This is a genomic window from Actinomadura geliboluensis (assembly GCF_043197915.1).
Classification (GTDB): Bacteria; Actinomycetota; Actinomycetes; order Streptosporangiales; family Streptosporangiaceae; genus Spirillospora; species Spirillospora geliboluensis.
Map to the genome: position 1 here is coordinate 958,151 of NZ_JBICUA010000001.1, position 55,853 is coordinate 1,014,003.

The following is a 55,853-nucleotide window of genomic DNA, read 5'->3' on the forward strand; positions in this document are numbered from 1 at the left end:
GGTTGTCCACCATCGGCGGCATCTCCTCGTCCAGGGTCAGCTGGACGGGCTTGCCCGTATCGCGGACCTCCGCCTCGACGAGGTCCTGCGCGCGCGCCTCGACGGCGTCCGCGAACCGCAGCATCGCCAGGCTCCGCTCCGCCGGCGTGGCGTCGCGCCAGGCGGGGAACGCGTCGGCCGCCGCGCGGAACGCCGCGTCGACGTCCGCGGCACCGGACACCGGGGCCTCCGCGTACACCTCGCCGGTGCTCGGATCGACCACCTCCAGCGTCCGCCCGTCCTTGGCGTCCACGTACTCGCCGCCGATAAAGTTGCGCAGCCGCTCGCCGCTCATCCTCAGGTCCCTCCTGGGCACCGGTGCCCGTTGTGTCCTGTAGGCCCAGACCCTTACAGACGACTCCCCCCATTACAAGTGATTCCGTTGTTACGATCCAGTTTCGCGACTGATTCACTTGACGCAGACGCCTCACACTCTCGATGCCGCAGCTAGGAGACCAACTCATGGATCGCGCAGCACGCGTCCAGCTCGACGAGACCGCGAAGCACATCATCGAGCAGCTCCAGCAGGACGGCCGCCGCTCCTACGCCGCCATCGGCAAGGCCGTCGGCCTCTCCGAGGCCGCCGTCCGCCAGCGCGTCCAGAAGCTCCTCGACACCGGCGTCATGCAGATCGTCGGCGTCACCGACCCGCTCATGCTCGGCTTCTCCCGGCAGATGATGATCGGCGTCAAGTGCGAGGGCGACCTGGAGAAGATCGCCGACGAGCTCGCCGACCTCCCCGAGATCGACTACGTCGTCATCACCGCCGGCTCGTTCGACATCCTCGTCGAGCTCGTCTGCGAGGACGACGAGCGCCTCCTGGAGCTCCTCGGGCGCATCCGCGCCGTCCCCGGCGTCGTCTCCACCGAGAGCTTCGTCTACCTGAAGCTCCGCAAGCAGACCTACTCCTGGGGAACGCGCTGACCCCGCGCACTTCTCGTTCTCAATGGGGATGTCCCGGCACTACCGCACGGCGTACGTTGAGATGCCGTAAGGAGGGAGATCGGCCATGCCCGAGCCGGTCCGCCAGGACCTTCCCGCCACCGAGCGCATCGCCTTCCCGACCTCCGCCGACCAGTACCTCGTGATCCGCAAGGCGGCGGAGCTGATCGGCTGGACGGTCACCGACTACGTCCTGTCCACGGCCCTGGACCGGGCCGAACGCGACCTCTACGAACACGCGGCCGCCCAGGAGGCGCCGCCCGAGCCGGACATGGCCGCCCCCTGCACCGCCGTCCTGACGGCCCTGGCCGCGCCCGCGGTCAACCTGAGCTGAGAGCCCCGCCCAAGCGCTCGGCGTACTCGGCCGCCTCCGCGTCCGACGCGTACTTCTGCCTCGGCCAGAAGAACCCGCGCAACCCGTCCTTGCGGTTGCGCGGGACCACGTGCACATGCAGGTGCGGCACGCTCTGACTGACCCGGTTGTTCATCGCCACGAACGACCCCGCCGCGCCGAGCACCGACTCCATCGCCCCCGCGAGCCGCTGCGCATACCCGAAGAACGGCCCGAGGAACTCCCCGGGCAGATCGGTGAGCGTCTCATAATGCTCCCGCGGAACCAGCAGCGTGTGCCCCTTGAACAGGGGCCGCGCATCAAGGAACGCCATCACATCGGGCTCGTCCAGCACCACATGCGCCGCCCGCTCCCCTTTGACGACTTCGCAGAACACACACCCACCCATCCCCCCATCCTCCCCCACCGCCGCCGACCAGAAAGAAGCCAAGTCCCACAACTCCCACCACAAGGACGGAGCCAGCCCCAAGCCACACCCCACCGCCCCCCGAACACACCACACGAGATTGCAGGAAGCAGCGGCCACTCCCCCGACTCCCGGCGCGAGTGCCCCGGCCGGAGCCGGAAAAACGCGCCGACTCGCCGAGTTCGGAATGCCTGACAAGGTTGCGGAAGGCGGCGAGCACGTTCCCCGCTCCCGGCGCGAGGACCACAGCCCGAGCCGAGACACACGCCAACCCACCGGCCGCCAAAAGCCGGACGAAGTTGCGGGAGATGGCAGGCACGCTCCGCGGCTCCCGACGCGAAGGCCGCAGGCGGAGCCGAGAAGCGCGGCGGCCCACCGGTCCCCGAATGTGCCGGACGGGGGTGCGGGAGGGTGGTGGGGGGGGCGGCGTTCAGCGGGCTGCGGTGGGGTGCACGGAGCGGACGCGGTGACCGGTTAACGGCGTCCTTATGGGGGTGCGCCTACGGTGTGGTGTTCATGCGGCTGGAGAACGTCGCCTTTCGTTACCGGCGGAGGGACCCCTGGGTGCTCAGGGATGTCACCCTGGCCCTCTCCGCGGGAAGCGTCACCGAAGTGACCGGCCACAACGGTGCCGGGAAATCGACGCTGCTCCGTGTGATCGCCGGATTGCGGAGGCCGCGTGGGGGCGTCGTCATAGAACGGCCAGCGCGAGTCGGATACGCGCCAGAGCGTTTCCCTGTGGACCAGCCGTTCAGTGTGCGCGGGTACCTGGGGCACATGGCCGCCATCCGCAGGGTGCCGGAGGACGCGGTCAGTGCGTGGTCGGAGCGGCTCCGCTTCGATCACCTCCTCGATGTGCGGCTCTCCGAACTGTCGAAGGGCAGCGCCCAGAAGGTCGGGCTCGCTCAGGCCCTCATGGGCGACCCGCAACTCCTTGTCCTGGACGAACCGTTCGCGGGCCTGGACGCGGTGACCCGCGATGAACTCCCCGCGCTGATCTCCGAATTCGCCGCCGGCGGCACCACCGTGGTCGTCAGCGACCACCAGCGCTGCATCGAGACCCTTCCCGGCATCGACCGGCTGCGGGTGGCCGACACATCGGTGACCCGCCTCGCCGGCGAGACCAACGAGACCAGCGACAGCGACAGCGACAAGACCAGCGACAGCGACAAGACCAGCGACAGCGACAAGGCCGGCGACAGCGACAAGGCCGGCGAGACCGACGAGTGGACCGTCCTTGAGGTGGAGGTGCCCCGAGACGAGGCCGACACCGTGGAGACCAAGCTGCGCGCGGACGGCTATCGAGTGCGGAGGCCCGAGAGGTGATCGCGCTCGTCCGGTTCCAGGTCGCGGGCTACGCCCGTTCGCTGCGCGTCCTGCACCCCCTCATCCTCGTGTTCCTCTTCGTGGCGCTTGTCCTCTTCCAGGGACCGAGCGGGCCCGATGCCGCCGACCTCGCCGCCATGACCTTCGCGGACGTTGCGGCCGTCATGTTCCCTGTGTGGGCCTGGGCGGCGCGCGCGCTGCTCGACACCGCGCCCGACGAACAGCGGGCCCTGACGGCGACCGCCGTCCGCCGCCCGTCCATCCCCGTCTGGGCGGGGCTCCTCGCCGCCTACGGCGTGAACCTCTGCCTGGGCGCCGTCGCCTTGGCCGTCCCTCTCCTGCACGCCGTCCAAGCGGGCTCTCACGGCTCGGCCGTCTTGACGGGGTGCGGGCTGAACGTCCTTGTCGCCGTCCCGGGGACTTTGCTCGGTGCCTGCACGAGCCGCGCCCTCATCCCCGACCCCGGTGTCTCGCTGCTTGCGCTCCTCGGCGGGGCCGTCGCGATTCTCCTCCTCGGCATCGGCCCGCTGGCCTGGCTCTCCGTCCCGATGATCGAATGGTTGCGCGCGGCCCATGACGGCCCCGACACCTTCATTTCCGACTTCCCCGCCATAGCCCTGCACCTACTCATCTGGTCTCTGGTCGTCGGCTTCTTCTACCTCACGGTTGCGCGCCGCACCGCAGCCACGTAGGGGCTTTTGGCTCCGTGGGGCACCTCACCACTCACAGCAAGCGCAACGCTCCTCGCGACGCGGGCGCAGACGCCTGCCACCCGGTTGACGGTGGCCCGTCGGCCCCTGCCCAAAGGTGAAGAACCCGGAGAAGCCCGCGCGGCCCACGCAGCCAAGTGAGCAGTCCTCCTGTTCGACTCACTCGGCAACCGCGCCCGTCCATCACAGCGCCATAGCGAACCCAATCCTCAAACCGCTGTTTGCGGATGCCTTCCGGTCAGTGTTGCTGAAGGAGGCTGTTTCGGCGGTGGCGGTCTTGGTTTGGGTGCCTCAGGCGGCTTGGAGGCTCAGCCAGGTTTCCTCCAGCGGGGTGTTCTGGCGGTTGCAGAAGTAGACGCGGCCCGGGTCGCCCCAGTACCAGCCAAGGCGAGGGTCGGAGTCGAGCTGGAGCAGGAGCTGCCACTCTTCTACGGTGCGCTGCTCATCAGGCGTGAGCGCCGGGGACTGGAGGGACGTCAAGGTGCGGCCCGTCGAGGCGTACAGGCAGTCGGGGCCCAGTGGGCGTTGGACGAGGGCGGGCCATCCCCCCAGTTGGTGTGCCGGCGTGTCGTCCGGCCATGTGTGGCGTGTCCACGCGGCGTGGAGTTGCACGTACACGGACAGCACCCCGCTATAGATGTTCTCCAGGCGCTGGACCGCAGGCTCCTGGGGTGAGGGCAGAGAGAGGAACGGGGTGGCGTTCAAGGTGATCTTGGGGGGCGTGATCGTCTTGGGCGGTGGCGTCGCCTCTCGGAGGGTGCCGGTGAAGACGCGCCAGCCGTCCCGGTGGGCGGGCTCGTTGCCCCAGGGGCGCGGGATCTCGGTGGCGTAGTAGAACGCGGTCGTTCCGGTGACGGGTATGCCGGGGATCTTCCCGAAGCCTGCGAGGTCGGCGAAGTCGATCGCACCGAGGAAGTCGAGGGGGCGGCCGTTCCACTCCGGCCACGTCTCCCCCGGCGGGAGGAGCGGCGCGCCGCCGAGGTGGACGGGCACCCCGTCTCCGGTGCCGAGTCGCAGCGCCGGCTTGGCCAGCGGCAGCAGGACGGCCGTGATCTCCGGTGAGAGGAAGGCTTCGAGGAGGAGGCGGAGCCGGCGGAAATGCGCGATGAGATCGTCCATGCACGTAGCGTGACGCGAGCGGGGCGGGGTGCGCAGCATCCGCCGAAATTGTGGATAACTTCGGTCAGCGTTCCAGGGCGGAGGCGAGCTGCACCAGGAAGCGGTCGACCTCCTGCTCGTCGTAACCGGGTCCTAGCCGGACGACCCGGAAGGCGCATTCCCGTACATCGCGGGCGCTCACCGGCGGGGCGGACCCGCGCAGGCCGGCGACGACGCGGTCCAGGAAGGCGTCCACGTCACGGACGTCGTAGCCGGTGCGCAGGCCGGCGCTGGAGAACCGGGCGTTCTGGATCCAGTTGATCAGCCAGGACGGCTGCGCGCGCGGGCGCCCGGGGCGTTCCGCGATCGGTCCCCGAGCCTGGAGCTCCCTGATGCACTCGCGCAGCAGTTCGTCCACCGCGCGGTGGTCGTAACCGCGCAGGACGACGTCGAAGCGCGTCGCGCGCACCTCCTCCACGGAGACCGGAGGCCCGCCGTCCAGCGCCTGCGCGACCCGCCGCAGCAGGGTGTCGACCTGGTGCCGGTCATAGCCGCGCATGACCACCGGCAATCGCGCGCTCGTCCTCACCGGTACCGTGCTCCTCACCCCGCGCGCGGGACGCGAGGGGCACGCCCGCGGCGCGCTCAGTCCCTGGTCGACGCGGCGAGCTGGCCGCAGGCCCCGTCGATCTCCCTGCCCCGAGTGTCGCGCACCGTGACCGGGACCCCGTGGGCCTCCAGGCGGCGGACGAACTCGCGCTCGTCCTCGGGCCGGGAGGCGGTCCACTTGGAACCCGGCGTCGGATTCAACGGGATCAGATTGACGTGAACGAGATTCCCGCGCAAGAGCCTGCCGAGAAGGTCCGCCCGCCACGCCTGGTCGTTGACGTCCTTGATGAGGGCGTACTCGATCGACACGCGGCGCCCGCTGCGGTCGGCATAGGCCCATGCCGCGTCCAGGACCTCGGAAACCTTCCAGCGGTTGTTGATGGGGACGAGGTCGTCCCTCAGCTCGTCGTCAGGCGCGTGCAAGGACACCGCCAGCCGGACGGACATGTCCTCGGCGGCGAGCTTCTCGATCGCCGGAACGAGCCCGACCGTGGAGACGGTCACCGAACGCTGGGAGATGCCCAGGCCCGCGGGTGCCGGATCTGTGATCCGGCGTACCGCGCCAATGACCGCCTTGTAGTTGGCCAAGGGCTCGCCCATGCCCATGAAGACGATGTTGGAGACTCGACCGGGCCCACCGGGGATGCGCCCCCGCGCGAGTGCGCGCGCGCCGGCGGCTACCTGCTCGACTATCTCGGCGGTGGAGAGGTTGCGTGTCAGCCCGGCCTGCCCGGTCGCACAGAAGGGGCAGTTCATACCGCACCCCGCCTGGGACGAGACGCACATGGTGGCCCGGTCCGGGTAGCGCATCAGCACCGACTCGAACAGGACACCGTCGAAGGCCTTCCAGACCGTCTTGAGGGTCGTCCCACCGTCGCAGTCCAGTTCGCGGACGGGGGTCAGCAGCGAAGGCAGAAGCTCGGAGACCAGGCGTTCGCGGACGGCGGCCGGCAGATCCGTCATCTCGGCGGGGTCGTCCACCAGGCGGGTGAAGTAGTGCCGTGACAGCTGGTCCGCGCGGAACGCCTTCTCCCCCAGCTCGGTGACCGCCTCGCGGCGCTCCGCGGTGGTGAGGTCGGCGAGGTGCCTCGGCGGCTTGCCGCGCCTGGGCGCGGCGAAGACGAGCTTCGCCGGGGTCTTCTTGGGCGCGGCACCGGTCGTGGCGGGCTGGGTCGTAGACATGGTCCTCCCAGTGTCGCAAACACCGGCCTGTGCATCGTCCGTCCACGGGCGGCGCCCCGACGCGTAAGACGACATTCCTGCACATGACCTTGTGTAGGACTAAGGTCTCGATCATGTCGGTTTTGCGTAGGGGCGGTGTCTCTCCCCGTGGGTCCGCGGCCAAGCTCGTCCACGCCGCGGCGAGCCCGTACGGCAGTCGGCGGCTCGTCGTCGAGACCGACGGTGACGTCACCGCGGCCTATCTGAAGGACGCGCGCGACTCCGTGGTCGGGGCCACCTGGGTCGCGAACCACCGCAGGGCCCCTCAGGAACTGGACCAGTCCCGCCTGGACACGGGAGACCCGCCCCTCCTGCCGGAATCCCACGTGCGCCACCCGTCCGGACGCAAGGCGCTGGACGGCGATTCCCTGGAGGTCGTGTGGTTCGAGGAGGGCGACGGTGTCGCCGTCCTCGAGGCGGGCGATCCGCTCTTCGTGATCCCCGGATGGTCGGACATGGGGCGCGGCATCCCCGGATACGCGCGCGACGCGGCGCGCCAGAGCCCCTTCGCGTTCCCGCTGGACGAGGAGATCGAGGACTTCGGGCCGCGCATCGAGCAGGCGCGCGAGCACTGGAAGCGGTGCCGCGCCGACGGTTCCTGGGCGGAGTTCCAGCAGTCGATACTCGGCCACTTGCTGCAACGTCTCGGCCCAAGTGGCCACTACTGGCACGACGTAGGACGGCAACTGGCGGGCGGCAGGGCGGCGGCCTACCCGACCGTAGGCGTTTCGGAGCGTCCGGCAAGGAGCGACCGGGACTTCACCGTCCTGAGCACCGTCGGGATGAGCCGCCAGCGCATGCCCACGGTCGAACTGTACGAAGACGACGTCGCCCCCTATGGGCGGATCGAACTCGCCGTCGCCAGCACACTGCCCAGCCAGAAGGCCGGCAGCATCTTCCCCTGGCTGGCCCAGTACCCATGGCGGTCGGTGACCTGGTTCGCCCCAGGGGACGTCGTGAAGTGGTACCACGAGGCCCGCACGTTCCCGCTGAGCAGTGGCGAGTCGTCCTGGGAGGGCGTCCTGCTCCTGGACGACCCGACCCGTTTGGCCGGCCCTGCAGCCCCCGGGATGACCGGCCTCACGCTCAACGGCGACGCCGTCAGGTGGCTGTGGCTCGTACCCATCACCGGTGAGGACCACCGCTACGCGAAGAGCGAGGGCTCGGACGCGCTCATACGGCGCCTTGCGCACCAGGGCCGATCCTGGGTCATCTCCTAGCTCCCCATGCGTCCCGCTAGGGAGCCCACGGCGCCCTAGCTCGGCAGGAACAGCTCCAAGAGAAGCCACACGACGGGGGCCGTCGCGACCAGCGAGTCGAGGCGGTCCATCACCCCGCCGTGGCCGGGAAGGAGCGTTCCCATGTCCTTGATGCCGAGATCCCGCTTGATCATCGACTCGACGAGGTCGCCGGCGGTCGCGGTGACCACGGCGGCGAGCCCGATGAGCACGCCCTGCCACACCTGACCGCCGTCCAGCAGCCACCAGACCAGCCACCCGCCGACCGCCATGCAGGTGATCGCCGAACCGGTGACGCCCTCCCAGGTCTTCTTGGGGCTGATCGTGGGGGCCAGCTTGTGCTTGCCGAGGAAGGACCCGGCGAAGTAGCCGCCGATGTCGCTGGCGACGGTCGTGGCGATGAAGACGACGATGCGGTGGTCGCCGTCGTCCGGGCGCATGAGCAGGGCGACGATGCCGCCCATCAGCACCAGGTAGCCGGCCACGAGCGACCCTGCGGCGACGTCGCGCACGTACCCGTCGGCGCCTTCGGTCATCCGCGTCATCAGCAGGGCCAGCACCGTCAGGGACACTGCCGCCACAGCGGCCGTGGGGCCCCACACGTACGCGACGACCGGAGTACCGACCATTCCGGTCGCGACCGGAATGAACGGGACGCGGATGTCGCGGCTCTTGAGCGCCTCGGTCAGCTCCCGCATGCCGAGGAAGAGAAACACGATCATCACGCCAAGGAAGATCTCCTTGACGGTGTAGAGCGACAGCAGGACGAGCGAGCCCAGGCCGACTCCGACGCCGATGGCGAGCGGCAGGTTGCGGCCGGTCTTGCTCTCCCGCTTGCCTCCAGGGGGCTCGGAGGGCGTCCCAGAGGAGATCCCAGCGGGCGCCCCGGGGGTTGCGGGGGACGTGTCGGCGGGCGTCTCGGGGGACGCCTCAGGGGGCACCGCGGCGGTGGCGCCGGCGGACGGAACGTCCGCCGAGGGCGCCTGCTCAACGGATCCGTCCTGCTCAGAGGGCGAGTCCAGAGCTTCTCCGGGGGGTGGGCCGGCCATGTGGGCCTCCGGCTCGTCCGGGGAGCCGACGGGCTCCCCGGCGTCGTCGCGTTCCATCAAACTTCGAGCAGTTCGGCCTTCTTGTGCTCGAGCAGCTCGTCGATCTGCGCCACGTAGCGATGCGTCGTGTCGTCGAGCTCCTTCTCGGCACGCCGCACCTCGTCCTCACCGGCCTCGCCGTCCTTGGCGAGCTTGTCGAGGGTGTCCTTGGCGCGGCGCCGGATGTTGCGGATGGAGACCCGGCTCTCCTCCGCCTTCGTCCCGGCGACCTTGATGAGGTCCCGGCGGCGCTCCTCCGACAGCTCGGGGAACACGACCCGGATCACGTTGCCGTCGTTCGTCGGGTTGACGCCGAGGTCGCTGTCGCGGATCGCCTTCTCCACCGCCTGCGTGGACGACTTGTCGAAGACCTGGACGATGACCATCCGCGGCTCGGGCAGCGTGAACGACGCGAGCTGGTTGATCGGCGTCGGCGTCCCGTAGTACTCGGCGGTGATCTTGTTGAACATCGCGGGGGTGACCCGGCCGGTGCGGATGGCCTGGAAGTCCTCCTTGGCGACCGCGACCGCCTTCTCCATCTTCTCCTCGGCCTCGAGGAGGGTCTCGTCGATCACTGTGACTCCCATGTCATCTGGTCGGCCCTGCTCCTGCGGTTGCACGGTGCGCTGGGCACCGGCGCGGACTGCGGTCAGCCCTGGGCCGGGCTGACCAGCGTGCCGATCTTCTCACCCCGGACGGCCCGGACGATGTTGCCCTGCCCCATGAGATCGAAGACCACGATGGGGAGCGCGTTGTCCATGCAGAGACTGATGGCCGTGGCGTCCATGACCTTCAGGCCCCGCTGTAGAACTTCACCGTAATCCAAACGGTCGAACTTGACCGCGTCTGGATTCTTTCGTGGATCGGCGTCGTACACACCGTCCACCTGCGTCGCCTTCAGCACCGCTTCCGCACCGATCTCCAGCGCGCGCTGGGCGGCGGTGGTGTCGGTGGAGAAGAAGGGCTGTCCGAGGCCCGCGCCGAAGATGACCACACGGCCCTTCTCCAGGTGCCGTATGGCGCGCCTCGGGATGTAGGGCTCGGCCACCTGGCTCATGGTGATGGCGGTCTGCACCCGCGTGTCCAGCCCGAGCTTCTCCAGGAAGTCCTGCAGGGCGAGGCAGTTGATGACGGTGCCGATCATGCCCATGTAGTCGGCGCGGCCGCGGTCCATGCCGCGTTCGGCCATGACGGCGCCGCGGAACATGTTGCCGCCGCCGCAGACGACCGCCACCTGCACGCCGTCCCGGACGGCTTCGGCGATGGCCTCGGCGACGTGCTGGACGACCGCGGGGTCGATGCCGAGGGGGTCGCGTCCGGCGAACGCCTCGCCCGAGAGCTTCAGCAGGACCCGCTTCCAGCCGGCACGCGGCGCGTGCCCGCCGGGCGCGTGCCCGCCGGACGACGAGGCCGCCGTCGCGCTAGTGGTCGTCTTGTCCGGCACGTCGGCGGCCTCCTCGTTGCGTTGCGATGTCTCGGGTACCCGTCTCCAGAGTGCCCTTACGCCTGCCCGACCTTGAAGCGGGCGAAGCGGACGACCTTCACCCCGGCCTCGTCGAGGACCTTGGCGATCGTCTTCTTGTTGTCCTTCACGAACGCCTGCTCCACGAGCACGAAGTCGCGGAAGTAGGCGTTCACCCGGCCCTCGACGATCTTGGGGATGGCCTGCTCGGGCTTGCCCTCGTCGCGGGTGAGCTGCTCGGCGAGCGCCCGCTCCTTCTCGATCGCCTCGGCGGGGATCTCCTCGCGGGTGAGGTACTTCGGCGCCATCGCGGCGATCTGCTGCGCGATGTCCTTGGCGACCTCGGCGTTCTCGCTGTCCAGTTCGACCAGCACGCCGGTGGTCGGCGGCAGGGACGGGTCGGACTTGTGCAGGTAGCTGGCCACGTACGCGCCCTGGAAGTGGGCGAAGCGGCGCAGCTCCAGCTTCTCGCCGATCTTGGCGCTGTTCTCCTCGATCAGGGCCTGGACGGTCTTGCCGGGCTCGATCTCGGCGCCGAGCAGCGCGGCGGCGTCGGCGGCGCCGCTGCCGGCGGCGAACTCGACAAGGCGCTGGGCCAGCTCGATGAACTGCGCGTTCTTGGCGACGAAGTCGGTCTCGCAGTTGAGCTCCAGCAGCGAGCCGTCGCCCGAGCCGTTGAAGTGCTCGGCGACGAGGCCGTTGGCGGCGGTGCGCTCGGCGCGCTTGCCGACGTCCTTGGCGCCCTTGAGACGCAGCAGCTCGGTCGCCTTCTCGAAGTCGCCGTCCGCCTCGGTGAGCGCGTTCTTCACGGCCATCATGCCGGAGCCGGTCAGGTCGCGGAGCCGCTTGACGTCAGCGGCGGTGAAGTTGGCCATCGCTCTCTTCGCTTCTCTCGTCGTTGGTCGTGGGACCCGCGACGGTCCCGGCGGCCCCCGCGCGGGGGCCGCCGGGACCGCGGGATCAAGCCTGCTCGGCCTCGGCGGCCTGCGGAGCCGCCTCCGGCGCCTGCTCGGCCTGCGCCTGCTCAGGCTGCGCCTGCTCGGGCTGGGCCTCCTCGGCCGGAGCGGACTCCTCGGCGGGCGCGGCGGCCGGCGCGGCCTCGGCGCTCGCGGCGGCGTCCGCCGGGGCCTCGGCCTGCTTGTTCTCCAGCAGGTCGCGCTCCCACTCGGCCAGCGGCTCGGCGGCGCCCGCCGCCTGCTCGGCCGGCTTCTCGTCCCCGCCGGTCGCGGCGCCCGCGCGGGCGAGCAGACCGTCGGCGACGGAGTCGGCCACCACGCGGGTCAGCAGGCTGACGCTGCGGATGGCGTCGTCGTTGCCGGGGACCGGGTAGTCGACCTCGTCGGGGTCGCAGTTGGTGTCGAGGATCGCGACGACCGGGATGCCGAGCTTCTTGGCCTCGTTGACCGCGATGTGCTCCTTCTTGGTGTCCACGATCCAGATGGCGCTCGGAACCTTCGCCATGTCGCGGATACCGCCGAGGGTGCGCTCCAGCTTGTCCTTCTCGCGGCGCAGACCGAGGAGCTCCTTCTTGGTCATGCCGGAGCCGGCCACGTCGTCGTAGTTGATCTCCTCCAGCTCCTTGAGCCGGGTGAGCCGCTTGTGGACGGTGGAGAAGTTCGTGAGCATGCCGCCCAGCCAGCGCTGGTTCACGTAGGGCATGCCGACCCGGGCCGCCTGCTCGGCGATGGACTCCTGGGCCTGCTTCTTGGTGCCGACGAACAGGATCGTGCCGCCGTGGGCCACGGTGGCCTTGACGAACTCGAACGCGCGGTCGATGTAGGACAGCGACTGCTGCAGGTCGATGATGTAGATGCCGTTGCGCTCGGTGAGGATGAAGCGCTTCATCTTCGGGTTCCACCGGCGGGTCTGGTGGCCGAAGTGGACGCCGCTCTCAAGGAGCTGCCGCATGGTGACGACGGGTGCCATTGCCCGTGCTCTCCTTCTCTGGCCCTGCCGGGCCGCATTTGGTTGTCTGCCTGCGCCCGGGTGCCGTCCCACCGTCGCCGAGGCGACGGACCGAGGGACTGCGCCCCACCAAGCCTTCGGTGGCATGCGGACGCGTGAAATCAGCCGCCATGGGCATCCCAGGCGGCTGGCCCGTTGCCGGGTCTGGGCCTGTCCGTTCCGGGAGCGGCTTCTCGTCTCCCCGCCCGGAGGCGGGTCGATGACGGCCTGGCCCTGGCCGGTGTCCTTTCGGGCACGACTACAGATTATCAGGGCGCCGAGGCGTCCGGGCATCAACGGCCGGGGCGGTTATCCACAGTCCGGCGAACGTATCGACCCGGTGGCCTCGGCCCGGCAGGCTGCGCTGCATGACGCTGCTCACACTGCTGCTCACCTGCATGATCACCATCGGCGCACCGGGCCTGGACGCCTGGCGCTGGCCGTTAGGTCCGCCCGCGCCGCAGGTCGTCCGGGCCTTCTCACCGCCGTCGACGCCGTGGGGCGCCGGCCACCGCGGCGTCGACCTCGCGGGGCGCCCCGGGCAGGCCGTCCACGCCGCCGCGCCGGGACGCGTCTCCTACGCCCAGCGCCTGGCCGGACGCGGCGTCGTGGCCATCGATCACGGTCTGCTGCGCACGACGTACCTGCCCGTCGTCCCCAGCGTGCAAGTGGGGAGCCGCGTCGCCTCCGGAACCCGGATCGGCGTCCTGGAGAACGGGCTGCACCACTGCCGCGTCCCCTGCCTGCACTGGGGCCTGCGCCGCGGTGGCCTGTACCTGGATCCGATCAGCCTCGTCCGGCGCCAGGTGCGCCTCCTTCCTCGCTGGACGCAGCCCGCGCCGTCCCGTAGCGCCGCCCCGTCCCAAGGCGCCGCCCCGGAGGAGCCCGCAACCCGCTTCGCCTTGCGCGACGCCACCACCACGGCGACGGGCGGCGCGCTGACAGGCATGGCGCTGACGCTGTCCGTGGCGTTCGCATGGCGCCGCTTCCGCTTCCGCCGCCACCGCCGCCGTCCCCCGCCGGGCGTGATCGACCTCGCCCAAGAACGCCGCCTGCGCCGCACTCCCTGACGCTGCTCGCGTCCAAGATCCACCCCCGAACGCTGCCGCCCGGCTTCCGCGCACCGAACCGGGCGGCAGCTGCGTGCCGCTGGGCGGGGCGCACACCGGGTCCTCAGTCGGGTTGGGCGCCGCGGGGGTGGGCCTGGCGGTGGACCTGCTTCAGCCGCTCGGCCGAAACGTGAGTGTAGAGCTGGGTGGTCTGGAGGGAGGCGTGGCCGAGGATCTCTTGGACGCTCCGCAAGTCGGCGCCGCCTTCCAGGAGGTGGGTCGCGGCGCTGTGGCGTAGTCCGTGCGGGCTCAGATCGGGAACTTCGCCAACTTCGGAGATCCGTGCGTGGACGATGCGGCGTGCGCTCGTCGGGTGGAGGCGTCCGCCTCGCACGCCCAGGAAGAGCGCCGGGCCGCTGTCCTCCGTTGCGAAGGCGGGGCGTCCTGCGCGCAGCCAATCCTGGACGGCGCGGACGGCCGGCTCTCCCACCGGGACTACGCGTTCACGTCCGCCCTTGCCCAGGACGCGGATGGTCGCGCGCCCGGTGTCCAGGTCGTCGATGTCGAGCCCGCACAGTTCGCTGACGCGGACGCCCGTCCCGTAGAGCACCTCCAGGACGGCCAGATCACGGAGCCCGAGGGGGCCTTGGACGTCCATCGTGTCGAGCAGCCGCGCCGCATCGTCCTGCGTGAGGACGCTGGGAAGATCGCGCTGCCGTTTCGGTGTCCCCAGAAGCAGCCCGGGATCGTCCTCAAGGAGCCCGCGCCGGTGCAGATGCCGGGTGAAGGCGCGGGCGGCGGCCGTGCGGCGGGCCAGAGTCGCACGGGAGCGTCCCAGCGCGTGCTGACGCGCGAGCCAGGCCCGGAGTATCGAAATGTCCAGCTCGGCGGGGTCACTGACCCCGGCGACGGCGGCATAGGCGCACAGGTCGGACAGATCTCCCAGATAGGCCCGCAGTGTGTGCGGCGACACGTCGCGTTCGGCGCGGAGATGGCGGCCGAAGTCGGCTACGGCGTCCTCCAGCGCGTTGGTCACAGCCGTCACGCTGCGCCAACGGCCCGGCCGGCGCAAGCACCGACCTGCGCTTTCGCGCAAACTGCCGTGATCTCCGGCCGGTTATCCACAAGTAGTCATTCTTTCGTCGCGCAAAGTCACAGCCCGGCAACGTCATTGGCCGGAGGTGAGGCATCCATGAAGGCTCACATCAGGCTCGGCCGACGCGGCGAAGCGGCCGCGGCCGACTACCTCGCCGGCCTCGGCTGGAAGATCCTCGACCGCAACTGGCGCTGCCCCGAGGGCGAACTCGACATCGTCGCCCACGACGGCCGCAGGCACATCGTCTGCGAGGTCAAGACCCGCCGCTCGGCACGGTTCGGCGATCCGGTCGAAGCGGTCACCGCCGAGAAGGCGGCCCGGTTACGGCGGCTCGCATTGCGCTGGGCCGCGGCCCAGGGGGTCAGCGGCGCGCTCATACGGGTGGACGTCCTCGGGCTGACCTGCGACGGCGACGGGTTCTCGATCGACCACCTGCGGGAGGTCTGCTGATGACGCTCGCGAAGACCCGCTCGGTGTCCCTGGTCGGCGTGGACGGCTTCGTCGTGGACGTGGAGGCGGCGATCACCAGCGGCGTCCCCGGCCTGCACCTGGTCGGCCTCCCCGACACGGCCCTCAGCGAGGCCCGTGACCGCGTCCGCGCCGCCATCTTCAATTCCGGCGAAGACTGGCCCAATCGGCATGTGACGGTGTCGCTCTTCCCGGCAAGCATGCCGAAGAAAGGATCGACCTTCGACCTCGCCATCGCGATAGCGCTGCTCGCGGCGGCGGAGGTCGTCCCACCGCGCAGTTGCGCGGGGCTGGTACTGATCGGCGAGCTCGGACTGGACGGGCACATCCGCCCGATCCAGGGCATCCTGCCCGCCGTGCTGGCCGCCGCGAACCGGGGTTGCCGCACGGTCGTCGTGCCGCAGGCCAACGCCGCCGAGGCCGAACTCGTCCCCGACATGCAGGTCGTGTCCGCAGGCACGCTGCGCGGCCTGCTGTGCATCCTGCGCGACGAACCGCCGCCGACCGAAGAGGACGAGGAGGACGACTTCGCCATCCCCGCGGACGGCTACGCCATCCGGCAGCAGGAGATCCCGCCCGACCTCGACCTGGCCGACGTCCGGGGGCAGGCCGAGGCCCGCCGGGCGCTGGAGATCAGCGCGGCGGGCGGCCACCACCTGTTCTTCGCCGGGCCCCCGGGGTGCGGCAAGACGATGCTCGCGGAGCGGCTGCCCACGCTGATGCCGCCCCTGGAGCCGGAGATCGCCCTGGAGGTCACCGCGATCCACTCGGTCGCCGGAACCCTCCGGCCGGGCCAGCCGCTGATCACCCAGCCGCCGTTCTACGCCCCGCACCACACCGCCTCCAGGGCGTCGATGGTCGGCGGCGGGTCGGGCCGCGTCCTGCAGCCCGGCGCGGTCTCCCTCGCCCACCGGGGGATCCTCTTCCTGGACGAGGCCCCGGAATTCCAAGGAGGCACGCTCGACGCCCTGCGGCAGCCGCTCGAAGAGGGCGTGGTGCGGATCTCCCGCATCGAGGGCATGGCGCACTTCCCCGCCCGGTTCACGCTCGTCCTCGCGGCGAACCCGTGCCCGTGCGCGGCGGCGAAGCAGATCGACTGCTCCTGCGCGCCCGGCATCCGGCGCCGATATGCCAGCCGCGTGACCGGTCCGCTCCTCGACCGCATCGATCTCAAGCTGGAGCTGACACCGGCTAGCCGTGCGGAGCTCCGCTACGACCTGGAGTTCGCCGAATCCAGCAAGGTGGTCGCCGAACGCGTCCAGCTCGCCAGGGAACGGACACGGCAGCGCCTCGCGGAAACCCCGTGGCGCTCCAACGCCGAAGTTCCCGGCCCGGAGCTGCGCAGGCGCTTCACGCCGTCCGCCGAGGCGATGCGAGCTGCCGACGAAGCGCTGCAGCGCGGCACGCTGAGCGCCCGCGGCCTCGACCGCATCCTGCGGGTCGCCTGGACGATCGCCGACCTGGCGGGCCATGACGAGCCCGGCCCGGACGACGTCGGCGGTGCGCTCGCCCTCTGGTCAGCGGGGCGCCAATGAGCGACGAGAGGACCGCCCGCGCCACCCTCACTGCCGTCGCCGAGCCCGGCGACGCCTTCCTCAACCGGATCATCGACCGCTGCGGACCGGAGGGGGCCCTCGAAGCGGTCCGCACCTGCCGCCTCCCCAACGGCGTCGATGCCACCGTGAAGGAGATCCAGCGCCTCGACCAGTGGCGGATCCGCCTGATCGCCGCCGAACCCGACCAGGACATGGCCGTCTGCGCCGGGTTCCGCGGACGCCTCATCTGCCCGGGAGATCCCGAATGGCCGACGACCCTCGACGACCTCGGCACCGGACGCCCCTATGCACTGTGGCTGCGCGGCCCCGGCGACCTGCGCTATTCCTGCCTGCGATCGGTCGCCATCGTCGGTTCCCGCGCCGCGTCCCCCTACGGCCTGCGCGCCGCCGCCGACTTCGCTTCCGACCTGGCCGATGACGGCTGGACGGTCGTCTCCGGCGGCGCACTCGGCATCGACGCGGCGGCCCACCGCGGCGCGCTGGCCGCCGACGGCCCCACGGTCGCCGTCCTCGCCAACGGGGTCGACGTCCCCTACCCGGCGTCCAACGAGGGGCTGTTCGCCGAGATGGCGCGGCGGTCACTGCTGATCAGCGAGTCGCCGCCGGGGACGCATCCGCACCGGCTGCGCTTCCTCGTCCGCAACCGGGTGATCGCGGCCCTGTCGCGCGGCACGGTCATCGTCGAGGCCGAGGCCCGCAGCGGCGCCCTGAACACCGCCGGCTGGGCGTCCAAGCTGGGCCGTGTGGTCATGGCCGTGCCCGGCCCGATCACTTCACGCTCCTCGGTCGGCTGCCATCGGCTGCTACGGGAGGAGGGCGTCACGCTGGTCACCCGCCCCGAGGAGATCATCGAGGCGGTGGGGCGCATCGGCACGGACCTGGCGCCTCCGCCGAACACGCCCGTCCTCCCCCGCGACCGGCTCGAACCGGTGACCCGGACCGTCCTGGAGGCGTTCCCCTCCCGCGGCGCGACCGGCCCCGCGCAACTCGCCGTCAAGGCGGGCGTCGACCTGCCCACGGTCAACGCCAAGCTGGGCTTACTGTCCGCCGCGGGCTTCATCGAGCGCGCCGCAGCCGGCTGGCGCCTGACCAAGTCCGGAAAATCCTCGCAGGGCCCGTCCCCGTCTCCCGAGGAGCCGAAGTGACCCGCTCAACAACTCCGTCGCCACGGCAGAACCCCCACGCCAGGACGGCGCGCTCGCCTACCAGACCGCCCCGTGCCGACACAGCGACACCACGTCGATCACACCGTCCCCCACGGGCCGGGAGCCGTCCGTCGGATCACTCCTGGGAGGGGAGTTCGAAGTCGCTCTTGGCGAGTTCCTCGATGTTCACGTCCTTGAACGTGACGACACGCACGTTCTTAACGAAGCGGGCAGGACGGTACATGTCCCAGACCCACGCGTCCTGCATCGTGACCTCGAAGAAGACGTCGCCGCTGTCGGCACCGCGCACCTGCAGATCGACCGAGTTCGTGAGATAGAACCTGCGTTCGGTCTCGACGACGTAGCTGAACAGCCCGAGGACGTCCCGGTACTCGCGATAGAGCTGCAGCTCCATCTCGGTCTCGTACTTCTCGAGATCCTCGGCGCTCACGCTCGTGCCCCCTCCGCGCAGCCCTCGTCGGAGACCTCCCCTTCGGTCTCCTCCACCACGGCCACATCCCCATTGTTGCGCAAGGCCCGCCCGACGTTGACGTAGGAGAACCGATGCTCCGGACATGGCCCGTGCGCGGCGAGCGCTTCACCGTGCGCGCGAGTCACGTAGCCCTTGTGGATGTCGAAGCCGTACTCGGGGTACCGCTCATGGAGCCCGACCATGATCCGGTCTCGGGTGACCTTCGCGACGATGGACGCTGCCGCCACACAGGCCGCGACCTGATCGCCTTTGATCATCGCGAGACCGGGGACGTCCAGCCCCGGGACGGGGAAGCCGTCGCTGAGCACGTAGGCGGGCCGCTTGTCCAGCGCGGCCAGCGCCCGTCGCATCCCGGTGACATTGCACCGGTGAAGGCCGATCCGGTCGATGTCGTGGCACGGGATGATGATCGCGCTCCACGCGTACGCCCGCTTGATGATCTCCGCGTACAGCTCTTCCCGGCGCGCCGGCGTGAGCAGCTTCGAGTCGGTCAGGCCGTCGATCCGGCCGCGTCCACCCTGCAGCATGACCGCCGCGACCACCATCGGTCCCGCGCAGGCCCCGCGCCCCGCCTCGTCGACACCTGCCACAGGGCTGAACCCCCCGTGCGCCAGCGCGCGCTCATACGCGAACATCCCGGCGTCCCGACGCGGGGTGAAGCGGAGTGGACGTCCCTTCATGCTCCGCAGCGTACGTCCCCACACCCCCACACCGCTCCCCGAATGCCCGCGATCACCCACCATGTCCACCCCCACCACAAGCCCCTGCCCCCCACGCACATGCCCTCAACCACACGCCCGCCACGCCGGACACCCACATGTACATCAACACCACGCCACCCGAGGTGGCGGTGCGTCTCGCCTCCACTGGTGGCCCTCGTCCCTACTACCGGGGCGTCCACCACACGCGCACCACGTGGGATACACCCGTCAGACCTGAGGACTCGTACGCGGAGCGCCGCCGCGCCGCAGTGGGGCATGCGCCGGTGAGGTTACGCCGCTGCGCCAGAAGAACACGGGCGGCGCCACGTCACCTTCCCCACAGGCACGTACGCCTCACCTGGGTGACCCCAGCGCAGCACCCAACGCCCTGCGCGCTTGCGGCCTCTTACATCGAGCGCTGGCAGGGCGCAGTGGGGGGCATGCCGCTGCCGGTGGGATTGCGCCGCTACGCCAGGAGAACATGTGTGGCGCCACGTCACGTTCGTACGGCGCCTACGACTTGCCTGGGGCCCGTGGCCATGTGCGGCGTTGCGGCGCGATGTGCACTGCGCGATGGCGTGGCGCAGCGTGGTGGCGTCGCGTCGCGTGGCGCGGCGTGCTGCGCGGCGTGGCTGCCGTGGCTGGGCGCGGCGTGCTGGGCGCCGTGGCGTGGCTGCCGTAGCTGCGTGGGGTGCCCTGCGCGCGGTGTGGTGATCAGGGGTTCTTGGTGTGGTGGCGGCGGCGTAGGTAGGCGAGGGGGAATGTGATGAGGACGCCTAGGGCGAAGGGGGTGGCGGGGGCCGCTAGGGCCGCTGATTTCTCCAAGGCTGGTTGCTTGAAGGTGGCGGGGATCGGGAGAGTGCCGATGCGGTCCAGGGGCCAGACGATGACGAAGGCGCGGCCGATGACGCGGTCGATCGGGATGGTGCCGCCGCCGGGGTCGCCGCGGTGGGAGCGGGAGTCGTAGGAGAGTTCACGATGGTCGCCCATGACCCAGAGTTGGCCCGGCTTCACGGTGACGTCGAACGGGTCGTTGGACGGCTTGTTCTGCTCGTGCGTGATCGGGTCGGTGAAGATGTAGGACTTCTCGTCCAGCGGGACGCCGTTGACGGTGACCCGGCCCTTGGCGTCGCAGCATTTGACGTGGTCGCCGGGGATGCCGATGACGCGCTTGATGTAGTCCTTCTCGTTGGGCGCCACACCGAACGCGGTGCCGATGGCCCGCAGCACCTTGGAGACGGGGTTGCTCGGCTCGTTGACCTGGACCTCGGGGTCCCAGGAGTCGAGGCCGTTGAAGACGATCACGTCACCGCGGGCGATGTCGCGGGTGTGGTAGACGATCTTGTTGACGAGGACGCGGTCGCCGACCTGGAGGGTGTTCTCCATCGAGCCGGACGGGATGTAGAACGCCTGCACCGCGAACGCCTTGATGACGAGCGCCAGCACGACGGCGACGACGATCAGGACGGGGAGTTCCTTCCAGAACGACCCCTGCTTCTTCTTGCCCTTGCCGTCGTCTTCGGCGTCGTCGGCCGAGTCCACGGGCTCCTTCTCTTCGGGCACCGCGCCCTCGGCCTCGGATCGCACGTCTCTCCGATCGTCCTCGTCAGTCATCAGAGCGAAAGCCTAGCGGCGCCGAGCCCGCGGGGCGCCGCCCGCGGGCGTGTCGCCGACGCCCGGGCCGGTCGCGTCCGTCCGGAACGGGCAACGCCCCGGGCACCCTCTCGGGTTCCCGGGGCGTCGTGGTCCATCGGCTCAGTGGTCGCGCTTCTCCTTGATGCGCGCGGCCTTGCCGCGCAGGTTGCGCAGGTAGTAGAGCTTGGCGCGGCGCACGTCGCCGCGGGTGACGACCTCGATCTTGTCGATCGAGGGGCTGTTGAGCGGGAACGTCCGCTCGACGCCGACGCTGTAGCTGACCTTCCGGACGGTGAACGTCTCGCGGGCGCCGCCGCCCTGCCGCCGGATCACCACGCCCTGGAAGATCTGGATACGGCTACGGTTTCCCTCGGTGACGCGCACGTGCACCTTCAGCGTGTCGCCCGGACGGAAGTCCGGGACGTCGGCGCGCATCGCGGCCTTCTCGATCTCCTGGATCAGGGTGTGCATCGCAGCGGTTCCTCGTGGTCGAACGCGGGCGTCGAGAGGCCCCGGTGGGTCTTTCGTGGGGGCGTCGCGCCGCGGGAAATGGTCTTCGGGTGCCATGCGTTCTCGACGCACGGACGCTCTAGTCTGCCATACCTTCGCCGTCAACCGGAAAACCGGCCTCGCGGAGGACGTCGCGGTCCCGCTTGTCGAGGTCCTCCGGGGCGAAGCGGCCCAGGAGTTCGGGACGGTGCCGGGCCGTCCGGCGGAGTGCCTCGTCGCGCCGCCAGCGCGCGATCGCGCCATGGTGGCCTGAGAGGAGGACGTCCGGGACAGGCCGGTCCCGCCAGACTGGCGGCTTGGTGTAGACGGGGCCTTCCAGGAGCGACTCCATGGCGCCGGGGGCGAAGGAGTCGTCCGCGACCGAGTCGGCGTTGCCGAGGACGCCGGGCAGGAGCCGTCCGATCGCCTCGATCATCACCAGCACCGCGACCTCCCCGCCGGCGAGGACGAAGTCGCCGAGGCTGACCTCGTCCACGGGCATGCGGGTGCGGGCCTCCTCGGCGACGCGGGAGTCGATGCCCTCGTAGCGCCCGCACGCGAACACCAGCCAGGGCTCCGCGGCGTACCGCACCGCGTCCGCCTGCGTGAAGGGGCGCCCGCTCGGTGTCGGAATGATCAGCCGCGGCCCAGGTGGTGTGGTGCTCGGCTCCTCTGGTGTTGCCGAGGCGGGCGGTGGGGCGCTGCACGGTGACGGAGTGCCCGGGGGCGGTGGGGGGACGAGGGTGTCGAGGGCCTCGCCCCAGGGGTCGGGCTTCATCACCATGCCCGGGCCGCCGCCGTATGGAGTGTCGTCCACGGTGCGGTGCCGGTCGTGGGTCCAGGCGCGCAGGTCGTGGACGTGGACGTCGAGGAGCCCGGCGCGCCGCGCCTTGCCAAGGAGGGAGATGTCCAGGGGGGCGAAGTACTCGGGGAAGATCGTGACGATGTCGATTTTCATGATTCGTCGAGCAGGCCGGGGGGCGGGTCGATGACGAGCCGCCCCCCGGGAACGTCCACCTCGGGGACGAGCGCGGCCACGAACGGCACGAGCTTCTCCCCGGCGGGACCGCGCACGACCAGCAGGTCCTGGCCGTGGTGCAGGATGTCCGCGACCTCGCCGACACCGGCTCCGTCCGCGGTGACCACGGACAGGCCGATCAGTTCCTGGTCATGGAAGTCGTCCGGGTCGGCGGACGGGGCGATGTCGCCGGGGTCGACGACGAGCCAGGTGCCGCGCAGGGCCTCCGCGGCGTCGCGGTCGCCGATCCCGGTGAAGCGCACGAGCAGGCGTCCCGAATGCCAGCGGGTCCGCTCGATGGTGAGCGGGCCGGCGGTGCCGGGGTCGGTGGCGATCCGCGTCCCCGCGGCGAACCGGGTGTCCGGGTCGTCCGTGCGGACATCGATGGTGACCTCGCCACGGATCCCGTGCGGCCGGCCGATCCGTCCCACCACGAGCGGTTCGCTCATCGGGACGCCACTCAGCGGACCTCGTTGACGTCGAGCAGGTCAACGCGCACGTAGCGGCCCCCGGAGAGGGCGCTGATCACCGTGCGGAGGGCCTTGGCGGTGCGGCCGCCGCGGCCGATGACCTTCCCGAGGTCCTCGGGGTGCACCCGCACCTCGAGGACCCGGCCGCCCCTGATCCGGCGGGCGCGGACCCGGACGTCGTCCGGGTTCTCCACGATCCCGCGGACCAGGTGCTCGAGCGCTTCTTCGAGCACTGTCAGCCCTCGCTCTTGGCTTCGTCGGTCTCGGTGGCCTTGGCCTTGGGCTCGGCCTTCTTCTTGCCGCGGGCGGCGGTGCCGGCGGCCTCGTCGTCGCCCAGGGACTCCTTGACGGCGGCCTCGAAGGCGGCCTTCCGGTCGGCCTTGGGCTCGGCGACCTTGAGGGTGCCCTCGGCGCCCGGCTCGCCCTTGAACTTCTGCCAGTCACCGGTGATCTTCAGCAGGTTCAGCACGGGCTCGGTCGGCTGCGCGCCGACGCCGAGCCAGTACTGCGCGCGCTCAGAGTCGATCTTGATGAGCGACGGCTCCTGCTTGGGCTGGTAGAGCCCGATCTCCTCGATGGCGCGGCCGTCCCGCTTGGTGCGGGCGTCGGCGACGACGATCCGGTACTGCGGGTTCCGGATCTTCCCCAGACGCTTGAGCTTGATCTTGACTGCCACGGGTGTGGTGTACTCCGATTTCATTACTGGGTGGACGGGCCCGCGCCAGGTGGGGAACACCGGCTCGCGGCCGTCCGATGGACTCCGGTCGCGCAGGACGAGAGAGGGCGCCTCGCGATTCCGGGTTTCCAGCCTGTCATTCTGCCAGACGTTCGGTGTAAAGGTGCAATCGCAGGGCGCCGTGTCCGGTTGAGCCGCCCGGCTCGGACACGGCGCCGGAAGCGGGCGCGGGACGCGGGCGCGCACGGCCGGTATCGCCGGCGGGCGCCGCGCGAACCACGGCCCCTACTTCTTCTTGCGGCCCGGGAGTTTGCCCAGGTCGGGCATCTGGAAGCCGGGCGGGAGCTGGCCGCCGAAGCCGGGCGGCAGCCCGCCCGGAGCGCCGGGGCCGCCGCCGAGGCCCGGCGGGAGGCCCTGGGGCATGGCGTCGGCCGCGGGCTGCTGGTCCTTGCCTGCGGCGCGCTTGCGCGGGTCGCCGCTGCGCTGCTTGCCCTTCTTGTTCTTCTTGGCGGCCGCCTTCGCCGCCTTCTTGCGCCCGCCGGGCATGCCGGGCAGGCCCATGCCGCCCGCCATCTGGCGCATCATCTTCTGCGCGTCGAAGAACCGGGTGACGAGGCTGTTGACCTCGCCGACGGTGACGCCCGAGCCCTTGGCGATGCGGGCCCGCCGCGAACCGTTGATGATCTTCGGCTGGGAGCGCTCCTGCGGGGTCATCGAGCGGATGATCGCGGCGATCCGGTCCAGGTCCTTGTCGTCGATCTGGCTGATCTGGTCGCGGACCTGCCCCATCCCCGGCATCATCCCGAGCAGGTTCCCGATCGGGCCGAGCTTGCGGATCATCATCATCTGCTCGAGGAAGTCCTCGAGGGTGAAGTCCTCGCCCGAGGCGAACTTGCTGGACATCTTCTCGGCCTGCTCGGCGTCGAACGCCTGCTCGGCCTGCTCGATCAGGGTGAGGATGTCGCCCATGTCGAGGATCCGGCCCGCCATGCGGTCCGGGTGGAAGACGCTGAAGTCCTCCAGCTTCTCGCCCGTCGAGGCGAACATGATCGGGCGCCCGGTGATGTGCCGGACCGACAGCGCCGCGCCGCCGCGCGCGTCGCCGTCGAGCTTGGTGAGGACGACCCCGTCGAAGCCGACGCCGTCCATGAACGCCTGGGCGGTGTTGACGGCGTCCTGGCCGACCATGGCGTCGACGACGAACAGGATGTCGTCGGGCCGGACGGCGTCGCGGATGTCGATGGCCTGCTGCATCATCTCCGTGTCGACGCCCAGGCGGCCCGCGGTGTCGATGACGACGACGTCGTGCTGAGCATGCCTGGCCTGGTCGATGGAGCGGCGCGCCACGTCCACCGGGTCGCCGACGCCGCTGCCCGGCTCGGGTGCGAACACCGGCACCCCGGCCCGCTCGCCGACGACCTGGAGCTGCTGGACGGCGTTGGGCCGCTGCAGGTCGGCGGCCACCAGCAGCGGCGTGTGGCCCTCCTGCTTCAGCCACCGGGCGAGCTTGCCCGCGAGCGTGGTCTTACCGGCGCCCTGCAGACCGGCGAGCATGATCACGGTCGGCGGCGTCTTGGCCAGCCGGATCCGGCGGGTCTCGCCGCCGAGGATCGCGATGAGCTCCTCATTGACGATCTTGACGACCTGCTGCGCCGGGTTCAGCGCCTGCGAGACCTCCGCGCCGGCCGCCCGCTCCTTGACCCGCGCGATGAAGTCCTTGACGACGGGGAGCGCGACGTCGGCCTCGAGCAGCGCGATCCGGATCTCGCGGGCCGTGGCGTTGATGTCGGCCTCGGAGAGCCGGCCCTTGCTGCGCAGGGACGAGAAGACCGTCGTCAACCGGTCGGAGAGCGTCTCGAACACGTGTCTGGACCGTCCTTGGAAAGCTTTTGGGATCGCCTATCAGAGTATCGGGTCGTCCTGCCTGTTGCTTCGCCCTCGGCGTCAGGCGCTGGGGCGCCTTCCTTCCACGGGCTTCGCGGCGATCGCTGTGTTGATTGCTTCGCCCTCGGCGGTCGGCGCTGGCGCGCCTTCCTTCCACGGGCCAAGCGGCGATCGCCGCATCGCTCCGGCTCGCCTTGCGGCTCGCTGCGCGATCAGGTTCTTGCTTCGCTCGAACCTGGCTTCGCACGCGATCGCAACGCTGAGGTCGTCGCGGGCCGGGCTTACTGACGACAACCGTTGAGGCCAGCGCGTCCTAGCCAGAGGTCTGGGTGATCGCAGACGAGCCTGCCGGTGAGACTGGCCACGGCATGCCACAACCGCTGAGGCTGGCGCGTGCCCTGGCTAGAGGTCCGGATGATCACGGACGAGCTTGCCGGTGAGACCGGCCACGGCATGCCACAAACGTTGAGGCCAGCGCGCTTCCTAGCCAGGTCCGGATTCTCACGGACGAGCCTGCCGGTGAGACTGGCCACGGCATGCCACAACCGCTGAGGCTGGCGCGTGCCCTGGCTAGAGGACGGGTGATTACGGACGGACTTGCTGGTGGGGCTGGTCACAGCATGCGACAACCGCTAAGGCTGGCGCGCCCTGGCTAGAGGTGCGGGTGATCACGGACGGGCTTGCCGAGTGCGACTGGCCACGGCGTGGGACAACCGCTGAGGCCGACGCGCGTCCTAGCCAGGTCCGGATTCTCACGGAGGAGCCTGCCGGTGAGACTGGCCACGGCATGCGGCCAACCGCTGAGGCCAGCGCGCGCCCTCGCCGGAGGCCGGGGTGATCTGCGGGACCGTTGCCTGGCTCGGTCTTGCCGGTATGGGGCGGTTACGCGAGGGTTGCGAGGATTTGGGCTTGTACGGCCTCCAGGGTTGCTGGGTCGTCAAGGGGGTGGCCTTCGTCGTTCACCACGTAGAAGACGTCCACAGCCTCTGCGCCGTGGGTGTCGACCTGGGCGGCGCGGATGTGCAGGTCGCGGGATCCCAGCGCCTGGCCGATCCGCCACAGCAGGCCGGGGCGGTCGTGGGCGCGCACCTCGATGACGGTCGCCGTCCGCGACGCGTCGTCGAGGATCATGACGCGCGGGGGCGGCACCGTCACTCCGGGGCGCGTCCGCATCGACCGTGCGCGCCGCTCCAGGCGGTCGGCCACGTCTAGGCGCCCGGCCAGCATGCGGCGCAGGTCCGCCTCCAGCCCGGCCGGGTCCGGCGGGGTGCCGAACTCCGGGATCGCCGTGAAGTCCAGGACGGCCGTCTCGCTCACGACCGGTTTCGCGGGCTCCCCATCCGAGTGCGGCGGACGTTCCTGCCCGTCCGGCGCGGGGGCGGAGATCGTGCGGGCGGTCTTCACGGCCAGCCGGTGCAGGGCCAGGACGCCTGCCGCGCGCCAGAGGAGGCCCGGACGGTCAGGGGCGGCGATGGTGATCCGGGAGCCGGTGACGCGGACGGCCGCGCCGTCATGGCGGGCCAGGGCCAGGTGGGCGGGGTCGAGGACGGGCGGGGGCGGCGGCGTCCCGCCGGTGAGGGCGGCGGCGGCGCGGCGGGCCAGTTCGGCGACGAGGCCGGCCTTCCAGGCGCCCCAGGCGGCGGGTCCGGTGGCGGTGCCGTCGGCGATCGCGAGGGCGGCGAGGAGGTCGAGGATCTCGCGTTCGCGGCCCGGCACCCCGGACACGGCGCCGGTGACGTGCTGCACGGTCACGGGGTCGTCGATGTCGCGGCGGGTGGCGGTGTCGGGGAGCAGCAGGTGGTGGCGGACGAGGGTTTCGAGGACGCGCACGTCGTCTTCGGGGAACCCGAGCCGCGTCCCGATGCCGCGGACGGCGGCGGCGCCCGCGGTGGAGTGGTCGCCGGGCCGGCCCTTGCCGATGTCGTGGAACAGGGCGCCGACGAGCAGCAGGTCGGGGCGGGCGACCTCGCGGGTGAGGGCGGCGGCGCCGGCGGCGGTCTCCACGAGGTGGCGGTCCACCGTGAAGCGGTGCACGGGGTTGCGCTGCGGCCGGTTCCGGACGTGCTCCCACTCGGGCAGCAGCCGGACGATCAGCCCGGCCCGGTCGAGGGCCTCCCAGACGGCGATGGCGGCGGGACCGGCGCCGAGCAGGGAGACGAGCGCGTCGCGGGCGCCGGGGGGCCACGGCACCGGCGGCAGGGCGGCGCTCTCGGCGAGCCTCGCCGCCGTCGCGGGAGCGAGCGGCAGCCCGGCCTGGGCCGCCGCGGCGGCCACGCGGAGGACGAGGGCGGGGTCGCCGAGGTCGGCGTTCCGGGCGAGCACCACCTCGCCCTCGTACTCGACGGCGCCGTCGCCGACGGGACGCCGCTCGGCGGCCCGTGCGGGACCGGTCGGCGGCCGGAGGGCGGTGGAGACGTCGCCGGGCGCGGGGCCGGTGAAGCGGTCGACGCGCCGCCACAGGGTGGAGCCCGCGTAGGTGATCGTGCGGGCCGCGTCCACGACCGAGCGCTGCAGGACGTCCGCGTCCGGCAGGGCGAGGGCGCGGGCGACGGCCTCCTGCTCCTGCAGGACGAGGCGGTCGGTGGAGCGGCCCGTGACCTCGTGCAGCGCGTGCCGCACGTCGAGGAGCAGGTCGTGGGCGGCCCTGACCCGGCCGTCGGGGGCGGACGCCGCCCAGGACGCGGCGGCGGCGTGCATCACGTGGACGTCGCGCAGCCCGCCGCGGGCCTCCTTGAGGTCGGGTTCGAGGAGGAAGGCCAGTTCGCCCTGGGCCTCCCAGCGCTCCCGGCACATCGCCGCCAGTTCGGGCAGCCGGACGGCGGCGTCGGCGCGCCAGTCGGCGAGGACGGCGGCGCGCAGTTCGTCCACGAGGGTGTGGTCGCCCGCGACGCGGCGCACGGACAGCAGCCCCAGCGCGGCCTTCATGTCGCCGCGGGCGACGGTCCGGGCCTCGTGGACGGTGCGGACGGAGTGGTCGAGCCGCGTCCCGGAGTCCCACAGCGGGTACCAGACCCGATCGGCGATCCCGGCGACGTCGGCCCTGCCGCGGTGCAGGAGGACGAGGTCGAGATCGCCCCCGGGCGTCAACTCCCGGCGCGCGTGGCTCCCCACCGCGGCCAGCGCGACCCCACCGGAGATCACAGCCGCCGGGGCGCGCGCGGGCGTGGCCGGAGGCGCGGTCGCGTCCGGTGACAGGGCAGCGGACAGGAGGGCCGCCAGGTGGCGGTCCAGGTCGGTGGCGCGCGACGCCCGCGCCGCCGCAAGGGAGGCGCGGGCCGCCGGGACCGCGTCGGCTTCTCCGGCCCCTCGCCCCCGGCCGGACGGCGTCTCGGGCCGTGCCGAGGGCAGTGGCCGGGGGCTGCGGGGCGCGGAGTCGGTCATGGGCGTCCTAGAGGGCTTCCGGACCGGTCTCGCCGGTGCGGACGCGGACGACGGTGTCCACGGGGACCGCCCACACCTTGCCGTCGCCGATCTTGTCGGTGCGGGCGGCGCGGACGATCACGTCGATGATGTCGTCGGCGTCCGCCGCGTCCACCAGGACCTCGATCCGGAGCTTGGGCACCAGGTCGACCTGGTACTCGGCGCCCCGGTAGACCTCGGTGTGGCCCTTCTGCCGGCCGTAGCCGCTGGCCTCGCTGACGGTCATGCCCTTGACCCCGAAGGTCTCCAGGGCCTTCTTGACCTCGTCCAGCTTGAACGGCTTGATGACCGCCGTGATGAGCTTCATCCCTACGCCTCAACCTTCTTCGCGGGGGCGGGCGCGGCCGCGGTCGCCCCGGAGCCGATGCCCGCGCGGATGGTGCCGAAGTCGTAGGCGGTCTCCGCGTGCGCCGTGCTGTCGATGCCGGCGGCCTCGTCGTCGTCGCTGATCCGGAAGCCCATCACCCGGTCGATGACCTTGGCGATCCCGTAGGTCACGGCGAAGGAGTAGACGAGGGTCGCCAGGACGGCGACGGCCTGCTTGCCGAGCAGCGCGAACCCGCCGCCGGCGAGCAGCCCGTCCGCGCCGGCGTCGTTGACGGCGGTGGTGGCCAGGAGGCCGATGAGCAGGGCGCCGACGATGCCGCCGACCATGTGGACGCCGACCACGTCGAGCGAGTCGTCGTACCCGAGCCGGTACTTCAGCCCGACCGCGAACGCGCAGACCGCGCCGGCGACGAGGCCGAGGGCGATGGCGCCGAGCGGGGTGATGAACGCGCAGGCCGGGGTGACGGCGACCAGCCCGGCGACGACGCCGGAGGCGATGCCGAGCGTGGTGGACGCGCCGTCGCGCAGCTTCTCGACGACGATCCAGGCGAACGCGGCGGCGCAGGTCGCGGCGAGCGTGTTGACGAACGCGACGGCCGCGGTCTCGCCGGCGGCGAGCGCGGACCCGGCGTTGAAGCCGAACCACCCGAACCACAGCAGCCCGGCCCCGAGCAGGACGAACGGGAGGTTGTGCGGGCGCATCGGCTCCTTCGGCCAGCCCTTGCGCTTGCCGAGGACGAGCACCAGCGCGAGCGCCGCGACGCCGGCGTTGATGTGGACGACCGTGCCGCCCGCGAAGTCGAGGGCGCCGAGGTCGAACAGCCAGCCGGCCTTGCCGCCGTCCCGGCCGTCCGACCACCACACCCAGTGGGCGATCGGGAAGTACACGAGCGTGGCCCACACCAGGGTGAACACGACCCAGGCGCCGAACTTGGCGCGGTCGGCGACGGCGCCGCTGATCAGGGCGACGGTGATGATGGCGAACGTCGCCTGGAAGGCCACGAACACCAGCTGCGGGATGCCCGTGCCGTCGTCGGCCGTCGCGGCCTTCTCCAGGCCGACGAGCCCCCAGTCGCCGAACCCGCCGATGAACGCGCTGAGGGCGCCGCCGTCGCCGAACGTGAGGGAGTAGCCGTAGACGACCCACGCCATGCCCACCACGGCGATGCTGACGAAGCTCATCATCATCATGTTGAGCACGCTCTTGGCGCGGCTCATGCCTCCGTAGAAGAAGGCGAGCCCGGGTGTCATCAGCAGGACGAGCGCGGTGCTCGTCAGCATCCAGGCGGTATTACCGCTATCGATCTTCATCTCTGAGAGAGTCCCTCCTCGCCAGGGAACTTCGAACTGCTCAGAGACTCGACCTCGGCGGTTTCGCGCGCGGGGCTCCCGCGTTTCACCGGTGTGAAAAGCGCAACCGGGGTGTTTCGTGCGTGTTTCTAATTCCTCACATGCCGTTTTTAACCGATTAGAGGTCTATTTCAGTCACCCAGGATCGCGTCCACGAACGCCTCCGGCTCGAACGGGGCGAGGTCGTCCGGCCCCTCCCCCAGCCCGACGAGCTTCACCGGCACGCCCAGCTCCCGCTGCACCTGGACGACGATGCCGCCCTTCGCGGTGCCGTCCAGCTTGGTCAGCACGACACCGGTGACGTTCACGACCTCCGCGAACACGCGCGCCTGCTGCATGCCGTTCTGCCCGGTCGTCGCGTCCAGGACGAGCAGGACCTCGTCCACCGTCGCCTGCTTCTCCACGACGCGCTTGACCTTGCCCAGCTCGTCCATCAGCCCGGTCTTGGTGTGCAGCCGGCCCGCCGTGTCGATGATCACCACGTTGACCTTGGACTCGATGCCCTGCTTGACCGCGTCGAACGCGACGCTCGCCGGGTCGGCGCCCTCGTCCCGGCGGACGACCTGCGCCCCGACGCGCGTCCCCCAGGTCTCCAGCTGGTCGGCCGCGGCGGCGCGGAAGGTGTCGGCCGCGCCGAGCACCACCGTGTTGCCGTCCCCGACCAGGACCCGGCCGAGCTTGCCGCAGGTGGTGGTCTTGCCGGTGCCGTTGACGCCGACGACCATCAGCACCGCCGGACGGTCGCCGTGCCCCTCCGTGCGCAGCGAGCGGTCGAGATCCGGGCCGATCTGCTTGACCAGCTCGTCCTTCAGCAGCCCGCGGACCTCCTCGGGGCTGCGGGTGCCGAGCACCTGGACGCGGGTCCGCAGGTCGTCGGTGACCTGGCGGGCCACCGCCGCGCCCATGTCGGCGGTGATGAGCGTGTCCTCGATCTCCTCCCACGCGTCCTCGTCGAGCGTGTCGCGCGACAGCAGGCCGAGCAGGGTCTTGCCGAACGTGTTCTGGGAGCGCGCGAGCCGGGCCCGCAACCGGACGAGACGCCCCGCACCGGGCGGCGGCTTCTCGATCTCGATCGTGGGGCGCGGAGCGGGCACCTCCGTCGGCGGCGCCTCGACGGTGGGCGCCTCCGCCTCGTCGACGGCCGTGGCGCCGCCGGTGCGTTCCGTCGGGCGCTCCACCGGCGGGCGCGGGCGGGTACGGCGGGGCCTCAGCAGCGTGATGCCACCGACGATCAGAGCGACGGCGGCCAGCGCGGCGATGACGATCAGATATTCCATAGCGCCCCCAAGTTTTGCACGTTCTCCCAGGGGGGCTGTGTCTACCCAGGGGGGCGACCCCCTGGAACCCCCGCCACGAGCCGGTCGATCCTCACGCTGTGTTGGCCCAGGGGGGCGACCCCCTGGAACCCCCGTCACGAGCCGGTCGATCCTCACGCCACGGTTCTGGTCCTTGTGACCGTGCGGGTTTGTGGCGTGTCGCTGCGGTCGCCCGGCTCGGCGGGCAGGCCCGCTGCGCTCGCAGAGCTCGCTCCGCGTGCCTGCCCGTGGTCGGTGGCCGAGCCTCGAACCCAGAAGACCGACGTCGCTCAGGTCATTGCGGGTCCGGTGATCGGCTTGGCAACGATGCCCGTTCGGAGGTCTCCCATTCGTCGACGTTTCGGAGGAGAGCCTCCAGGTAGGAGCGCAGGTGGGTGCGGTAGACGTCGCTGTAGGTGCGCAGGTAGGCGATCTCCCGTTCCATCGAGCGGCGCTCGTCGTCGGGCAGGGGGACGGGCCGGGTCTCCTCCGTGGAGCGGACGGCCGCGTCGGCCACGGCGGCGGCCTTGCGGTGGGCGTCCTCCAGCAGGTGCTCGGCGCGTCCCTTGGCGTCGGAGAGGATCGCCTCCCGGTGCAGCCGCGCCTCGTGGGCCAGTTCGCGGGTGTAGCGCTCGGCGTCCGCGACGTACAGGTCGGCGGTCTGCTGGGCCTGCGAGAGGATCCGGACGGCCTGGAAGTGGGCGTCCTCGGGCGCCATCACGCCGGCGCCGCCGCCCTTGGCCGCCTGGGCGCGCAGCCGGTTCACCTCGTCGGCGAGCGCGGCCTTGTCGGTGAAGATCTGGACGAGTTCGTCCTCGACGTAGGCGAGGAAGCCGCGGACCTGCTCCTCGTCGTAGCCGCGGCGGCCGAGGGCGGCCCGCGCGAACACCACCGAGCGGAGCTCGCCCGGGGTCAGCCGCGTGCCGGCGGACACCACGGGAAGGTTCGGGGAGTTCAACGCGCTCACCTCTGTGCGTCTGGGAAGGTTTCCAGGCGGATGCGGTCGCGGGCCACGCCGAGGCGGGCCAGCTGCTCGACGGTGTGGCCGACCATCGCGGACGGCCCGCACACGTAGGCGTCGCGGCCGTCCCAGGGGCCGTGCCTGGCCACGACGTCCGACAGGTTGCCGTGCTCGACGTCGCCGTCACCCGACGTGAGGACGGAGGAGAAGCCGTGTCCGCCGGGTTCGTCCGACACGGCGGGGACGACGGTGAGCCAGGGGAACCCGCCGGCCAGCTTGGTCAGGTCCTCCAGGTCGTACAGGCCGTCGCGGGTGCGGGCGCCGAAGAACAGGTGCACGCGCGGCGGGGCGGGACGCCGCGAGATCTGCTCCAGGATCGCCTTGAGCGGGGCCAGGCCGGTGCTGCCCGCGACGAGCAGGACGTCCCGCGGGGACTCTTCGTCCAGGGTGAGCGTGCCGATCGGCGCACCCATCCGGACCCGGTCGCCGGTCTCGGTGCCGCGCACAAGCACGGGGCTCACCGGCCCGCCGTCCACCAGCCGGACGTGGAAGTCGACGGTGTGGTCGGGGCGGGGCGCGTTCGCCATCGAGTAGTACCGCCAGTGCCGCAGCCGCGACGGCACCTCAAGCGCGACCGACTGGCCGGGCCGGTAGGGCAGCGGCCGGTCCGGCTGGACGCGCAGCACGGCGATGTCGAACCGGCGCCGCTCGACCGCGACGACCTGGCCGTTCCACCAGGCGGGGGTCGTGAGGGCGTGCTCGTCGGCGGCCTCCAGCATGACCTTGGCGACCAGGGTGTAGGCGGCGTTCCAGTCGCCCTCGACGTCGTCGGTCCAGTCGTCGCCGGTGAAGTGCCGCAGGGTGGCGAGGAGGCTGGCGCCGACGTGCGGGTAGTGCTCGGCGACGATCCCGAACCGCCGGTGGTCGCGGCCGAGCTGCCGCAGGAACGGGACGAGGGCCGGCAGGTCGTCGACTTGGGCGACGATGTGCCCGAGAGCGCGGAGCAGCTTGTCCCGCTGGCCGCTCATCCCGACGGGGAACATGTCGCGCAGGTGGGGGTTGCGCACGAACAGGTCGGAGTAGAAGAACAGGGCGACGGCGTCGCCCTGCCCCGCGACCCGGTCGAAGCTGTCCTTCAGCCGCTGGGCGTCCACGCCGGATCAGGAGACGGGCTCGGCGGCGGCCTCCGTCATGACCTGGGCGACCACGCCGTAGGCGGCCGTCCAGTCGCGTTCGAGGTCCGCGTTCCACGCGGGGCCGCTGAAGTGGGCGAGGGTGGCGAGCAGGCTCGCGCCGACGGGCGCGTAGTGGTCGGCGGCGACGCCGAAGCCGTGGTGGCGGCGGCCGAGGTCCCGCAGGAACGGCACGAGCGCGTCCGGGTCGTCGACGGACGAGACGATCTGCGACAGCGCCGCGAGCAGCACCTCGTGCTGCTTGGCCATCGCGGCCGGGAACATCGATCGGAGCCGCGGCTCACGCGCGAAAAGGTCGGCGTAGAAATACTCGGCGACGTCCACGCCGTTCGCGCCGACTAGGGTGAAATTGTCCTTGAGTTTGCGGGCGTCCATGGGCAGCACCTCTCCCACGGTCCTCCGTACCGGGCGGGGGCACCCGGTGAGGGGGCCGGAGAACCACGGTGCACATGGGTAGTGGAAGCCCCGGACCCGCACAAGCCCGCCAGCGTCGCCACCGCATCACCGTCCGTGCACGTGGATCACGTGGCGCGCACGTCACCGGCGACAACGCGCCCGTAATCAATCGGTTATTGCCGGGCAAAAAAGATTCCACGCCCGTCCGAATTGCGGACGGATAGGCGCTGCAACGCTCCAATCACCCCTCGCGAATATTACGGCCATATGAAATCCGCAACACGCCACCGGCATCAAGGCACACGTCCGTAAGCCCGGCCCGCGAGGACCTCAGCGTTGCGATCGCGTGCGAAGCCAGGTTCGAGCGAAGCGAGAACCTGATCGCGCAGCGAGCCGCAAGGCGAGCCGGAGCGATGTAGCGATCGCCGCGAAGCCCGTGGAAGGAAGGCGCCCCAGCGCCGACCGCCGAGGGCGAAGCAATCAATGGAGCCGCTGGCTGACGACCTGGGTGACGCCGTCGCCGCGCATGCTGACGCCGTAGAGGGCGTCGGCGCCCTCCATGGTGCGCTTCTGGTGGGTGATGACGATGAGCTGGGACGATTCGCGCAGCTCCTCGAAGACGGTGATGAGCCGCTGGGTGTTGGTGTCGTCCAGCGCGGCCTCGACCTCGTCCAGGACGTAGAACGGCGACGGGCGGGCCTTGAACACGGCGACGAGGAAGGCGATGGCGACCAGCGACCGCTCGCCGCCGGACAGCAGCGACAGCCGCTTGACCTTCTTGCCGGGCGGGCGGGCCGACACCTCGACCCCGGTCGTGAGCATGTCGTCGGGCACGGTCAGCGACAGGCTGCCCTCGCCGCCGGGGAACAGCCGCGCGAAGATCCGCTCGAACTCGCGGGCCGTGTCGTCGTAGGCGGCGGCGAACACCTCCTGGACGCGGTCGTCGACCTCCTTGACCAGGCCGAGCAGCTCCCGCTGGGTCTTCTTGAGGTCCTCCAGCTGCGAGGTGAGGAACGCGTGCCGCTCCTCCAGCGCCGCGAACTCCTCCAGGGCGAGCGGGTTGACCTTGCCGAGCTGGTTGAGCTGCCGCTCGGCGACCTTGGCGCGCTTCTCCTGGACGGCCCGGTCGTAGGGGGCGGGCCGGGCGTCCTCCCCCTTCTCCGGGTCGGGCGGGACGAGCTGGTCCGGGCCGTACTCGGCGACGAGCGACTCGACCTCCAGGCCGAACTCCTCCAGGGCCCGCTGCTCGTACTGCTCCAGCCGGAGCCGCTGCTCGGCGCGGGCGACCTCGTTGCCGTGGACGACGTTGACGAGGCGCTCCAGGGTCGCCGACAGCTCGCGGACCTGCGTGCGGACGACCTTCAGCTCGGCCTCGCGCGCGGCCTTGGCCTGCTCGGCGGCCTCGCGGCGGCGGACGGCGGCGGCGAGGGAGTGCTCGATGCGGTCGAGGGACGTGCGGGCGCCGCGGTGGACGGCCTTGGCGACCCTGGCCTGCTCCTCGCGGCGGGCGCGGCGCTGCGCGGCCCGCGCGCGCTCCTCGCGCTCGCGGCGGGCGCCGCGTTCGAGGGCGTCGGCGCGGCCGGTGATGGCCTGCACGCGCTCCTCGGCGGTGCGGACCGACAGCCGCGCCTCCATCTCGGCGGACCGCAGCTCCTGGCTGCGGGCGTGCAGCTCGTCGCGCGCCTCGGTGTCGTGCCCGGCCTCGTCGGCGACCTCCGCGGCCTCCTCCGACTCGGCGAGCCGCATCGCGAGCTCCTCGGCCGCCTGGGTGTCGCGCTCCAGCGACTCGGTGGCGGCGTCCAGCGCCTTGGTGAGCCGCTCCACTTCGCCACGCGCGGCCCGGACGTCGGCTTCCAGGCGCGCGGCGCGCTTGGCCTCCTGTGCCGCCTGCGCGTCGAACTCGCGCACGCGCGCGCGGACGCGGTCAAGCTCGGCCTGGGCCTGGTTCACGCTCGCCTGGGCCTCGCCGGCGGCGGCCTCCGCGGCCTCCAGTGCCATCTGGGCGGACTGCTCGCGCTCCATCGACGCAGTGAGTTCGTCGGCGGCGACCCCGGCCGCCGTCTCCGCGGCGGCGAGATCCTCGGTGGCCTGGTCAAGGGTCGCGCGCATCTGCAGAAGGCCCTGCCCGCTGCTCGCACCGCCCTGCGCCCAGTGCGCTCCGACAAGTTCGCCGTCGCGCGTCACGGCGCGCAGGGACGCCTCCCGCCGGACGAGCGCGGCGGCGGACGGCACGTCGTCGACGACCGCCACGTCCCGCAGAAGATGCTCCATGGCGGGCCGCACGACCTCGGGGACGCTCACCGCGTCGATCGCGTAGTCGACGCCCGACACCCGCGCGCCCGGCGCGACCGCTCCCCCGCCGACGAGCAGCCCGGCGCGCCCGGCGTCGCGGGAGCGCAGCAGCGCCAGCGCGGCCTCGGCCGTGTCGAGCGAGCCGACGGCGATGGCCTCGGCGGCGTTGCCCAGGGCGGCGGCGACCGCCGTCTCGTACCCGGACCGGACGTTCAGCAGCGACGCGACCGTGCCCAGCACGCCATCGAGGGAACCGTCCGCGCCCGCCGACAGCAGCGCCTCGCCGCCCTCGGCGGCGCTGGCCAGCGTCAGGTTCAGGGCTTCGATCCGCGCCTGCAGCGCCGTGACCTTCTTCTGCGCGGCCTGGTCGGCGGACCGCGCGGCGCCCACCGCGCCCCGCGCCTCCTTCAGCGCCCCGCGCGGACCGTCCACGCCGGCGCGCGCGGCCTCGGCGGCGTCCTTCGCGGTCGCGAGCGCCTCCTGCGCGGCCTCGTGCTCGGCGGCGAGCGCGGGGTCCTCGACGACCTCGGCCTCGAACGCCTCGAACTCCACCCGGGCGTCGTCGGCGCGCTGCTCGGCCTCCTCGCGGGCGTCGGCGAGCCGTCCGATCTCCGACCGGCCGGCCTGCGCCTTGCTGCGCAGCGCCTCGACCCGGCCGCGCAGCCGGGCGAGCTCCTCGCGGCGGTCGGCGGCGGCGCGCGCGGCGGCCTGCAGGCGGCGCTCCTCGGCCGCGAGGGCCTCCTCGACACCCGTCCGCTGCTCCACGGCGTCGGCGAGGCCGTCCTGCGCCTCGTCCAGCGCGGCGCGGAGCATCTCCTCCTGCTCGCGGATCTCGGCGGCCTCGCGCTCCATGTCCTCGGGGTCGCGGCCGCGCCGCTCCTCCTCGCGCGCCTCCGCGGCGTTGCGGTGCCGCTCGGCGGCGAGGTCGGCGACGCCCCGCAGCCGCTCCTTCAGCGCCGACAGCTGGAACCAGGTGTCCTGGACCTCCGCGAGCTTCGGCGCCTGCTCGGCCTCCTCCGCCTCCAGGACGGCCTCGCGCCGCTGCGCCTCGCCCAGCGCCCGCTCCGTCTCGGTGCGGCGCTCCCGGATCGCGGCCTCGTCGGCGGCCTCCTGCTCCAGCCTCGTCCGCAGCGTGACGAGGTCATCGGCCAGCAGCCGCAGCCGCGCGTCCCGCAGGTCGGCCTGGATCACCGCCGCGCGCCGCGCGATCTCGGCCTGCTTGCCGAGCGGCTTCAGCTGGCGGCGCAGCTCGCCGGTGAGGTCCTGGACGCGGGTCAGGTTGCCCTGCATCGCGTCCAGCTTCCGCAGCGCCTTCTCCTTGCGCTTGCGGTGCTTGAGGACGCCGGCGGCCTCCTCGATCACCGCCCGGCGCCCCTCCGGCCCCGAGTGCAGGACGCGGTCGAGCTGCCCCTGCCCGATGATGACGTGCATCTCGCGCCCGATGCCCGAGTCCGACAGCAGCTCCTGGATGTCGAGCAGCCGGCACGAGTCGCCGTTGATCGCGTACTCGCTGGACCCCGACCGGAACATCAGCCGGCTGATCGTCACCTCGGTGTAGTCGATCGGCAGCGCCCCGTCGGCGTTGTCGATCGTCAGCACGACCTCGGCGCGCCCGAGCGGCGCCCGGTTCGCCGTGCCGGCGAAGATGACGTCCTCCATCTTGCCGCCGCGCAGCGACTTGGCGCCCTGCTCGCCCATCACCCAGGCCAGCGCGTCCACGACGTTGGACTTGCCCGACCCGTTCGGCCCCACGACGGCCGTGATCCCCGGCTCGAACTTGAGCGTGGTGGAGGACGCGAAGGACTTGAAGCCGCGCAGCGTCAACGTCTTCAGGTACACCCGCCGTCCCTCCCTCGCTCCGCGGCCCGGAATCGCAACGCTAGAGGCTATCGCGTACCCGCCCCGACGACCCGGCGAGTCACGCCCCGCCCCCGTCCGATGCCACGATTCCAAAGATCAACGCAGAACCCCCGGTTCCGGCCGCCCCGAACCCCCGAAACCTTTGCCACATTTTGACCACATATCCCAGGCCGAAGCCGTTCCCCAGGATGCACCCACCCCACCGCCCCGACAGACAGTGACCGAAGGGCAAGTCATGCAATTGAGCCATGGCCCCCACCACGGCACCCCGGCACGATGACAGTCAGCACAGCGCGCCACAAGCGACCGCAGCCGCCAAAGAGGGCCAACGCCACGGCCCAGACCCGGACAAGACCAGATCTGTGCCGATTGACGTCCTCCCCCGCCTGAAGACGGGGGATTCCAACCGTCCCCTATACGGAGAGGAGAGCGGGTTGAGGTTCGCGGTTCACCGGCCCGCCCAACGGCGTGCCTCCCCGCGCGGCCACCGTGCGCCCCACGGCGGTGTCTCGGATGTTGCGTGCGGCGTTGACGTCGGCGTTGGCCCGGTGCCCGCAGGCCGTGCACCGGAACACCGCTTGGCTCTCGCGGTTGTCCCGGGCGCGGTGCCCGCACGCATTGCAGGTCTGCGACGTGTAAGGCGCCCCAGCGCCTGACGCCAAGGGTGAAGTAAACAAACACCTAGGGACGCCGAGGTTCGACGTCCCTGTGTTTTGAGGATGACGCGCCGAGATCAGGTCAGCGCGGGTTCGCGGTCCTTCACCGCGAGCGACATCACATCGTCGTCCGTCGCCGTCGCAAGCGCGTCGTTCTCCGCCTGGAGCCGTACGAGTTCGGCCTCCAGGTCACGTACGCGCTGCTGCAGGCGCCGCATCTCCGCGACCATCCGGGGGTCGGGACCGCCGACGTGGCCGAGTAGAGCCTTCGCCATGACTAAGGGTCCTCCACGCTGAGTAACCAGCAGGGATCGCGCACGAGAATCAGCTGAAGTCGGTGCGCGTATCGTCTAGAGTCGCACCGGCCGGTGTCCTGGTCAAGCCGCACATCACAGGCCGGTAACAACCTTCCTCTACTAGTTTAGCAGGTACAAACCGGAACTCCCTACCCGTCACCGCTCCACGAATCCGGCGGCCTCGCCGCGCGGGTCGCTCCAGCGCTCGGTGACGCCGGTGACCTTGCCGGGACGGCCGGCGCCGCCGTCGCCGCCCAGCAGGTCGAGCAGGTCGCGGCACCGGCCGCGCGGGCCCTCGGCCACCACCTCGACGCGGCCGTCGCTCAGGTTGGTGGCGCTGCCGGCCAGGCCGAGTTCCAGCGCCCGCGACCGCACCCACCAGCGGAACCCGACGCCCTGGACGCGTCCGCGCACCCAGGCCGTGAGCCGCACGTTCTCCTCGTCGTCCGTCACGCGAGGAAACCCTAGTAGTGCGCCCGCCGGGGGCGCGGCTGGCACACCGGGCAGCTGTAGGACGAGCGGTTCATGAACTCGTCGCGGCGGATGGGCGTCCCGCAGCGGCGGCAGGGCTCGTCGCGGCGGCCGTAGGCGTCCAGGGACCGCTCGAAGTAGCCGCTCTCGCCGTTCACGTTGACGTACAGGCTGTCGAAGGACGTCCCGCCGACCGCGAGGGCGGCGCCCATGACCTCCTGTGCGGCCTCCAGGAGGCGCGTGGCCTCCGCGCGGGTCATCGTCTCGGTGGGGCGCGCCCAGTGCAGCCTGGCCCGCCACAGCGCCTCGTCGGCGTAGATGTTGCCGACGCCGCTGATCAGCGACTGGTCGAGCAGGGCCCGCTTGATCCCCGTCTTGCGGCGCCGCAGGGCCCGGAAGAACGCCTCGGGGTCGAAGGCGTCCTCCAGCGGGTCGGCGGCGATGTGCACGATCGGCTCGGGGACGAGCGACCCGGCGGCGTGCGCGTCCGGGACGAGGTCGGTGAGCATCAGGTGCCCGAAGGTCCGCTGGTCGACGAAGCGCAGGTCGTGGCCGCCGTCGTCGAAGCCGACCCGGACGCGCAGGTGCTTCTCGCGCTCGCGGCCGGGGTCGCCGACGAGCAGCTGCCCGCTCATGCCGAGGTGGGCCAGCACCGCCTCGGACTCGCCGTCGAGCGGGATCCACAGGTACTTGCCGCGGCGGCGGGGCGCGCGCATCGCGCGGCCGGCGAGGCGGGCGGCGAAGTCGGCCGGGCCCGCCTCGTGGCGGCGCACCGAGCGGGGGTGCAGGACCTCCGCGGACGCGATCGTCCGGCCGGTCGTCCACTGGTCGAGGCCGCGCCGGACGACCTCGACCTCGGGCAGCTCAGGCACCGGCCTGCGCCGCCTCGCCGGTCTGCCCGCCGGTCTGCTCGCCGGCGTCCCGCTCCACGACGAGCGCGCGTATCTCGTTCCAGGCGGCCTCGGCGGCGTGCTGCTCGGCCTCCTTCTTGCTGCGGCCCTCCCCCGAGCCGTAGGTCTTCCCGCCGACCCGCACCGACGCGCGGAACGTCTTCTGGTGGTCGGGGCCGCTCTCGGCGACGTGGTACTCGGGGACGCCGAGCTCCTCCACGGCCGTGAGCTCCTGCAGCGAGGTCTTCCAGTCCAGCCCGGCGCCGAGGCCCGCGGACCGGGTGATCAGCGCGTCGAAGAGCCGGTGGACGAGGGCGGACGCCTCGTCGAGGCCGCGGTCCAGGTAGACGGCGCCGATCAGCGCCTCCAGGGTGTCGGCGAGGATCGAGGCCTTGTCGCGGCCGCCGGTGCCCTCCTCGCCGCGGCCGAGCCGGATGTGCGCGCCGACGCCGAGGCCGCGGGCGACCCCCGCGAGGGCGCGCATGTTCACCACGGCGGCGCGGAGCTTGGCCAGCTGCCCCTCGGGCAGGTCGGGGTGGCCGCGGAACAGGGTGTCGGTGACGACGAGCCCGAGCACCGAGTCGCCGAGGAACTCCAGGCGCTCGTTGGTGGGCAGGCCGCCGTTCTCGTAGGCGTACGAACGGTGCGTCAGGGCACGTTCGAGCAGTTCGTCGGTCACGTCGACGCCGAGCGCGGCGGTCAGTTCCGCGCGGTCCGGCGTGGGTGCGCTCCTCTTGGCGCTCACGGGCCCTCCTCGCAGGCCGTGCACCGCGCATGGCGCGGTCGCTGGTGCGGCGCGCCGGCCGGAACGGCCGGGACGGCGAGGACGCGCGGCGGGGAGGATGTCCGCGAAGACGAGGTGCGCGCCGGTCGGCTGATCCCGGCGTGCACCACGGCTCCGGGCGCGGTCTCCGCGCCGGTCACCACGCCGACGTCGCGCGCCGGGGTGGTCGGGGTGGTGCCGTCCCGCACCGTGGGGGGCGGGCCGCGCCGCGCGCGGATCCGCCCCCCAGGATGCGAGAAGACTCAGGCCGACGGGGTGATGACCTGCCGCCGGTCGTAGGTACCGCATGTCGCGCACGCGGTGTGCGGCAGCTTGTGGTCGCGGCACGTCGGGCACTCGACCAGGTTCGGCGCGGCGGTCTTCCACTGCGCGCGCCGGTGCCGCGTGTTGCTGCGCGACTTCTTCCGCTTCGGGACGGCCACGTCAGCCCTCCTGCTTTCCTTCTCGTCGGTCGAATGAACCACGGGTGCCGGAGCTCCCGTTCCCCCGGTCGGGGTCCGCCGGCGCCATGTCGCCGGCGAGGTCCTGCAGCGCCGCCCACCGGGGGTCGGCGACGTCGTGGTGGTGCCCGGGCTCGACGTCCGCGAGCCGCGCACCGCAGTCCGGGCACAGGCCCGGGCAGTCGTCCCGGCACAGCGGGGACAGCGGCAGCGCGAGCACCACCGCGTCCCGCAGGACCGGTTCGAGGTCGATGAGGTCGCCCTCGAGGCGGAGCTCATCGTCGTCGGCGTTCCCGCCCGAGCGGGTGTCGTCGTAGACGAACAGCTCCTGGAAGTCCGCCTCGAAGGACGAGGCGATCGGGTCGAGGCAGCGGGAGCACTCCCCCTCCAGGGGGACCGTCGCCGTGCCGGTGACGAGCACCCCCTCCAGGACCGCTTCGAGCCGGAGGTCCAGCTCGATCGCGGCGCCCTCGGGGACGCCCACCATCTCGACGCCGAAGTTCTCCGGTGCCGGCACGGTCAGGCGCTCCTCGCGCGACGATCCCGGCTGCCGGCCCAGAGCTCGGGTGTCGAGCACGAGAGGGGCGTTGGGGTCGAGGCGTGTCAGCGGATTCCTGCTTTCGTGAGGCATGGTGAACGGCGGCCGCCGTCGATGGCCGATGTCCCAGGGTACCGAACGCGGGGCGGTGACCCAACTCGCGACCCGTCCGTCCGCCGCTCACGGGGCGGGGAGGGCCGTCAGCCCTGCTGCTGGAGGCGGTCCACGAGGCGGGCGTGGACGCTGTCGGGGACGAGTCCGGAGATGTCCCCGCCGAACTTCACGACCTCTTTCATCAGGCTCGAGGACAGGAAGGCGTACTCCGGGTTCGTCGCCATGAAGAGGGTCTCCACGCCGGCGATCCGGTGGTTCATCTGGGCCATCTGCAGCTCGTACTCGTAGTCGCTGACGGCCCGCAGCCCCCGGACGATGACCGGGATGTCCTGCTCCTTGCAGTAGTCGACGGTGAGCCCGTAGAACTTGTCGACCTTGACGTTGCCGTACTCCGCGGTGACCTCGGCGATCATGTCGGCGCGCTCGTCCACGGTGAACAGGCTCTTCTTGTTCTTGTTGATCAGCACCGCGACGACCACCTCGTCGTACAGACGGGAGGCGCGGCTGATGATGTCGAGATGCCCGTTGGTGACGGGGTCGAACGATCCCGGACAGACGACACGGCGCACGACGCGAACCCCTTCGGTCCCGGTTTCTGACCTGCGGCGTGAACGTACCAAATCGCATTCGGCCCGGTTTCACCCGGGCTCGCCCGGCCGTCCGGGTACGCCCTCCGGGCCTGCGGTCCGGGCATGCCGCCCGGGGGCCGCTCAGTCGCCCAGGGCCTTGAGGATCCGGGCCGCGATCGGGCCCGACTCGATGCCGTAGCCGGGCGCCTCGGTCATCACCGCGACCGCGTACTTCGCGTCGTTCCCCGGCCCGAACCCTATGAACCAGCGGTCGTTGTACGCGGCGCCCTCGATGTCGGCGGTGCCGGTCTTGCCGCCGACGATGGACGTCCCCTTCAGCGTCTTGCCGGTGCCCCGGTCGACGACGGCCTCCATCATGTCCCGCATCTGCTTCGCCTGCCCGGACGTCAGCGCCCGCGACATCCGCTGCGGCGAGATCGTGTCGACCGTGCGGCCGTTCGGGGCGCGCAGCTTGTCGACGAGGTGCGGCTGCATGACCTCCCCGTCGTTGACGACGCCGGCGGCGACCATGGCCATCTGCAGCGGGCTGGCGACCGTGCTGCCCTGCCCGATGGAGCCGAGCGCGCTGAGCGACGGCTGGTCGGTCGTCGGGAACGCGCTGGCGGCGCTCCGCAGGCCGTCGGCGTACTCGACCGGGTCGCCGAACCCGAACCCGCCGGCCGCCTCGTGGACGGCGCCGTTGCCGGGCTCCTCCGCGCCCATGAACGCGAACGTGGTGTTGCAGGACTGCGCGTACGACTCCGCCAGCGGGATGCGGCTCAGGTCGCAGGACCCGCCGATGTCGCCCGCGTCGTTGTTGATCGCCTGCCCGGCGCCCGGCGGCCTGTAGCTGCGGCCGGCCTTGACCTGCGAGGCGGCGGTGGCGCCGGACTTCAGCGCGGCCGCGGCGACGACGGTCTTGAACGTGGAGCCGGGCGGGAACAGCTCCCGCGTGGCCTTGTCGAGCAGCGGCTTCAGCTTCTCGCCGTTGAGCCGCTCGAACGCCTTCACGGCCTTCTGCCGGTCGAGCGTCGACACGTCGTTGGGGTCGTAGGTCGGCGTGGACGCCAGCACCCGGATCGCGCCCGTCTTCGCGTCGAGGACGACGGCCGCGGCGCGGCGGGCGCCGCTGGACGCGAGCGCGGCGTAGGCGGCGCGCTGCGCGCCGACGTCGATGGTCGACTCGACCGTCCCGCCGGGGACGTGGTTGCCGACGAGCTTGTCGACGAGGTTGGTGGTGGCGAGGCGGTCGTCGGTGCCGTCCAGGAAGTGGTTCGCGGCGCTCTCCAGGCCGGTCTGGGAGAACACGGAGAAGTAGCCGGTGACCGGCGCGAACACCTTGCCGTCCTTGTAGTGGCGCTGGTAGCGGCCGTCGTCGAGCTTCTCCGACCAGGCGAGCCGCTGGCCGTCCGCCACGATCGGACCCCGGTCGATCTTGAAGCGGTCGTCGAACTGGCGGGCGTTGAGCGAGTCGTCCCGGAGGTCCTGCGCCTGGAAGCCCTGCACGTACGTGATGTTCGCCATCAGGGCGACGGCCATGACCAGGGCGACGACCCAGGTGCGTCCCACCGCGCGGTCGATACCGGGCTTCATGGGCATGCCTTTACCCGATCTCCCTCCCCGTCAACGGCCGTTGGCGCGGCCGTACCAGAAAACCGCCTCACCGTAACGCCTCTCGCGCTCTGCTTCGTACCCGTCGGGCCAGGTCAGCGCGGGTCCGCGGGACGCGCGCTCGACGACGACCAGGGCGTCGGGGGCGGCCCAGCCGTGGTCGCGCAGGTCCTCCAGGAGAGCGGTGACGGACGCGTCCGCGAGCGCGTACGGCGGGTCGGCGAAGATCAGGTCGTAGGGCTCGCCGGGCCCGCGCCGGACGAGCCGCTCCACCTTCTCCGGGCAGGGGACGGCGCCGGGCAGCCCGAGCGCGCCCGCGTTCTGCCGGATGACCCGCATCGCGCGCGGGTGCGACTCGACGAGCAGCGCGTGCGCGGCGCCCCGGGACAGCGCCTCGAACCCGACCGCGCCGGACCCGGCGTACAGGTCGGCGACGCGCAGCCCGTCCAGCGGGCCGAGGAGGGCGAGGACGGTGGAGAACAGGCCCTCCCGGGCGCGGTCGCTGGTCGGCCTGGTGTCCCGTCCCGGCGGGACGGCCAGCCGCCGCCCGCCCGCGCTGCCCGCGATGACCCTGCTCACCCTCCCAGTATCGGGGGCCGTCTCCGCTGATCGCGCATCGGCAGCCGGCACCGGCCGGGGCCGGGGGTTCGCGAAATGATGCACAACCCGCGCGGGAGCCTCTTGTGAACCTCTACCCAAATGGCGCGAACGATGTTCACATCGACTACGTCACGTGCAAGCGTGCTCGCAGGTTGTGCAACCCATCACTCAGGAGCACCTGTGCATCACGGTAGGAGACTGGCGGTGACGGCCGGCGCCGCGGTTCTCGGCTTCGCCGCCATGAGCGGCGTCTCGCACGCCGAGACCTCCACGCCCCTCGCCGAGCTCACGACCCCTCCGACGACGACGGCTCAACCGAAGACGGCCCGCCCGAAACCGGTGACGACGCGGAAGGCGCCGATCAAGAAGACGGAAAGGCTGATAACACCCAAGAAGGCGAAAACACGAAAAGCACCGGCGAAGAAGGCGGCGACCGCACCGAAGGCGAAGCCGCTGCTCGACCTCCGCGTCGGCGCCACGCTCGACTACGACGAGCGCACCCGGACCGCGAGCGCCGGCCTCGACGTCGGCGCGGGCGTCGGCACGCAGGACACCGGCGCGGGCGTCCGGCTCCGGGCCGGCGCGAGCGTGTCACTGAGCGACGCCACCGCCAAGGCGGGCACGCGGCTGGACGGCCGGGCCGCGTCGCCCGCCGGGAGCACCGGGCTCTCCCTCTCGGCGGGCGCCACCGCGTCCGCGGGCGGGCGGCTCCTCAGCGCCCAGGCCGATCTCGGCGCGTCGGTGACCCCGGCCGGCGGCACCCCCGTCTCGGCGCACCTGTCGGCCGGCGCCTGCGTCGGCGGGGGCTGCGAGGCGCCGACGCCGCCGACTCCCCCGACCCCGCCGGTCCCGCCCACGCCGCCGACCCCGCCCGTCCCGCCGTCACCGCCGTCGCCTCCCGGTGAGCCGGCACCGCCCGGCTCCTCCCCGGAGCCGCCGTCGCTGCCGTCGTCCCCGGTGCCGCCGGAGCTGCCGTCCGGCACCGGCCTGGGCCCCGGCGCGACCGCCGCCGAGTTCACCCCGCCCGAGGGGTTGCCGTTCACCGGCACCGACGCGCTGCCGCTGGTGGCGCTCGGCCTCGCCGCCATCGGCGCGGGCAGCGCCGCGGTGGCCGCGACCCGCAGGCGCCACGCACGCGAGTCCTGAGCCGCCCAGTCGAAAGGGCGTCCCCGCGCAGGGGGCGCCCTTTCGGCATCTCAGAGCGCCTCGGACTTCGCGACCTTCCATCCGCCGCCCGCCCGTTCGAGCAGGAGGCGGCGCATCTCGACCGCGTCGCCGTCGGTGCAGCCGCCTTTGCACGCGCCGACCAGCACCAGGGCCGTGACCTGCTGCTCCGTCCCGCCCGCGCGCAGGCCGACCTCCAGCGGGGTCCCGCGCGCCACGGCCGGGTCGCCGGAGACCGCGCCGGCCGCTCCCCGCGCCTGCGTCCCCGGCCAGGTCGCGCCGGACATGTCGGCGCGGGGCGAGCCCGCCTTCAGCGAGTACAGGCTGTCGAGCAGCCACCCGCCCCCCTGCTTGACCACGGTCGCGCGCATCGGGTCCTGGAGGCGGGACGGGTCGGCGTTCTCGGCGCGCACCGTCCGCCGGACGTACGACAGGACGGTGACCTTGCCGGACGCGGCGGACACGACGGCCGCGTCGACGACCTCCGCGGTGACCGAACCCTTCTTCTCGGTCAGCTCCGCGCGGTAGTCGCGCGTCGCGAGCTGCCGGTCGTAGTCGGCCCCGTACCGGCCCGTGGACACCCGGTGCGCCGCCGCCACATTCTGGTCGAACCGGGCGTGGTCGAAGCTGAGCACCGCCTCGATCGCCTGGGTCGCGGGCGCGACCGCCTCGGCCGCGGCGGCGGGCGGGGCCGCGGTGCCGGTCCCCGCCCGCGCGGGCGCCTCACCGGAGCCGCCCGCCATCAGCGCCCACGCCGTCCCGCCCGCCGCGAGCGCGACCACCGCCGCCACCGCCGCGGCGACGCCCAGCCCGCGCCTGCGGTGCCGCGGCGGGACGGTCCGCGGCGGGGGCGTCCCGCCCGGATCGGTGCCGCCCGGCCGCGCGGGGGTCGGCAGCGGCAGCACCCGCGCGTCCCCGGCGAAGTGGGCGCCGGTGCTGAGCGGGCCCTCGTCCTCGGGCACGGCCTGCCCGCCGAGCAGGTCCAGCAGCACCCGCTGGGCCTCCGGGCGCAGCGCCGGGTCCTTCGCCAGGCAGGACGCGACGGCGCCGCGCAGCGACTCCGGCAGCGCCGACAGGTCCGGCTCGTAGTTCAGGATCCGGTGGAACACCGCGGAGATCGTGTCGTTGCCGAACGGGTGCCGCCCCGTCGCCGCGAACAGCATCGTCGCCGCCCAGGCGAACATGTCGACGCCCGTGCCGAGCTCGGCGTCGGTCACCTGCTCGGGCGCCATGTAGGACGGCGTCCCGACGACGCCGCTGCCCTTCGCCGCCGGGGCGCCGGCGATGCGCGCGATGCCGAAGTCGATGACGCGCGGGCCGTCCGGCCCCATCAGCACGTTGGACGGCTTGAAGTCACGGTGCAGGATCCCCGCCCGGTGGATCGCCGCCAGCGCGGTCACGGTGCCGATCGCGAGCCGGTCGAGGTCGGTGCCGGTGCGCGGCCCGCGCTCGTGGACGAGCCCGCTGAGCGACGGCCCCGGCACGTACTCGCTCACCACGTACGGCAGGTCGCCGGAGATGTCGGCCTCGACGACCTGCGCCGTGCAGAACCCGGCGACGCGCCCGATCATCCGCATCTCGCGCTCGAACCGCGCCCGCCACTCCGGACTGCGGCTGAACTGGTCGCGCAGCAGCTTCACCGCGGCCTGCGTCCCGTCCTCGCGGCGACCGAGGTAGACGACGCTCTGCCCGCCCTCCCCGAGCCGTCCCGTCAGCTCGTACCGCCCGAGCCGCGCCGGGTCGCCGGGCGCCAAAGGGCCAACGGACGTCATGGGGAGCTCCTCCGTCGCGTACGGGCCGCCACCGGGACCCGTACCCTCGCGAGCTCCCGATGGCCCCTCACCATCCACTCACGTTAGAGCTCTGTGATCAACCGTGTGTCCGGAGTGAGCGGCGGCGAGGCCGGCGCGCGGCGGCTAGGTCTTCTCCAGGAAGTCGGCGCGGTCCTCGTCCAGGAGGGAGGACAGGACGGTGGCGAGGCCGGGATGATCGGCCAGATCGGGGTCGGCGCCGACGAGCGCCGTCGCCTCCTCGCGGGCGTCGCGGATCACGTCCTCGTCCCGCTGCAGGGTCAGCAGCCGCAGGCTGGACGCGCGGCCCGCCTGCGCGGCGCCCAGCACGTCGCCCTCGCGGCGCTGCTCCAGGTCGAGCCGCGACAGCTCGAACCCGTCGGTGGTGGACGCGACGGCGTCGAGCCGCTCGCGGGCCTTGCTGCCCGGCTCCGCCTCGGTGACCAGCAGGCACAGGCCGTGCAGCGACCCGCGCCCGACTCGGCCGCGCAGCTGGTGGAGCTGGGAGACGCCGAACCGGTCGGCGTCCATGATGACCATGACGGTGGCGTTGGGGACGTCCACGCCGACCTCGATGACGGTGGTGGCGAGCAGGACGTCGAGCTCCCGCTCGGTGAAGCGGCGCATCACCGCGTCCTTCTCGTCGGGGTGCAGCTTGCCGTGCAGGACGCCGATGCGCAGCCCGGCAAGCAGCTCCTCCAGCTTCGGGAGCACCTCCATGATGCCGAGCGGCGACCTGCGCTCCCCCTCCTCGGCGGCGACGGCGTCGCCCTCGTCGCCCTCCTGCTCGCCGATGCGCGGGCAGACGATGTAGACCTGCCGGCCCTTCTCCGCCTCCTCCTTGATGCGCTCCCAGATGCGCGCGAAGAACGCGGGCTTCTCCGGCGGCACCACATGGGTCTGGATCTCCGACCGCCCGGCCGGGAGCTGCCCGAGGACCGAGGTCTCCAGGTCGCCGAACACGGTCATCGCGACCGTGCGCGGGATCGGCGTCGCCGTCATCACCAGGACGTGCGGGCGCCCGCCGTCGACCTTCTCCCGCAGCGCGTCGCGCTGCTCGACGCCGAAGCGGTGCTGCTCGTCGACGACGACGAGGCCGAGATCGGCGAACTGGACGCTCTCCTGCAGCAGCGCGTGGGTGCCGACGACGATCCCGGCGGCGCCGGACGCGGCGTCCAGCAGCGCCTCCTTGCGCGCCTTCGCGCCCAGCGACCCGGTCAGCAGCGCCACGCGGGTGGCGTGCTCGGCCCCGCCGAGCTGCCCCGCCTGCGCGAGGTCGCCGAGCATCCCGGTGATCGAGCGGTAATGCTGCTGCGCGAGGACCTCGGTGGGCGCGAGCAGCGCGGCCTGCCCGCCACCGTCCACGACCTGCAACATCGCCCGCAGCGCGACGATCGTGTTGTGAGTGGGAGTCCACCCGTCCGTCACATAGAGACGCTCAGGATGGGCTATGGAAATACATTGAACCTTTTTTCGCCCCACATACTCGATCGCGCGGATTCCTTTGCGCCGACGTTCGTACTTCGTACGCGGCCGGAACCTGTCGGCCTTGCGCGTCAGCCTGAAAGGCGGATAGTCGTTCGGCAGCGCAACGCTGGTCATCCAGTAATGACCGCCGGCCTTCTGGATCCGTCGGCACCGCGCGTACCCGCCGAGGGAACGAGTCAGCCAGGCAGTGGCTTCGGCCATTCGCCTGGACGCTGAGACCAGACTGACGTCTCTGCCCTCGGCCCTCAGCGTCCCGTCCGTGTCGAGCAGGCCCTGCAGCAACGCATGGCGTTGCTTGGCAGGAGCATTCAGATAGGCGGGCGGTACGAACTTGTCGTGAGCGCCCTTGCCGTAGACGCCGAGTTCTCGGAGGGCCGCGATCAGTGGATTCCCGGCACCGCGCCGCTCTCCCAGAATCAACCAGTCGAGCGGGCGATCCTTCTTGCGGCGCAGCCTGCACCCGTCCGGAACGAGTTCGGCGACCGCATCGACGATCTCCTGGTCCCGGGTCGAGATCTCAACCCGCCCGTACTTCATGCATCCGTCCCCGAGCAGCAGGCCCAAGAGATACGGGTCGACCGGCCGCTCCACCGGTGAGTCCAACTCGGGCGCTTCGATGAGTGGCAGGTACCACTTGCTGGTCCCGGACTTGCGGAGGAGATCGTGGCGCAGCTCGCGAGTGGTCAGAACCTTGAGGGCACTCCCCCGGTACCAGCCCGTGTCGGTCTTGACCGCCCAGAGATGCTCGTCATCGCACTCGACACACGTACCGTCGGAGAAGACGAGCCTGTACACATCACGCTCGCCTTGGGGATAGACCCCCGTCACCACCGTGACCTCGCCTCCCGGCGTGGTCACCTGGTCTCCCACTGCCAGGTCCCCCATCTGCCGGAAGCCGTCGGGTGTCAACACCTCGGAGTCCAATGGCTGTGCCTTGCCGGCTCCGACGTCGCCTTGGAGGAGGCGGTGCATCGGGTGCTCCTTGGCCAGGTCGGCGGCGATCTCGTCGCCGACCTTGCGCTGGCCCTTGGTGAGCTCGAACGGCAGGCGCGCGTCGAACTCCGCCTGGACGCCGCCGAACGCCGGCGGGCGCGGCTTGGCGGGCAGCGCGGCGGCGGCGAGCCGGCGCTGGGCGAGCGCGACCTGGACGACGAACGCCTCGTCCCATTTCAGGCGCTTCTTGGCGCGGCCCAGCTCCTCCCAGCTCTTGGGGCGGTGGATGCCCTCGTACGCCTCCCGCAGCCCGATCAGGCCGCGCCGCTGGAGCAGGGCGTCCGGCATCGGGTCGGCGGGCAGGTCCAGGTGGGTCAGGACGGTCTCGACGGACGTGCCGATCGTCTCGATGGGCAGCGCCTTCGTGGACGGGTAGATCGGGATGATCTCGTCCGCCCACTCCTGCGCGGCCTGCTCGGCGCTCCGCTCGTGGACGACCTTGTATTGCGGGTGGGCGAGCTGCCGGACGACGTTCCCGCTGCGCGGCCGGTAGGTGCTGATCTTCCCGGCGAACAGCCCGCGGGTGCCGGGCGACAGGTCCTTCTCGGCCCGGTAGGAGCCCTTGCGGCCGAAGAAGCTGAGCTTGAGCTGCCCGGTCCCGTCGGTGACGGTGATCTCCAGGACGTAGCCGGGGCTGCGGGTCAGGGTGCGGCCCTGCACCTTGACGACCTCCGCCATGACCGTGACGTGCTCGCCGTCCTCCAGCCCGCTGAGCTGGGTCAGCTCGCCCCGGTGCGCGTAGCGGCGCGGGTAGTGGTGCAGCAGGTCGCCGACCGTGTGCAGGTCGAGGCCCTTCTCCAGCGCCTTGGCCGTCTTGTCGCCGAGGACCTTGCGCAACGGCTCGTCGAGATTCGCCACGCACTCTTTTCTAGCCCATGGGCACGACGGGAATCATTCAACGCCGATGAGGAGGGGGTGGCGTTCCTGCCCGCCCGCGTAGACGCCGACCTCCACATCGGGATGCTCCCGGCGCAAGTGCTCCCCGAGCGCGTCGGCCAGGCCGTCCGGAGCCTGCGCGCCGACGATCAGCGTGACGAGTTCGCCGCCGCCGGACAGCATCCGGTCGAGGACGCCCCGCGCCACGGCGCCGACGTCCGCGCCGATCGTCGCGACATCGCCCTCGATCAGGCCGAGGACGTCGCCCGGCCGGCACAGCCCGACGCTGGTCACCGCCTCCTCGTCGGCGACCTCCAGCCGGCCCGAGCGGGTCGCGCCGGCGGCGCGGGTCATCTCGATCACGTCCTCGCCGAAGCGGCGCAGCGGATCGTGCACCGCCAGCGCCGCCAGCCCCTGGACGGACGCCTTGGTCGGCACCACCGCGATCCGCGCGCCGCCGTCCCGCGCCCGCTCCGCCGCGGCCTCGGCGAGCGCGAGGACCTCGGGCTCGTTCGGCAGCACGGCCACCTCGTCGCCCGCCGCCAGGATCGCCTCCGCCAGCACCGCGAGCGGCGGGACCGCGCCCGGCTCGCGGCGGACGACCCGCGCACCGCCCTCCTCGAACAGCGCGGCGAGCCCGCCCGCGGCGGTCACGGCGATCACCGCGCGGCCGGTGTGCGGGGCGTGCGGCTCCTCCGGGCCCGCGTGCAGGCAGCTGACGCGGATGCGGTGCGGGCGCCCGGCCGCCATGCCCGCCTCGATCGCGGCGCCTGCGTCGTCCACGTGGACGTGGACGTTCCACAGCCCGTCGCCGCCGACCACGACGAGCGAGTCCCCGAGGCCGTCGAGCCGTCCGCGCAGGTCGTGGACGGCGCCGTCCGGCGCGTCGAGCAGGTACATCACCTCGTAGCCGGGGCCCTGCGGCTCCGGGCGCTCGGGCGGCGGCGCCGTCGCGGCGGCGCGCGCGGGCACCTCGTACCGCTCGGGGTACTCCTCGGTGACCACGGCGGCCAGGGCGTCGAGGACCACGCAGAGCCCGGCCGCGCCCGCGTCGACCACGCCGCTGCGGGCCAGCACGTCCAGCTGGCCGGTGGTGCGGCGCAGCGCCCGCCGGGCCCCGTCCGCGACGCACCGGCACGCCGCCGGGAGCCCGGCCCCGCCGGCAGCCCCCGCCTCGGCGGCCTCGGCGAGGACGCTGAGGATCGTCCCCTCCACCGGATGCTCGACGGCGCCCCGGGCCAGCTCGGAGGCGTGCCCGAGCGCCCCGGCGAACGCCGCGCCGTCCGGCGGCGCCGCCAGCGGGCCGAGGACATCGGCGAGCCCCCGGAACACCTGGCTGAGGATCACGCCGGAGTTGCCCCGAGCGCCGAGCAGCGCGCCGCGCGCGAGCGCCCGCCACGTCTCGGCGGGGCCCGCGGCGGCCGGCAGCTCGTCCAGCGCCTCCGCCGCCGCGATCACGGTCAGGTGCAGGTTGGTGCCGGTGTCGCCGTCCGGGACGGGGAACACGTTGAGCGCGTCGATCTCGCCCCTGGTGCGGCCGAGCGCGTCCGCCGCCAGCCGGCACCACCGGCGCACCGCCGGGCCGTCGAGGACCTCGCCCAAAGACCGCTCCCCTCCCCGCCCGCGATTCGCCTACCGACGGGCTGTCGGCTAATCTGATCCGTGCGCCTCGTCCGAGGCGCTCGTCAGTGAGCACCCATGATGCCCGGCCCGCCCCGCCGGCGGCACCGGGGCGGCGCTCCGGTCAGAGCATCGATACCACTTGGAGTTTCCCGTGGCTTCCGTCTGCGACGTCTGCGGCAAGGGACCCGGTTTCGGCATGCGCGTCTCCCACTCGCACCGCCGCACCCCGCGCCGCTGGAACCCCAACATCCAGCGCGTGCGCGCCGTCGTGAACGGCAGCACCAAGCGCATCAACGCCTGCACGTCCTGCATCAAGGCCGGCAAGATCGTCAAGCCGACGGTCTGACCCGCCCCGGCGGCGCCACAACCGCACAGGACTCCGAGTCGGCCCATCGAACCCGATGGGCCGACTTTCGCATGTCTGGACACAAAAGCCACCCCAGCCGAGCCCGCGCGCGGCCGGGTGTGGTGGTCAGGGGCGGTGGCGCCAGGCGTGGTCTACCGGGCCGATGCCGCTGCCCAGGGGGAAGCCCGCGGCGATCGCGCCCGTCACGTACTGCTTGGCCTTCGCGACCGCCGTGGGGACGTCATCGCCCAGGGCCAGGTTGGACGCGATCGCGGACGCGAGCGTGCAGCCGGTGCCGTGGGTGTGGCGGTTGTCGTGCCTCGGCGCGGTGAAGCGGTGCTCGTGCTCGCCGTCGAACAGCAGGTCGGCGGGCTCGCCGGGGAGGTGGCCGCCCTTGATCAGCACCCAGCGCGGGCCGAGGGCCTTGACCGCCTCGGCGGCCTCGCGCAGACCGGACTCGTCCACCACCTTGACGCCGGTGAGCTGCTCGACCTCGTACAGGTTCGGCGTGACGACGGTCGCGACCGGGAGCAGGGCGGTGCGGACGGCGTCGACCGCGTCGGGCGCGAGCAGCGAGTCGCCGTGCTTGGAGACGCCGACCGGGTCGACGACGGCGGGCGCGTCGGTGGCGGCGATGGCCTCGGCGGCGATCTCGACCAGTGCCGTGGAGGCCAGCATGCCGGTCTTGATCGCGTGCACGCCGATGTCGGACAGGACGGAGTCGAGCTGCGCGCGCACCGCCTCGGGCGGGAGCTCCCAGTAGCCCTGGACACCGAGGGAGTTCTGCGCGGTGACGGCGGCGATGACGCTCATCCCGTGGACGCCGTGGGCGAGCATGGTCTTCAGGTCCGCCTGGATGCCGGCGCCGCCGCCGGAGTCCGAGCCCGCGATGGTGAGCGCGAGGGGCGGGGTCTTCGACGCGGACGAAGTATGCGACATGCCGTCCACCTTATGGTGGTTTCGGCGTTTGCTCAGATCAGGGCGCAGGGGAGCTTGTTCAGCACGCAGGTGGTCGGCTTGGAGGCGGTGCCCTGCGCGGTGAACACGATGCGGACGGTGTCGCCGGGAGCGATCGCGCTGCGGCCCCGGACGAAGGCGAGGGACCCGGTCCGCACGACGGTGGCGCCGCTGATCGCGGTGACCGACGCGTCGGGGATCTTGAAGGCGAGGGCCCACTTCGGGACGGGCGCCCGACCCTTGTTGGCGATGGTGGCGGTGGCCTTGAAGCCGCCGGGCCGCTTCGAGGCGACCTTGAAGGAGATGACCAGGCCGTCGGCGCGGGCGTTGCCGCGGCCGGCGCGCTCCCCCGGCCCGCGCTGGGAGACCTGGCTGTCGCGGGGGTTGCTCTGCGTGTCGCGGGGGGCGCCGCCGCCGCCCGCGAAGTTGAGCGATATCTGCTGCGTGCTCAGCGCGTAGGAGACCGATCCGACCGCGACGACGAGCGCGACGATCGGCAGCAGCGGGAGCGGGAGTTTCGCGATGAACTTCGTGAGGCCGCGCCCGCCGTCGGGTTCGGGGGCGGCGCCCGCCTGCGGCCGGTCGAGCGGCCCGTCGAGGGGGGCTTCGGGAGCGTAGGCGGGGTCGGGAGCGCCGGGATGGTCGCCGGGGTAGTCCCCGGGCAGCGGGTCGAAGCGGTACCCCTCCGGGGCGGGCGGAGGCCCCGACCTCGGCCGTTCGTACGACGACACGAAGACGCGGTCGTCGGTGGGCCCGGAGAACGCCTGGTAGGACGGGTCGACCGGAGCCGCGTAGTACGGCTCCTGGGATGCCGAGGCGCCCGGTACGGGTTCATCGTCCGGTCGCTCGTGCCTCGTGTGTCGTCCCATCCCATCCCTCTTCGATCACAGGATGTATACCAAACCAGCCCCAAACCTGCCTACCGGATGCGTCAACGCACACGGCTGTACGCGGTGCGTGCACGCGCCGTTCAGACGGCGAAATGGTCCCATGCGCCGGGCGGCGGTTCGCGGCCGTCCACGCGCACTCCCGAACCCGCCGCCACGGTCCCGATCCGCGACCAGGACGCCGGGACGGCGCCGGGGAACGTCGCGGCGAACGCGTGGTCCTCGCCGCCGGTGAGCGCGTGCCTCAGCCCGTCGGGGCCGAGGATCTCCGGGACGGGGACGGCCGCGGAGTCGATCTCGATGCGCACGCCGCCGGCGTCGGCGATGTGGCCGAGGTCCTGGACGAGCCCGTCCGACACGTCCAGCAGGGCGGTGGCGCCGTGGGCGCGGGCCTCGTCCCCGGCCTCGTAGGGCGGTTCGGGGCGCCGGTGGGCCGCGATCAGCTCGGCGGGCCCGTCGCGCCCTTCGATGAGCAGTGCCAGGCCGGCGGAGGCGTAGCCGAGCCTGCCGCGGACGGCGACGGCGTCGCCGGGGCGGGCGCCGGACCGGGT

The 55,853-nt window shown here is 72.0% G+C and carries 54 protein-coding genes and 2 pseudogenes (2 of these 56 running past the window's edge); 11 read left to right on the plus strand and 45 right to left on the minus strand.

Annotated elements, in window-relative coordinates; all coding sequences use genetic code 11:
* Positions 1-334, minus strand: partial view of a gamma-aminobutyraldehyde dehydrogenase gene (locus tag ACGFI1_RS04515; RefSeq protein ID WP_138641861.1) — the 5' end (the start) only. It extends 1,100 nt beyond the left edge of the window; the window shows 334 of its 1,434 coding nt (coding positions 1-334); its start codon is at positions 332-334; the stop codon falls past the left edge of the window.
* Positions 335-501: 167 nt separating this feature from the next.
* Between ACGFI1_RS04515 and ACGFI1_RS04520 the strand changes: the two genes are divergently transcribed.
* Both ACGFI1_RS04520 and ACGFI1_RS04525 read left to right on the plus strand, forming a co-directional pair.
* Positions 502-963, plus strand: coding sequence for an Lrp/AsnC family transcriptional regulator (locus ACGFI1_RS04520; protein WP_240808584.1), 462 nt, complete (start codon positions 502-504; stop codon positions 961-963).
* An 85-nt stretch (positions 964-1,048) separates the two neighbouring features.
* Positions 1,049-1,315 (plus strand): type II toxin -antitoxin system TacA 1-like antitoxin, encoded by a 267-nt coding sequence (locus ACGFI1_RS04525; protein WP_138641863.1) that lies wholly within the window; start codon positions 1,049-1,051, stop codon positions 1,313-1,315.
* Here the strand turns inward: ACGFI1_RS04525 and ACGFI1_RS04530 are convergent.
* Complete coding sequence (locus tag ACGFI1_RS04530) at positions 1,302-1,721, minus strand: HIT family protein (RefSeq protein ID WP_138641864.1); 420 nt, start codon at positions 1,719-1,721, stop codon at positions 1,302-1,304. The genes ACGFI1_RS04525 and ACGFI1_RS04530 overlap by 14 nt on opposite strands.
* Positions 1,722-2,255: 534 nt before the next feature.
* On the opposite strand from ACGFI1_RS04530, the gene ACGFI1_RS04535 reads away from it, so the two are divergent.
* Together ACGFI1_RS04535 and ACGFI1_RS04540 are read left to right on the plus strand one after the other, a co-directional pair.
* Positions 2,256-3,065, plus strand: coding sequence for an ATP-binding cassette domain-containing protein (locus tag ACGFI1_RS04535; RefSeq protein ID WP_392782862.1), 810 nt, complete (start codon positions 2,256-2,258; stop codon positions 3,063-3,065).
* On the plus strand, positions 3,062-3,757 hold the full coding sequence (locus ACGFI1_RS04540; RefSeq protein WP_392782865.1) for a hypothetical protein: 696 nt from the start codon (positions 3,062-3,064) through the stop codon (positions 3,755-3,757). Before ACGFI1_RS04535 ends, ACGFI1_RS04540 begins: the two co-directional genes overlap by 4 nt.
* 309 nt (positions 3,758-4,066) lie before the next feature.
* On the opposite strand, the gene ACGFI1_RS04545 is transcribed toward ACGFI1_RS04540, so the two are convergent.
* The 3 genes from ACGFI1_RS04545 to rlmN form a co-directional block, all read right to left on the minus strand.
* Positions 4,067-4,894 carry a DUF1963 domain-containing protein gene (locus ACGFI1_RS04545; RefSeq protein ID WP_392782868.1) on the minus strand — a complete coding sequence of 276 codons (828 nt, stop codon included), beginning with the start codon at positions 4,892-4,894 and terminating at the stop codon, positions 4,067-4,069.
* 64 nt (positions 4,895-4,958) lie between these two features.
* Positions 4,959-5,462 carry a DivIVA domain-containing protein gene (locus tag ACGFI1_RS04550; RefSeq protein WP_138641479.1) on the minus strand — a complete coding sequence of 168 codons (504 nt, stop codon included), beginning with the start codon at positions 5,460-5,462 and terminating at the stop codon, positions 4,959-4,961.
* 56 nt (positions 5,463-5,518) lie between these two features.
* Complete coding sequence (gene rlmN / locus ACGFI1_RS04555; protein WP_301175653.1) at positions 5,519-6,664, minus strand: 23S rRNA (adenine(2503)-C(2))-methyltransferase RlmN; 1,146 nt, start codon at positions 6,662-6,664, stop codon at positions 5,519-5,521.
* A 113-nt stretch (positions 6,665-6,777) separates the two neighbouring features.
* Between rlmN and ACGFI1_RS04560 the strand changes: the two genes are divergently transcribed.
* A complete protein-coding gene (locus ACGFI1_RS04560) occupies positions 6,778-7,923 on the plus strand; it encodes a suppressor of fused domain protein (protein ID WP_392782871.1) in 1,146 nt (381 codons plus the stop codon).
* A 35-nt stretch (positions 7,924-7,958) separates the two neighbouring features.
* Here the strand turns inward: ACGFI1_RS04560 and ACGFI1_RS04565 are convergent, their stop codons facing one another.
* The 5 genes from ACGFI1_RS04565 to rpsB all read right to left on the minus strand — a co-directional run bounded on the left by ACGFI1_RS04565 (position 7,959) and on the right by rpsB (position 12,417).
* Positions 7,959-9,047, minus strand: coding sequence for a phosphatidate cytidylyltransferase (locus ACGFI1_RS04565; RefSeq protein WP_392782874.1), 1,089 nt, complete (start codon positions 9,045-9,047; stop codon positions 7,959-7,961).
* Entirely contained in the window at positions 9,047-9,604 is a 558-nt protein-coding gene (gene frr / locus ACGFI1_RS04570; protein ID WP_386868008.1) for a ribosome recycling factor, read from the minus strand. Before frr ends, ACGFI1_RS04565 begins: the two co-directional genes overlap by 1 nt.
* A 74-nt stretch (positions 9,605-9,678) precedes the next feature.
* Positions 9,679-10,473, minus strand: coding sequence for a UMP kinase (gene pyrH, locus ACGFI1_RS04575; RefSeq protein WP_386867295.1), 795 nt, complete (start codon positions 10,471-10,473; stop codon positions 9,679-9,681).
* A gap of 56 nt (positions 10,474-10,529) precedes the next feature.
* Positions 10,530-11,366 (minus strand): translation elongation factor Ts, encoded by an 837-nt coding sequence (gene tsf, locus ACGFI1_RS04580; RefSeq protein WP_138640477.1) that lies wholly within the window; start codon positions 11,364-11,366, stop codon positions 10,530-10,532.
* Between the two features lie 85 nt (positions 11,367-11,451).
* Entirely contained in the window at positions 11,452-12,417 is a 966-nt protein-coding gene (gene rpsB / locus ACGFI1_RS04585) for a 30S ribosomal protein S2 (protein ID WP_386867297.1), read from the minus strand.
* Between the two features lie 386 nt (positions 12,418-12,803).
* On the opposite strand from rpsB, the gene ACGFI1_RS04590 reads away from it, so the two are divergent.
* Positions 12,804-13,505, plus strand: a complete 702-nt coding sequence (locus ACGFI1_RS04590; protein ID WP_392782878.1) for a murein hydrolase activator EnvC family protein — start codon at positions 12,804-12,806, stop codon at positions 13,503-13,505.
* Positions 13,506-13,608: 103 nt separating this feature from the next.
* Here the strand turns inward: ACGFI1_RS04590 and ACGFI1_RS04595 are convergent, their stop codons facing one another.
* Complete coding sequence (locus tag ACGFI1_RS04595; protein ID WP_392782881.1) at positions 13,609-14,520, minus strand: tyrosine recombinase XerC; 912 nt, start codon at positions 14,518-14,520, stop codon at positions 13,609-13,611.
* A gap of 156 nt (positions 14,521-14,676) precedes the next feature.
* Between ACGFI1_RS04595 and ACGFI1_RS04600 the strand changes: the two genes are divergently transcribed.
* The 3 genes from ACGFI1_RS04600 to dprA are packed head-to-tail and all read left to right on the plus strand — an operon-like array spanning position 14,677 to position 17,749.
* Complete coding sequence (locus ACGFI1_RS04600; RefSeq protein ID WP_387067795.1) at positions 14,677-15,030, plus strand: YraN family protein; 354 nt, start codon at positions 14,677-14,679, stop codon at positions 15,028-15,030.
* Positions 15,030-16,583, plus strand: a complete 1,554-nt coding sequence (locus ACGFI1_RS04605; protein WP_392782884.1) for a YifB family Mg chelatase-like AAA ATPase — start codon at positions 15,030-15,032, stop codon at positions 16,581-16,583. Before ACGFI1_RS04600 ends, ACGFI1_RS04605 begins: the two co-directional genes overlap by 1 nt.
* Positions 16,580-17,749, plus strand: a complete 1,170-nt coding sequence (gene dprA, locus ACGFI1_RS04610; RefSeq protein ID WP_392782888.1) for a DNA-processing protein DprA — start codon at positions 16,580-16,582, stop codon at positions 17,747-17,749. Before ACGFI1_RS04605 ends, dprA begins: the two co-directional genes overlap by 4 nt.
* A 136-nt stretch (positions 17,750-17,885) precedes the next feature.
* Here dprA and ACGFI1_RS04615 read toward each other — a convergent pair whose 3' ends face one another.
* From ACGFI1_RS04615 to rsmD, 27 genes are all read right to left on the minus strand, one after another.
* Positions 17,886-18,200: a DUF2469 domain-containing protein gene (locus ACGFI1_RS04615; protein WP_138640484.1), complete on the minus strand. Its 315-nt coding sequence runs from the start codon at positions 18,198-18,200 to the stop codon at positions 17,886-17,888.
* A complete protein-coding gene (locus ACGFI1_RS04620) occupies positions 18,197-18,922 on the minus strand; it encodes a ribonuclease HII (RefSeq protein ID WP_392782891.1) in 726 nt (241 codons plus the stop codon). The genes ACGFI1_RS04615 and ACGFI1_RS04620 overlap by 4 nt, the downstream gene beginning before the upstream one ends.
* A 735-nt stretch (positions 18,923-19,657) precedes the next feature.
* Positions 19,658-20,530 carry a signal peptidase I gene (gene lepB / locus ACGFI1_RS04625; RefSeq protein ID WP_392782894.1) on the minus strand — a complete coding sequence of 291 codons (873 nt, stop codon included), beginning with the start codon at positions 20,528-20,530 and terminating at the stop codon, positions 19,658-19,660.
* A gap of 168 nt (positions 20,531-20,698) precedes the next feature.
* A complete protein-coding gene (gene rplS, locus ACGFI1_RS04630) occupies positions 20,699-21,049 on the minus strand; it encodes a 50S ribosomal protein L19 (RefSeq protein WP_089324757.1) in 351 nt (116 codons plus the stop codon).
* A gap of 118 nt (positions 21,050-21,167) precedes the next feature.
* Positions 21,168-22,025: a tRNA (guanosine(37)-N1)-methyltransferase TrmD gene (trmD, locus tag ACGFI1_RS04635; protein ID WP_392782897.1), complete on the minus strand. Its 858-nt coding sequence runs from the start codon at positions 22,023-22,025 to the stop codon at positions 21,168-21,170.
* The gene (gene rimM / locus ACGFI1_RS04640; RefSeq protein ID WP_138642126.1) at positions 22,022-22,534 is read right to left on the minus strand and encodes a ribosome maturation factor RimM; all 513 of its coding nucleotides are present in this window, start codon (positions 22,532-22,534) and stop codon (positions 22,022-22,024) included. The genes trmD and rimM overlap by 4 nt, the downstream gene beginning before the upstream one ends.
* An 11-nt stretch (positions 22,535-22,545) precedes the next feature.
* Positions 22,546-22,788 carry an RNA-binding protein gene (locus ACGFI1_RS04645; RefSeq protein ID WP_067632131.1) on the minus strand — a complete coding sequence of 81 codons (243 nt, stop codon included), beginning with the start codon at positions 22,786-22,788 and terminating at the stop codon, positions 22,546-22,548.
* Positions 22,789-22,790: 2 nt separating this feature from the next.
* Positions 22,791-23,231: a 30S ribosomal protein S16 gene (gene rpsP / locus ACGFI1_RS04650; protein WP_138642127.1), complete on the minus strand. Its 441-nt coding sequence runs from the start codon at positions 23,229-23,231 to the stop codon at positions 22,791-22,793.
* A gap of 285 nt (positions 23,232-23,516) precedes the next feature.
* Positions 23,517-25,094: a signal recognition particle protein gene (ffh, locus tag ACGFI1_RS04655; protein WP_138642128.1), complete on the minus strand. Its 1,578-nt coding sequence runs from the start codon at positions 25,092-25,094 to the stop codon at positions 23,517-23,519.
* Positions 25,095-25,997: 903 nt separating this feature from the next.
* The gene (locus ACGFI1_RS04660; protein WP_392782900.1) at positions 25,998-28,496 is read right to left on the minus strand and encodes a [protein-PII] uridylyltransferase; all 2,499 of its coding nucleotides are present in this window, start codon (positions 28,494-28,496) and stop codon (positions 25,998-26,000) included.
* A gap of 7 nt (positions 28,497-28,503) precedes the next feature.
* Positions 28,504-28,842 carry a P-II family nitrogen regulator gene (locus ACGFI1_RS04665; protein ID WP_138638122.1) on the minus strand — a complete coding sequence of 113 codons (339 nt, stop codon included), beginning with the start codon at positions 28,840-28,842 and terminating at the stop codon, positions 28,504-28,506.
* 2 nt (positions 28,843-28,844) lie between these two features.
* On the minus strand, positions 28,845-30,173 hold the full coding sequence (locus ACGFI1_RS04670) for an ammonium transporter (RefSeq protein ID WP_138638123.1): 1,329 nt from the start codon (positions 30,171-30,173) through the stop codon (positions 28,845-28,847).
* A gap of 170 nt (positions 30,174-30,343) precedes the next feature.
* On the minus strand, positions 30,344-31,489 hold the full coding sequence (ftsY, locus tag ACGFI1_RS04675) for a signal recognition particle-docking protein FtsY (protein WP_386867322.1): 1,146 nt from the start codon (positions 31,487-31,489) through the stop codon (positions 30,344-30,346).
* Between the two features lie 313 nt (positions 31,490-31,802).
* A complete protein-coding gene (locus tag ACGFI1_RS04680; RefSeq protein ID WP_387067812.1) occupies positions 31,803-32,465 on the minus strand; it encodes a DivIVA domain-containing protein in 663 nt (220 codons plus the stop codon).
* 5 nt (positions 32,466-32,470) lie between these two features.
* A complete protein-coding gene (locus ACGFI1_RS04685) occupies positions 32,471-33,622 on the minus strand; it encodes a globin domain-containing protein (RefSeq protein WP_392737211.1) in 1,152 nt (383 codons plus the stop codon).
* Positions 33,623-33,628: 6 nt separating this feature from the next.
* Positions 33,629-34,036, minus strand: coding sequence for a globin domain-containing protein (locus tag ACGFI1_RS04690; RefSeq protein ID WP_364551213.1), 408 nt, complete (start codon positions 34,034-34,036; stop codon positions 33,629-33,631).
* A gap of 501 nt (positions 34,037-34,537) precedes the next feature.
* Complete coding sequence (gene smc, locus ACGFI1_RS04695) at positions 34,538-38,188, minus strand: chromosome segregation protein SMC (RefSeq protein WP_392782906.1); 3,651 nt, start codon at positions 38,186-38,188, stop codon at positions 34,538-34,540.
* Positions 38,189-38,622: 434 nt separating this feature from the next.
* Complete coding sequence (locus ACGFI1_RS04700) at positions 38,623-38,886, minus strand: zinc ribbon domain-containing protein (protein WP_386867330.1); 264 nt, start codon at positions 38,884-38,886, stop codon at positions 38,623-38,625.
* 56 nt (positions 38,887-38,942) lie between these two features.
* Positions 38,943-39,140 (minus strand): hypothetical protein, encoded by a 198-nt coding sequence (locus tag ACGFI1_RS04705; protein ID WP_021598747.1) that lies wholly within the window; start codon positions 39,138-39,140, stop codon positions 38,943-38,945.
* A 177-nt stretch (positions 39,141-39,317) separates the two neighbouring features.
* Entirely contained in the window at positions 39,318-39,614 is a 297-nt protein-coding gene (locus ACGFI1_RS04710) for an acylphosphatase (protein ID WP_138638127.1), read from the minus strand.
* A gap of 11 nt (positions 39,615-39,625) precedes the next feature.
* Positions 39,626-40,504: a bifunctional DNA-formamidopyrimidine glycosylase/DNA-(apurinic or apyrimidinic site) lyase gene (gene mutM, locus ACGFI1_RS04715; RefSeq protein ID WP_386867333.1), complete on the minus strand. Its 879-nt coding sequence runs from the start codon at positions 40,502-40,504 to the stop codon at positions 39,626-39,628.
* A complete protein-coding gene (rnc, locus tag ACGFI1_RS04720) occupies positions 40,497-41,267 on the minus strand; it encodes a ribonuclease III (RefSeq protein ID WP_138638129.1) in 771 nt (256 codons plus the stop codon). Before rnc ends, mutM begins: the two co-directional genes overlap by 8 nt.
* A gap of 281 nt (positions 41,268-41,548) precedes the next feature.
* On the minus strand, positions 41,549-41,728 hold the full coding sequence (gene rpmF, locus ACGFI1_RS04725) for a 50S ribosomal protein L32 (RefSeq protein WP_089324772.1): 180 nt from the start codon (positions 41,726-41,728) through the stop codon (positions 41,549-41,551).
* 1 nt (position 41,729) lies between these two features.
* Complete coding sequence (locus ACGFI1_RS04730) at positions 41,730-42,377, minus strand: YceD family protein (RefSeq protein WP_301175667.1); 648 nt, start codon at positions 42,375-42,377, stop codon at positions 41,730-41,732.
* A gap of 107 nt (positions 42,378-42,484) precedes the next feature.
* Positions 42,485-42,967, minus strand: coding sequence for a pantetheine-phosphate adenylyltransferase (gene coaD, locus ACGFI1_RS04735; protein WP_138638131.1), 483 nt, complete (start codon positions 42,965-42,967; stop codon positions 42,485-42,487).
* Positions 42,968-43,108: 141 nt separating this feature from the next.
* Complete coding sequence (locus tag ACGFI1_RS04740; protein WP_392782911.1) at positions 43,109-44,560, minus strand: penicillin-binding transpeptidase domain-containing protein; 1,452 nt, start codon at positions 44,558-44,560, stop codon at positions 43,109-43,111.
* Positions 44,561-44,590: 30 nt separating this feature from the next.
* Positions 44,591-45,157 (minus strand): 16S rRNA (guanine(966)-N(2))-methyltransferase RsmD, encoded by a 567-nt coding sequence (gene rsmD / locus ACGFI1_RS04745; protein WP_138638133.1) that lies wholly within the window; start codon positions 45,155-45,157, stop codon positions 44,591-44,593.
* Positions 45,158-45,382: 225 nt separating this feature from the next.
* Here rsmD and ACGFI1_RS04750 point away from each other — a divergent pair, with 225 nt between their 5' ends.
* The gene (locus tag ACGFI1_RS04750; RefSeq protein WP_392782915.1) at positions 45,383-46,324 is read left to right on the plus strand and encodes a hypothetical protein; all 942 of its coding nucleotides are present in this window, start codon (positions 45,383-45,385) and stop codon (positions 46,322-46,324) included.
* A 50-nt stretch (positions 46,325-46,374) separates the two neighbouring features.
* Here the strand turns inward: ACGFI1_RS04750 and ACGFI1_RS04755 are convergent, their stop codons facing one another.
* The 4 genes and pseudogenes from ACGFI1_RS04755 to ACGFI1_RS04770 all read right to left on the minus strand — a co-directional run bounded on the left by ACGFI1_RS04755 (position 46,375) and on the right by ACGFI1_RS04770 (position 53,091).
* On the minus strand, positions 46,375-48,114 hold the full coding sequence (locus tag ACGFI1_RS04755) for a serine/threonine-protein kinase (protein ID WP_392782918.1): 1,740 nt from the start codon (positions 48,112-48,114) through the stop codon (positions 46,375-46,377).
* Positions 48,115-48,258: 144 nt separating this feature from the next.
* Positions 48,259-49,896 (minus strand): annotated as a pseudogene (locus ACGFI1_RS04760) (helicase-related protein); the annotation flags it as partial.
* A gap of 1,053 nt (positions 49,897-50,949) precedes the next feature.
* Positions 50,950-51,471 (minus strand): annotated as a pseudogene (locus ACGFI1_RS04765) (OB-fold nucleic acid binding domain-containing protein); the annotation flags it as partial.
* 33 nt (positions 51,472-51,504) lie between these two features.
* The gene (locus ACGFI1_RS04770) at positions 51,505-53,091 is read right to left on the minus strand and encodes a DAK2 domain-containing protein (protein ID WP_392782922.1); all 1,587 of its coding nucleotides are present in this window, start codon (positions 53,089-53,091) and stop codon (positions 51,505-51,507) included.
* Between the two features lie 172 nt (positions 53,092-53,263).
* Between ACGFI1_RS04770 and rpmB the strand changes: the two genes are divergently transcribed.
* Positions 53,264-53,458, plus strand: coding sequence for a 50S ribosomal protein L28 (rpmB, locus tag ACGFI1_RS04775; RefSeq protein ID WP_067632165.1), 195 nt, complete (start codon positions 53,264-53,266; stop codon positions 53,456-53,458).
* Between the two features lie 126 nt (positions 53,459-53,584).
* On the opposite strand, the gene thiD is transcribed toward rpmB, so the two are convergent.
* The 3 genes from thiD to ACGFI1_RS04790 form a co-directional block, all read right to left on the minus strand.
* On the minus strand, positions 53,585-54,397 hold the full coding sequence (gene thiD, locus ACGFI1_RS04780) for a bifunctional hydroxymethylpyrimidine kinase/phosphomethylpyrimidine kinase (protein WP_138639286.1): 813 nt from the start codon (positions 54,395-54,397) through the stop codon (positions 53,585-53,587).
* Positions 54,398-54,429: 32 nt separating this feature from the next.
* Positions 54,430-55,284, minus strand: a complete 855-nt coding sequence (locus ACGFI1_RS04785) for a cellulose binding domain-containing protein (protein ID WP_392782927.1) — start codon at positions 55,282-55,284, stop codon at positions 54,430-54,432.
* A gap of 101 nt (positions 55,285-55,385) precedes the next feature.
* Positions 55,386-55,853: the 3' portion of a thiamine-phosphate kinase gene (locus ACGFI1_RS04790; protein WP_392782930.1), read on the minus strand. It continues 447 nt past the right edge of the window; only the last 468 of its 915 coding nucleotides appear in the window; the start codon falls outside the window, past its right edge — the gene reads right to left on this strand; its stop codon occupies positions 55,386-55,388.

Excerpts from the sequence above, each read along its gene's own strand:
- ACGFI1_RS04560 (WP_392782871.1), top strand. The coding sequence starts at position 6,778 with ATGTCGGTTTTGCGTAGGGGCGGTGTCTCTCCCCGTGGGTCCGCGGCC.
- ACGFI1_RS04525 (WP_138641863.1), top strand. The coding sequence starts at position 1,049 with ATGCCCGAGCCGGTCCGCCAGGACCTTCCCGCCACCGAGCGCATCGCC.
- trmD (WP_392782897.1), bottom strand. The coding sequence starts at position 22,025 with ATGAAAATCGACATCGTCACGATCTTCCCCGAGTACTTCGCCCCCCTG.
- tsf (WP_138640477.1), bottom strand. The coding sequence starts at position 11,366 with ATGGCCAACTTCACCGCCGCTGACGTCAAGCGGCTCCGCGACCTGACC.
- ACGFI1_RS04690 (WP_364551213.1), bottom strand. The coding sequence starts at position 34,036 with ATGGACGCCCGCAAACTCAAGGACAATTTCACCCTAGTCGGCGCGAAC.
- ACGFI1_RS04530 (WP_138641864.1), bottom strand. The coding sequence starts at position 1,721 with ATGGGTGGGTGTGTGTTCTGCGAAGTCGTCAAAGGGGAGCGGGCGGCG.
- ACGFI1_RS04705 (WP_021598747.1), bottom strand. The coding sequence starts at position 39,140 with ATGGCGAAGGCTCTACTCGGCCACGTCGGCGGTCCCGACCCCCGGATG.
- ACGFI1_RS04660 (WP_392782900.1), bottom strand. The coding sequence starts at position 28,496 with ATGACCGACTCCGCGCCCCGCAGCCCCCGGCCACTGCCCTCGGCACGG.
- ACGFI1_RS04785 (WP_392782927.1), bottom strand. The coding sequence starts at position 55,284 with ATGGGACGACACACGAGGCACGAGCGACCGGACGATGAACCCGTACCG.
- ACGFI1_RS04755 (WP_392782918.1), bottom strand. The coding sequence starts at position 48,114 with ATGACGTCCGTTGGCCCTTTGGCGCCCGGCGACCCGGCGCGGCTCGGG.
- ACGFI1_RS04670 (WP_138638123.1), bottom strand. The coding sequence starts at position 30,173 with ATGAAGATCGATAGCGGTAATACCGCCTGGATGCTGACGAGCACCGCG.
- dprA (WP_392782888.1), top strand. The coding sequence starts at position 16,580 with ATGAGCGACGAGAGGACCGCCCGCGCCACCCTCACTGCCGTCGCCGAG.
- ACGFI1_RS04665 (WP_138638122.1), bottom strand. The coding sequence starts at position 28,842 with ATGAAGCTCATCACGGCGGTCATCAAGCCGTTCAAGCTGGACGAGGTC.
- ACGFI1_RS04600 (WP_387067795.1), top strand. The coding sequence starts at position 14,677 with ATGAAGGCTCACATCAGGCTCGGCCGACGCGGCGAAGCGGCCGCGGCC.
- rimM (WP_138642126.1), bottom strand. The coding sequence starts at position 22,534 with ATGAGCGAACCGCTCGTGGTGGGACGGATCGGCCGGCCGCACGGGATC.
- ftsY (WP_386867322.1), bottom strand. The coding sequence starts at position 31,489 with ATGGAATATCTGATCGTCATCGCCGCGCTGGCCGCCGTCGCTCTGATC.
- rplS (WP_089324757.1), bottom strand. The coding sequence starts at position 21,049 with ATGCACACCCTGATCCAGGAGATCGAGAAGGCCGCGATGCGCGCCGAC.
- ACGFI1_RS04535 (WP_392782862.1), top strand. The coding sequence starts at position 2,256 with ATGCGGCTGGAGAACGTCGCCTTTCGTTACCGGCGGAGGGACCCCTGG.
- ACGFI1_RS04605 (WP_392782884.1), top strand. The coding sequence starts at position 15,030 with ATGACGCTCGCGAAGACCCGCTCGGTGTCCCTGGTCGGCGTGGACGGC.
- rlmN (WP_301175653.1), bottom strand. The coding sequence starts at position 6,664 with ATGTCTACGACCCAGCCCGCCACGACCGGTGCCGCGCCCAAGAAGACC.
- ACGFI1_RS04520 (WP_240808584.1), top strand. The coding sequence starts at position 502 with ATGGATCGCGCAGCACGCGTCCAGCTCGACGAGACCGCGAAGCACATC.
- rpsB (WP_386867297.1), bottom strand. The coding sequence starts at position 12,417 with ATGGCACCCGTCGTCACCATGCGGCAGCTCCTTGAGAGCGGCGTCCAC.
- ACGFI1_RS04545 (WP_392782868.1), bottom strand. The coding sequence starts at position 4,894 with ATGGACGATCTCATCGCGCATTTCCGCCGGCTCCGCCTCCTCCTCGAA.
- ACGFI1_RS04620 (WP_392782891.1), bottom strand. The coding sequence starts at position 18,922 with ATGAAGGGACGTCCACTCCGCTTCACCCCGCGTCGGGACGCCGGGATG.
- ACGFI1_RS04740 (WP_392782911.1), bottom strand. The coding sequence starts at position 44,560 with ATGAAGCCCGGTATCGACCGCGCGGTGGGACGCACCTGGGTCGTCGCC.
- thiD (WP_138639286.1), bottom strand. The coding sequence starts at position 54,397 with ATGTCGCATACTTCGTCCGCGTCGAAGACCCCGCCCCTCGCGCTCACC.
- ACGFI1_RS04590 (WP_392782878.1), top strand. The coding sequence starts at position 12,804 with ATGACGCTGCTCACACTGCTGCTCACCTGCATGATCACCATCGGCGCA.
- ACGFI1_RS04730 (WP_301175667.1), bottom strand. The coding sequence starts at position 42,377 with ATGCCTCACGAAAGCAGGAATCCGCTGACACGCCTCGACCCCAACGCC.
- ACGFI1_RS04565 (WP_392782874.1), bottom strand. The coding sequence starts at position 9,047 with ATGGAACGCGACGACGCCGGGGAGCCCGTCGGCTCCCCGGACGAGCCG.